The organism is Escherichia sp. E4702 (assembly GCF_963883545.1).
GTDB lineage: Bacteria > Pseudomonadota > Gammaproteobacteria > Enterobacterales > Enterobacteriaceae > Escherichia.
In genome coordinates this window covers 1-57,671 of record NZ_CAWORF010000027.1, presented here as the reverse complement: position 1 = coordinate 57,671, position 57,671 = coordinate 1, and the positions used below count along the sequence as shown (strand labels likewise).

Annotated in this window: 53 protein-coding genes, 1 rRNA gene and 1 pseudogene (1 of these 55 running past the window's edge); 37 read left to right on the top strand and 18 right to left on the bottom strand. The window is 52.2% G+C overall.

The annotated features are described in order from the left end of the window. The 5 genes from mrcB to fhuB form a co-directional block, all read left to right on the top strand. Window positions 1–2,309: the 3' portion of a bifunctional glycosyl transferase/transpeptidase gene (gene mrcB / locus AACU94_RS17200; protein ID WP_130217344.1), read on the top strand. The gene continues 214 nt to the left of window position 1, outside the view; the window shows 2,309 of its 2,523 coding nt (coding positions 215–2,523); its start codon lies off the left edge, out of view; the stop codon is at window positions 2,307–2,309. A gap of 219 nt (window positions 2,310–2,528) precedes the next feature. Continuing rightward, window positions 2,529–4,772, top strand: a complete 2,244-nt coding sequence (fhuA, locus tag AACU94_RS17195; RefSeq protein WP_135489874.1) for a ferrichrome porin FhuA — start codon at window positions 2,529–2,531, stop codon at window positions 4,770–4,772. A gap of 50 nt (window positions 4,773–4,822) precedes the next feature. Continuing rightward, on the top strand, window positions 4,823–5,620 hold the full coding sequence (gene fhuC, locus AACU94_RS17190; RefSeq protein WP_001158929.1) for a Fe3+-hydroxamate ABC transporter ATP-binding protein FhuC: 798 nt from the start codon (window positions 4,823–4,825) through the stop codon (window positions 5,618–5,620). Next, on the top strand, window positions 5,620–6,510 hold the full coding sequence (gene fhuD / locus AACU94_RS17185; RefSeq protein ID WP_135489872.1) for a Fe(3+)-hydroxamate ABC transporter substrate-binding protein FhuD: 891 nt from the start codon (window positions 5,620–5,622) through the stop codon (window positions 6,508–6,510). Before fhuC ends, fhuD begins: the two co-directional genes overlap by 1 nt. Further along, entirely contained in the window at window positions 6,507–8,489 is a 1,983-nt protein-coding gene (gene fhuB / locus AACU94_RS17180; RefSeq protein WP_130221603.1) for a Fe(3+)-hydroxamate ABC transporter permease FhuB, read from the top strand. The genes fhuD and fhuB overlap by 4 nt, the downstream gene beginning before the upstream one ends. A 257-nt stretch (window positions 8,490–8,746) precedes the next feature. Here fhuB and hemL read toward each other — a convergent pair whose 3' ends face one another. Beyond that, the gene (hemL, locus tag AACU94_RS17175) at window positions 8,747–10,027 is read right to left on the bottom strand and encodes a glutamate-1-semialdehyde 2,1-aminomutase (protein WP_000045305.1); all 1,281 of its coding nucleotides are present in this window, start codon (window positions 10,025–10,027) and stop codon (window positions 8,747–8,749) included. A gap of 161 nt (window positions 10,028–10,188) precedes the next feature. Between hemL and AACU94_RS17170 the strand changes: the two genes are divergently transcribed. Genes AACU94_RS17170 through erpA form a run of 4 tightly spaced genes read left to right on the top strand, consistent with a single transcriptional unit; the run spans window position 10,189 to window position 12,095 of the window. Beyond that, on the top strand, window positions 10,189–10,251 hold the full coding sequence (locus AACU94_RS17170; protein ID WP_214430084.1) for a hypothetical protein: 63 nt from the start codon (window positions 10,189–10,191) through the stop codon (window positions 10,249–10,251). Next, window positions 10,248–11,669, top strand: a complete 1,422-nt coding sequence (gene clcA / locus AACU94_RS17165; protein ID WP_130217336.1) for a H(+)/Cl(-) exchange transporter ClcA — start codon at window positions 10,248–10,250, stop codon at window positions 11,667–11,669. The genes AACU94_RS17170 and clcA overlap by 4 nt, the downstream gene beginning before the upstream one ends. 23 nt (window positions 11,670–11,692) lie before the next feature. Then, complete coding sequence (gene yadW, locus AACU94_RS17160) at window positions 11,693–11,758, top strand: small protein YadW (protein WP_120795373.1); 66 nt, start codon at window positions 11,693–11,695, stop codon at window positions 11,756–11,758. Next, entirely contained in the window at window positions 11,751–12,095 is a 345-nt protein-coding gene (gene erpA / locus AACU94_RS17155; RefSeq protein WP_001295564.1) for an iron-sulfur cluster insertion protein ErpA, read from the top strand. Before yadW ends, erpA begins: the two co-directional genes overlap by 8 nt. 46 nt (window positions 12,096–12,141) lie before the next feature. Here erpA and AACU94_RS17150 read toward each other — a convergent pair whose 3' ends face one another. Genes AACU94_RS17150 through mtnN form a run of 3 tightly spaced genes read right to left on the bottom strand, consistent with a single transcriptional unit; the run spans window position 12,142 to window position 14,294 of the window. Next, on the bottom strand, window positions 12,142–12,765 hold the full coding sequence (locus AACU94_RS17150) for a TRIC cation channel family protein (RefSeq protein WP_064525034.1): 624 nt from the start codon (window positions 12,763–12,765) through the stop codon (window positions 12,142–12,144). Window positions 12,766–12,802: 37 nt separating this feature from the next. Beyond that, entirely contained in the window at window positions 12,803–13,603 is an 801-nt protein-coding gene (gene btuF, locus AACU94_RS17145; protein ID WP_130205008.1) for a vitamin B12 ABC transporter substrate-binding protein BtuF, read from the bottom strand. After that, window positions 13,596–14,294 (bottom strand): 5'-methylthioadenosine/S-adenosylhomocysteine nucleosidase, encoded by a 699-nt coding sequence (mtnN, locus tag AACU94_RS17140; RefSeq protein ID WP_064525028.1) that lies wholly within the window; start codon window positions 14,292–14,294, stop codon window positions 13,596–13,598. Before mtnN ends, btuF begins: the two co-directional genes overlap by 8 nt. An 83-nt stretch (window positions 14,295–14,377) precedes the next feature. On the opposite strand from mtnN, the gene dgt reads away from it, so the two are divergent. From dgt to cdaR, 3 genes are all read left to right on the top strand, one after another. Next, window positions 14,378–15,895 carry a dGTPase gene (gene dgt, locus AACU94_RS17135; RefSeq protein WP_130257826.1) on the top strand — a complete coding sequence of 506 codons (1,518 nt, stop codon included), beginning with the start codon at window positions 14,378–14,380 and terminating at the stop codon, window positions 15,893–15,895. Between the two features lie 129 nt (window positions 15,896–16,024). Beyond that, window positions 16,025–17,452, top strand: coding sequence for a serine endoprotease DegP (gene degP / locus AACU94_RS17130; RefSeq protein WP_130205012.1), 1,428 nt, complete (start codon window positions 16,025–16,027; stop codon window positions 17,450–17,452). Window positions 17,453–17,606: 154 nt separating this feature from the next. After that, on the top strand, window positions 17,607–18,764 hold the full coding sequence (cdaR, locus tag AACU94_RS17125; protein WP_130217332.1) for a DNA-binding transcriptional regulator CdaR: 1,158 nt from the start codon (window positions 17,607–17,609) through the stop codon (window positions 18,762–18,764). Window positions 18,765–18,850: 86 nt separating this feature from the next. Here the strand turns inward: cdaR and AACU94_RS17120 are convergent, their stop codons facing one another. From AACU94_RS17120 to map, 5 genes are all read right to left on the bottom strand, one after another. Continuing rightward, window positions 18,851–19,237, bottom strand: a complete 387-nt coding sequence (locus tag AACU94_RS17120; protein ID WP_000272188.1) for a DUF3461 family protein — start codon at window positions 19,235–19,237, stop codon at window positions 18,851–18,853. 161 nt (window positions 19,238–19,398) lie between these two features. After that, window positions 19,399–20,211: a phosphodiesterase YaeI gene (yaeI, locus tag AACU94_RS17115; RefSeq protein WP_135489868.1), complete on the bottom strand. Its 813-nt coding sequence runs from the start codon at window positions 20,209–20,211 to the stop codon at window positions 19,399–19,401. Window positions 20,212–20,263: 52 nt separating this feature from the next. Continuing rightward, window positions 20,264–21,088, bottom strand: a complete 825-nt coding sequence (gene dapD / locus AACU94_RS17110) for a 2,3,4,5-tetrahydropyridine-2,6-dicarboxylate N-succinyltransferase (RefSeq protein WP_001186656.1) — start codon at window positions 21,086–21,088, stop codon at window positions 20,264–20,266. Between the two features lie 30 nt (window positions 21,089–21,118). Next, entirely contained in the window at window positions 21,119–23,791 is a 2,673-nt protein-coding gene (gene glnD, locus AACU94_RS17105) for a bifunctional uridylyltransferase/uridylyl-removing protein GlnD (protein WP_135489867.1), read from the bottom strand. A 179-nt stretch (window positions 23,792–23,970) separates the two neighbouring features. Beyond that, a complete protein-coding gene (gene map / locus AACU94_RS17100) occupies window positions 23,971–24,765 on the bottom strand; it encodes a type I methionyl aminopeptidase (protein ID WP_001018190.1) in 795 nt (264 codons plus the stop codon). Window positions 24,766–25,132: 367 nt separating this feature from the next. On the opposite strand from map, the gene rpsB reads away from it, so the two are divergent. The 20 genes and pseudogenes from rpsB to tilS all read left to right on the top strand — a co-directional run bounded on the left by rpsB (window position 25,133) and on the right by tilS (window position 47,233). Then, complete coding sequence (rpsB, locus tag AACU94_RS17095; protein ID WP_000246884.1) at window positions 25,133–25,858, top strand: 30S ribosomal protein S2; 726 nt, start codon at window positions 25,133–25,135, stop codon at window positions 25,856–25,858. A gap of 258 nt (window positions 25,859–26,116) precedes the next feature. Then, on the top strand, window positions 26,117–26,968 hold the full coding sequence (gene tsf / locus AACU94_RS17090) for a translation elongation factor Ts (protein WP_000818112.1): 852 nt from the start codon (window positions 26,117–26,119) through the stop codon (window positions 26,966–26,968). Between the two features lie 146 nt (window positions 26,969–27,114). Continuing rightward, entirely contained in the window at window positions 27,115–27,840 is a 726-nt protein-coding gene (gene pyrH, locus AACU94_RS17085; protein ID WP_000224573.1) for a UMP kinase, read from the top strand. Window positions 27,841–28,131: 291 nt separating this feature from the next. Continuing rightward, window positions 28,132–28,689, top strand: coding sequence for a ribosome recycling factor (frr, locus tag AACU94_RS17080; protein WP_000622419.1), 558 nt, complete (start codon window positions 28,132–28,134; stop codon window positions 28,687–28,689). A gap of 92 nt (window positions 28,690–28,781) precedes the next feature. Continuing rightward, window positions 28,782–29,978, top strand: coding sequence for a 1-deoxy-D-xylulose-5-phosphate reductoisomerase (gene ispC, locus AACU94_RS17075; protein ID WP_135489865.1), 1,197 nt, complete (start codon window positions 28,782–28,784; stop codon window positions 29,976–29,978). Window positions 29,979–30,166: 188 nt separating this feature from the next. Then, window positions 30,167–30,925 carry a (2E,6E)-farnesyl-diphosphate-specific ditrans,polycis-undecaprenyl-diphosphate synthase gene (gene ispU, locus AACU94_RS17070; RefSeq protein ID WP_112014149.1) on the top strand — a complete coding sequence of 253 codons (759 nt, stop codon included), beginning with the start codon at window positions 30,167–30,169 and terminating at the stop codon, window positions 30,923–30,925. A gap of 12 nt (window positions 30,926–30,937) precedes the next feature. After that, window positions 30,938–31,795 (top strand): phosphatidate cytidylyltransferase, encoded by an 858-nt coding sequence (gene cdsA / locus AACU94_RS17065; protein WP_130205024.1) that lies wholly within the window; start codon window positions 30,938–30,940, stop codon window positions 31,793–31,795. A gap of 11 nt (window positions 31,796–31,806) precedes the next feature. Further along, window positions 31,807–33,159 (top strand): sigma E protease regulator RseP, encoded by a 1,353-nt coding sequence (gene rseP, locus AACU94_RS17060; protein ID WP_135489863.1) that lies wholly within the window; start codon window positions 31,807–31,809, stop codon window positions 33,157–33,159. A 29-nt stretch (window positions 33,160–33,188) separates the two neighbouring features. Next, complete coding sequence (bamA, locus tag AACU94_RS17055; RefSeq protein ID WP_130205028.1) at window positions 33,189–35,621, top strand: outer membrane protein assembly factor BamA; 2,433 nt, start codon at window positions 33,189–33,191, stop codon at window positions 35,619–35,621. A gap of 121 nt (window positions 35,622–35,742) precedes the next feature. Then, window positions 35,743–36,228: a molecular chaperone Skp gene (skp, locus tag AACU94_RS17050; RefSeq protein WP_000758958.1), complete on the top strand. Its 486-nt coding sequence runs from the start codon at window positions 35,743–35,745 to the stop codon at window positions 36,226–36,228. A gap of 3 nt (window positions 36,229–36,231) precedes the next feature. Next, entirely contained in the window at window positions 36,232–37,257 is a 1,026-nt protein-coding gene (gene lpxD / locus AACU94_RS17045; RefSeq protein ID WP_064524990.1) for a UDP-3-O-(3-hydroxymyristoyl)glucosamine N-acyltransferase, read from the top strand. A gap of 104 nt (window positions 37,258–37,361) precedes the next feature. Beyond that, window positions 37,362–37,817: a 3-hydroxyacyl-ACP dehydratase FabZ gene (gene fabZ, locus AACU94_RS17040; RefSeq protein ID WP_000210739.1), complete on the top strand. Its 456-nt coding sequence runs from the start codon at window positions 37,362–37,364 to the stop codon at window positions 37,815–37,817. Between the two features lie 3 nt (window positions 37,818–37,820). Then, window positions 37,821–38,609, top strand: coding sequence for an acyl-ACP--UDP-N-acetylglucosamine O-acyltransferase (gene lpxA / locus AACU94_RS17035; protein ID WP_000565966.1), 789 nt, complete (start codon window positions 37,821–37,823; stop codon window positions 38,607–38,609). After that, window positions 38,609–39,757 (top strand): lipid-A-disaccharide synthase, encoded by a 1,149-nt coding sequence (gene lpxB, locus AACU94_RS17030; protein ID WP_130221597.1) that lies wholly within the window; start codon window positions 38,609–38,611, stop codon window positions 39,755–39,757. The genes lpxA and lpxB overlap by 1 nt, the downstream gene beginning before the upstream one ends. Further along, window positions 39,754–40,350: a ribonuclease HII gene (gene rnhB, locus AACU94_RS17025; RefSeq protein ID WP_135489861.1), complete on the top strand. Its 597-nt coding sequence runs from the start codon at window positions 39,754–39,756 to the stop codon at window positions 40,348–40,350. The genes lpxB and rnhB overlap by 4 nt, the downstream gene beginning before the upstream one ends. A 36-nt stretch (window positions 40,351–40,386) precedes the next feature. Further along, a pseudogene (gene dnaE, locus AACU94_RS17020) lies at window positions 40,387–43,867 on the top strand (DNA polymerase III subunit alpha). Between the two features lie 12 nt (window positions 43,868–43,879). Beyond that, complete coding sequence (accA, locus tag AACU94_RS17015; RefSeq protein ID WP_000055746.1) at window positions 43,880–44,839, top strand: acetyl-CoA carboxylase carboxyl transferase subunit alpha; 960 nt, start codon at window positions 43,880–43,882, stop codon at window positions 44,837–44,839. A 222-nt stretch (window positions 44,840–45,061) separates the two neighbouring features. Beyond that, window positions 45,062–45,316 carry a DUF4282 domain-containing protein gene (locus tag AACU94_RS17010; RefSeq protein ID WP_130205036.1) on the top strand — a complete coding sequence of 85 codons (255 nt, stop codon included), beginning with the start codon at window positions 45,062–45,064 and terminating at the stop codon, window positions 45,314–45,316. 164 nt (window positions 45,317–45,480) lie between these two features. Continuing rightward, window positions 45,481–45,870: a VOC family protein gene (locus AACU94_RS17005; protein WP_130217316.1), complete on the top strand. Its 390-nt coding sequence runs from the start codon at window positions 45,481–45,483 to the stop codon at window positions 45,868–45,870. Between the two features lie 64 nt (window positions 45,871–45,934). After that, window positions 45,935–47,233, top strand: coding sequence for a tRNA lysidine(34) synthetase TilS (gene tilS, locus AACU94_RS17000; RefSeq protein WP_135489859.1), 1,299 nt, complete (start codon window positions 45,935–45,937; stop codon window positions 47,231–47,233). Between the two features lie 48 nt (window positions 47,234–47,281). On the opposite strand, the gene rof is transcribed toward tilS, so the two are convergent. Both rof and AACU94_RS16990 read right to left on the bottom strand, forming a co-directional pair. Next, entirely contained in the window at window positions 47,282–47,542 is a 261-nt protein-coding gene (gene rof, locus AACU94_RS16995) for a Rho-binding antiterminator (RefSeq protein ID WP_000062312.1), read from the bottom strand. Continuing rightward, window positions 47,529–47,729 (bottom strand): YaeP family protein, encoded by a 201-nt coding sequence (locus AACU94_RS16990; protein WP_000417058.1) that lies wholly within the window; start codon window positions 47,727–47,729, stop codon window positions 47,529–47,531. Before AACU94_RS16990 ends, rof begins: the two co-directional genes overlap by 14 nt. A gap of 165 nt (window positions 47,730–47,894) precedes the next feature. On the opposite strand from AACU94_RS16990, the gene AACU94_RS16985 reads away from it, so the two are divergent. Genes AACU94_RS16985 through nlpE form a run of 3 tightly spaced genes read left to right on the top strand, consistent with a single transcriptional unit; the run spans window position 47,895 to window position 49,583 of the window. After that, window positions 47,895–48,440, top strand: coding sequence for a YaeQ family protein (locus tag AACU94_RS16985; protein WP_001185283.1), 546 nt, complete (start codon window positions 47,895–47,897; stop codon window positions 48,438–48,440). Then, window positions 48,437–48,859, top strand: a complete 423-nt coding sequence (gene arfB / locus AACU94_RS16980; RefSeq protein ID WP_135385032.1) for an alternative ribosome rescue aminoacyl-tRNA hydrolase ArfB — start codon at window positions 48,437–48,439, stop codon at window positions 48,857–48,859. Before AACU94_RS16985 ends, arfB begins: the two co-directional genes overlap by 4 nt. A 13-nt stretch (window positions 48,860–48,872) precedes the next feature. Beyond that, the gene (nlpE, locus tag AACU94_RS16975) at window positions 48,873–49,583 is read left to right on the top strand and encodes an envelope stress response activation lipoprotein NlpE (RefSeq protein WP_130257817.1); all 711 of its coding nucleotides are present in this window, start codon (window positions 48,873–48,875) and stop codon (window positions 49,581–49,583) included. Window positions 49,584–49,737: 154 nt separating this feature from the next. Here the strand turns inward: nlpE and AACU94_RS16970 are convergent, their stop codons facing one another. From AACU94_RS16970 to metN, 7 genes are all read right to left on the bottom strand, one after another. Then, a complete protein-coding gene (locus AACU94_RS16970) occupies window positions 49,738–50,562 on the bottom strand; it encodes a YaeF family permuted papain-like enzyme (protein WP_135489857.1) in 825 nt (274 codons plus the stop codon). 52 nt (window positions 50,563–50,614) lie between these two features. Further along, window positions 50,615–52,333 (bottom strand): proline--tRNA ligase, encoded by a 1,719-nt coding sequence (gene proS / locus AACU94_RS16965; protein WP_135489855.1) that lies wholly within the window; start codon window positions 52,331–52,333, stop codon window positions 50,615–50,617. Window positions 52,334–52,443: 110 nt separating this feature from the next. Beyond that, entirely contained in the window at window positions 52,444–53,151 is a 708-nt protein-coding gene (gene tsaA / locus AACU94_RS16960; protein ID WP_130205048.1) for a tRNA (N6-threonylcarbamoyladenosine(37)-N6)-methyltransferase TrmO, read from the bottom strand. Beyond that, window positions 53,148–53,552 (bottom strand): Rcs stress response system protein RcsF, encoded by a 405-nt coding sequence (gene rcsF / locus AACU94_RS16955; RefSeq protein WP_001202329.1) that lies wholly within the window; start codon window positions 53,550–53,552, stop codon window positions 53,148–53,150. Before rcsF ends, tsaA begins: the two co-directional genes overlap by 4 nt. A 117-nt stretch (window positions 53,553–53,669) precedes the next feature. Then, entirely contained in the window at window positions 53,670–54,485 is an 816-nt protein-coding gene (metQ, locus tag AACU94_RS16950) for a methionine ABC transporter substrate-binding lipoprotein MetQ (protein WP_000874226.1), read from the bottom strand. 39 nt (window positions 54,486–54,524) lie between these two features. Next, the gene (locus AACU94_RS16945) at window positions 54,525–55,178 is read right to left on the bottom strand and encodes a methionine ABC transporter permease MetI (protein WP_001294600.1); all 654 of its coding nucleotides are present in this window, start codon (window positions 55,176–55,178) and stop codon (window positions 54,525–54,527) included. Further along, a complete protein-coding gene (metN, locus tag AACU94_RS16940) occupies window positions 55,171–56,202 on the bottom strand; it encodes a methionine ABC transporter ATP-binding protein MetN (protein ID WP_000593990.1) in 1,032 nt (343 codons plus the stop codon). The genes AACU94_RS16945 and metN overlap by 8 nt, the downstream gene beginning before the upstream one ends. A gap of 187 nt (window positions 56,203–56,389) precedes the next feature. On the opposite strand from metN, the gene gmhB reads away from it, so the two are divergent. Together gmhB and AACU94_RS16930 are read left to right on the top strand one after the other, a co-directional pair. After that, a complete protein-coding gene (gmhB, locus tag AACU94_RS16935; RefSeq protein WP_097751265.1) occupies window positions 56,390–56,962 on the top strand; it encodes a D-glycero-beta-D-manno-heptose 1,7-bisphosphate 7-phosphatase in 573 nt (190 codons plus the stop codon). Window positions 56,963–57,327: 365 nt separating this feature from the next. Further along, a 16S ribosomal RNA gene (locus AACU94_RS16930) occupies window positions 57,328–57,671 on the top strand; the annotation flags it as partial.

Below are 57,671 nucleotides of genomic sequence, written 5' to 3'. Positions count from 1 at the left end.
TGGCTATCGTTTTTGCCGTGCTGATCGCCATTTACGGCGTTTATCTCGATCAAAAAATTCGTAGCCGTATTGATGGCAAGGTCTGGCAGTTGCCAGCGGCGGTCTATGGCCGAATGGTTAACCTTGAACCAGATATGACCATCAGCAAGAACGAGATGGTGAAACTGCTGGAGGCGACCCAGTATCGTCAGGTGTCGAAGATGACCCGTCCTGGCGAATTTACCGTGCAGGCCAACAGCATTGAAATGATCCGCCGTCCGTTTGATTTCCCGGACAGTAAAGAAGGGCAGGTGCGTGCGCGTCTGACTTTTGATGGTGATCATCTGGCGACCATCGTCAATATGGAGAACAACCGGCAGTTCGGTTTCTTCCGTCTTGATCCGCGCCTGATCACCATGATCTCCTCGCCAAACGGCGAGCAGCGTCTGTTTGTGCCGCGCAGTGGTTTCCCGGACTTGCTGGTAGATACCTTGCTGGCGACAGAAGACCGTCATTTCTACGAGCATGATGGCATCAGCCTCTACTCCATTGGACGTGCGGTGCTGGCGAACCTGACAGCCGGACGCACGGTGCAGGGGGCGAGTACACTGACGCAACAGTTAGTGAAAAACCTGTTCCTCTCCAGCGAACGTTCTTACTGGCGTAAAGCGAACGAAGCCTATATGGCGTTGATCATGGATGCGCGTTACAGCAAAGATCGCATTCTTGAGCTGTATATGAACGAGGTGTATCTCGGTCAGAGCGGCGACAACGAAATTCGTGGCTTCCCGCTGGCGAGCCTGTACTACTTTGGTCGCCCGGTAGAAGAGTTGAGCCTTGACCAGCAGGCGCTGTTAGTTGGCATGGTGAAAGGCGCGTCGATCTACAACCCGTGGCGTAATCCGAAACTGGCGCTGGAGCGACGTAACCTGGTGCTGCGTTTGCTGCAACAACAGCAGATTATCGACGGCGAACTGTATGAAATGCTGAGTGCGCGTCCGCTGGGCGTACAGCCACGCGGCGGAGTAATCTCTCCTCAGCCAGCCTTTATGCAGCTGGTGCGTCAGGAGTTGCAGGCGAAACTGGGCGATAAGGTGAAAGATCTCTCTGGTGTGAAGATCTTCACTACTTTTGACTCAGTGGCCCAGGATGCGGCAGAAAAAGCTGCCGTAGAAGGCATTCCTGCACTGAAGAAACAGCGTAAGTTGAGCGATCTGGAAACGGCGATTGTCGTCGTTGATCGCTTTAGTGGCGAAGTCCGTGCGATGGTCGGGGGGGCTGAACCGCAGTTTGCGGGCTACAACCGTGCGATGCAGGCACGTCGTTCGATTGGTTCACTGGCAAAACCAGCGACTTATCTTACGGCGTTAAGCCAGCCGAAAATCTATCGTCTGAATACGTGGATTGCCGATGCGCCAATCGCGCTGCGTCAGCCGAACGGTCAGGTCTGGTCACCGCAGAACGATGATCGTCGCTATAGCGAAAGCGGCAGAGTGATGCTGGTGGATGCGTTGACCCGTTCGATGAACGTGCCGACGGTGAATCTGGGGATGGCGCTGGGGCTGCCTGCGGTTACGGATACCTGGATCAAACTGGGCGTGCCGAAAGACCAGTTGAATCCAGTTCCGGCAATGTTGCTGGGAGCGCTGAACTTAACGCCAATCGAAGTGGCGCAGGCGTTCCAGACTATCGCCAGCGGTGGTAACCGCGCGCCGCTTTCTGCACTGCGTTCGGTAATCGCGGAAGATGGTAAGGTGCTGTATCAGAGCTTCCCGCAGGCGGAACGCGCAGTTCCGGCGCAGGCGGCGTATCTGACGCTGTGGACCATGCAGCAAGTGGTGCAACGTGGTACAGGGCGTCAGCTTGGGGCGAAATATCCGAACCTGCATCTGGCAGGGAAAACGGGTACTACCAACAACAACGTTGATACCTGGTTTGCGGGCATTGACGGCAGCACGGTGACCATCACCTGGGTAGGCCGCGATAACAACCAGCCGACTAAGCTGTACGGTGCCAGCGGGGCGATGTCGATTTACCAGCGTTATCTGGCTAATCAGACACCAACGCCGCTGAATCTTGTACCGCCGGAAGATATCGTGGATATGGGCGTGGATTACGACGGTAACTTTGTTTGCAGCGGTGGTATGCGTACTTTGCCGGTCTGGACCAGCGATCCGCAATCGCTGTGCCAGCAGAGTGAGATACAGCAGCAGCCGTCAGGCAATCCGTTTGATCAGTCTTCTCAGCCGCAACAGCAACCTGCTCAACAGCAGCAGAAAGACAGCGACGGCGTGGCAGGCTGGATCAAGGATATGTTTGGTAGTAATTAACGTCTAAACGTGAAATACCGGATGGCGAGTTGCCATCCGGTAAAATAACATCCCACCCAAAGTATTAACCCTTTCTTTTCATCTGGTTGTTTATTAACCCTTCAGGAACGCTCAGATTGCGTACCGCTTGCGAACCCGCTAGCGTTTCGAATATTATCTTATCTTTATAATAATCATTCTCGTTTACGTTATCATTCACTTTACATCAGAGATATACCAATGGCGCGTTCCAAAACTGCTCAGCCAAAACACTCACTGCGTAAAATCGCAGTCGTAGTAGCCACAGCGGTTAGCGGCATGTCTGTTTATGCACAGGCAGCGGTTGAACCGAAAGAAGACACTATCACCGTTACCGCTGCACCTGCGCCACAAGAAAGCGCATGGGGTCCGGCTGCCACTATCGCGGCGCGACAGTCCGCCACCGGCACCAAAACAGATACGCCGATTCAAAAAGTGCCACAGTCTATTTCTGTTGTGACTGCCGAAGAGATGGCGCTGCATCAGCCGAAGTCAGTAAAAGAAGCGCTCAGTTACACGCCGGGTGTCTCAGTGGGTACGCGTGGCGCATCCAACACTTATGACCACCTGATCATTCGTGGTTTTGCTGCGGAAGGCCAAAGTCAGAACAACTATCTGAATGGCCTGAAGATGCAGGGTAACTTCTATAACGATGCGGTTATCGACCCGTATATGCTGGAGCGCGCTGAAATCATGCGTGGCCCGGTATCCGTGCTTTACGGTAAAAGCAGTCCTGGCGGCCTGTTGAACATGGTCAGCAAGCGCCCGACCACCGAACCACTGAAAGAAGTCCAGTTTAAAGCCGGGACTGACAGCCTGTTCCAGACCGGTTTTGACTTTAGCGATGCGCTGGATGATGACGGCGTTTACTCTTATCGTCTGACCGGTCTTGCGCGCTCTGCCAATGCCCAGCAAAAGGGGGCGGAAGAGCAGCGTTATGCCATCGCTCCAGCGTTTACCTGGCGTCCGGACGATAAAACCAATTTCACCTTCCTCTCTTACTTCCAGAATGAGCCGGAAACCGGTTATTACGGCTGGTTGCCGAAAGAAGGGACCGTTGATACGCTGCCAAACGGTAAGCGTCTGCCGACTGACTTTAATGAAGGGGCGAAGAACAACACCTATTCTCGTAATGAGAAGATGGTGGGCTACAGCTTCGACCACGAATTTAATGACACCTTTACTGTGCGTCAGAACCTGCGCTTTGCTGAAAACAAAACCTCGCAAAACAGCGTTTATGGTTACGGCGTCTGCTCCGATCCGGCGAATGCTTACAGCCAGCAGTGTGCAGCATTAGCGCCAGCGGATAAAGGCCATTATCTGGCGCGTAAATACGTCGTTGATGATGAGAAGCTGCAAAACTTCTCTGTTGATACCCAGTTGCAAAGCAAATTCGCCACTGGCGATATCGACCATACCCTGCTGACCGGTGTCGACTTTATGCGTATGCGTAATGACATCAACGCCTGGTTTGGTTACGACGACTCTGTGCCACTGCTCGATCTGTACAATCCGGTGAATACCAATTTCGATTTCAATGCCAAAGACCCGGCAAACTCAGGCCCGTACCGCATTCTGAATAAGCAGAAGCAAACGGGTATTTACGTTCAGGATCAGGCGCAGTGGGATAAAGTGCTGGTCACCCTGGGCGGTCGTTACGACTGGGCAGATCAAGAATCTCTTAACCGCGTAGCGGGAACGACAGATAAACGTGATGACAAACAGTTCACCTGGCGTGGTGGCGTTAACTACCTGTTTGATAACGGCGTAACACCGTACTTCAGCTATAGCGAATCGTTTGAACCTTCTTCACAGGTCGGGAAGGATGGTAATATTTTCGCACCGTCTAAAGGTAAGCAGTACGAAGTCGGCGTGAAATACGTACCGGAAGATCGCCCAATTGTGGTGACTGGCGCGCTGTATAATCTCACCAAAACCAACAACCTGATGGCGGATCCTGAGGGTTCCTTCTTCTCGGTTGAAGGTGGCGAGATCCGTGCGCGTGGCGTTGAGATCGAAGCAAAAGCGGCGCTGTCGGCGAGTGTTAACGTAGTCGGTTCTTATACTTACACCGATGCGGAATACACCACCGATACTACCTATAAAGGCAATACACCTGCGCAGGTGCCAAAACACATGGCTTCTCTGTGGGCTGATTACACCTTCTTTGACGGTCCACTTTCAGGTCTGACGCTGGGTACTGGCGGTCGTTATACTGGCTCCAGCTACGGCGATCCGGCGAACTCCTTTAAAGTGGGAAGTTATACGGTCGTGGATGCGTTAGTGCGTTATGATCTGGCGCGAGTCGGCATGGCTGGCTCCAACGTGGCGCTGCATGTTAACAACCTGTTCGATCGTGAATACGTCGCCAGCTGCTTTAACACCTATGGCTGCTTCTGGGGCGCAGAACGTCAGGTCGTTGCAACCGCAACCTTCCGTTTCTAATTTTCTCTTTGGGGCACGGATTTCCGTGCCCGCTTCACAAGTTGGCTGTTATGCAGGAATACACGAATCATTCCGATACCACTTTTGCACTGCGTAATATCTCCTTTCGTGTGCCCGGGCGCACGCTTTTGCATCCGCTGTCGTTAACCTTTCCTGCCGGGAAAGTGACTGGTTTGATTGGTCACAACGGTTCTGGTAAATCCACTCTGCTCAAAATGCTTGGCCGTCATCAGCCACCGTCGGAAGGCGAAATTCTTCTTGATGCCCAGCCGCTGGAAAGCTGGAGTAGCAAAGCGTTCGCCCGCAAAGTGGCTTATTTACCGCAGCAGCTTCCTCCGGCAGAAGGGATGACCGTGCGTGAACTGGTGGCGATTGGTCGTTACCCGTGGCATGGCGCGCTGGGGCGCTTTGGCGCGGCAGATCGCGAAAAGGTCGAAGAGGCGATTTCGCTGGTAGGTTTAAAACCGCTGGCGCATCGGCTGGTCGATAGTCTCTCTGGCGGCGAGCGTCAGCGGGCGTGGATCGCCATGCTGGTGGCGCAGGATAGCCGTTGTCTGTTGCTCGACGAACCGACCTCGGCGCTGGATATCGCCCACCAGGTTGACGTGCTGGCGCTGGTGCATCGTTTAAGTCAGGAACGTGGTCTGACGGTCATTGCCGTGCTGCACGATATCAATATGGCGGCGCGCTACTGTGATTATCTGGTCGCCCTGCGCGGTGGTGAAATGATTGCTCAGGGAACGCCTGCGGAAATTATGCGCGGCGAAACCCTCGAAATGATTTATGGCATCCCGATGGGGATTTTGCCGCATCCGGCGGGTGCTGCACCTGTGAGTTTTGTTTATTGATGAGCGGTTTACCTCTTATTTCGCGCCGCCGACTGTTAACGGCGATGGCGCTTTCTCCGTTGCTATGGCAGATGAATACCGCCCGTGCGGCGGCTATTGATCCACATCGCGTTGTGGCGCTGGAGTGGTTGCCGGTGGAATTACTGCTGGCGCTCGGCATCGTACCTTACGGCGTGGCGGACACCATCAACTATCGCCTGTGGGTCAGCGAACCACCATTACCTGAATCGGTGATTGACGTTGGTTTGCGCACAGAACCTAACCTTGAACTGCTGACCGAAATGAAACCATCGTTTATGGTCTGGTCGGCGGGATATGGCCCTTCGCCAGAAATGCTGGCACGCATTGCGCCGGGACGCGGATTTAACTTCAGCGACGGAAAACAGCCGCTGGCGATGGCGCGTAAATCGCTGACGGAAATGGCGGATTTACTTAATCTGCAAAGCGCAGCAGAAACGCATTTAGCGCAATATGAAGACTTTATCCGCAGCATGAAACCCCGCTTTGTGAAGCGTGGAGCGCGCCCGTTATTGCTGACGTCGCTTCTCGATCCGCGCCATATGCTGGTCTTCGGTCCAAACAGCCTGTTCCAGGAAATTCTCGATGAGTACGGCATCCCAAATGCTTGGCAAGGGGAAACCAACTTCTGGGGCAGTACCGCCGTCAGTATCGATCGTCTGGCGGCGTATAAAGATGTTGATGTGCTCTGTTTTGATCATGACAACAGCAAGGAGATGGACGCGCTAATGGCAACCCCGCTGTGGCAGGCCATGCCGTTTGTCCGCGCCGGACGTTTTCAGCGCGTTCCGGCAGTCTGGTTCTATGGCGCGACGCTTTCGGCAATGCACTTTGTGCGTATTCTGGATAACGCCATCGGAGGTAAAGCGTGAGTAAACGTATTGCGCTTTTCCCGGCGTTATTGCTGGCGCTGCTGGTGATTGTCGCAGCGGCGCTCACCTGGATGAACTTTTCGCAGGCGCTGCCGCGTAGCCAGTGGGCGCAGGCTGCCTGGTCGCCGGATATCGATGTCATCGAGCAGATGATTTTTCACTACAGCTTGTTGCCGCGTCTGGCGATTTCGCTGCTGGTGGGCGCGGGCCTGGGGCTGGTGGGTGTGCTGTTTCAGCAAGTGCTGCGTAACCCGCTGGCGGAACCGACGACGTTGGGCGTTGCTACAGGCGCGCAACTGGGGATTACCGTCACCACGCTCTGGGCGATCCCCGGCGCGATGGCGAGCCAGTTTGCTGCGCTGGCGGGCGCTTGTGTCGTTGGCTTAATCGTTTTTGGCGTCGCGTGGGGGAAACGGCTTTCGCCGGTAACGCTGATCCTCGCGGGGCTGGTGGTGAGCCTTTATTGCGGGGCGATCAATCAGTTACTGGTCATCTTCCATCACGACCAGTTGCAAAGCATGTTCCTGTGGAGCACCGGAACGCTGACGCAAACCGACTGGGGCGGCGTTGAGCGTTTATGGCCGCAGCTGCTGGGCGGCGTGATGCTGACGTTACTGCTACTTCGCCCGTTAACCCTGATGGGGCTTGATGATGGCGTGGCGCGCAATCTCGGGCTGGCCTTGTCGCTGGCGCGTCTGGCTGCGCTGTCGCTGGCGATAGTCATCAGTGCGCTGCTGGTGAACGCGGTGGGGATTATCGGCTTTATCGGCTTGTTCGCGCCGCTGCTGGCAAAAATGCTGGGCGCGCGGCGTCTGCTGCCGCGACTGATGCTGGCGTCGCTGATTGGGGCGTTAATTCTGTGGCTTTCTGATCAAATCATCCTCTGGCTGACTCGCGTGTGGATGGAAGTTTCCACCGGTTCAGTCACTGCGTTGATTGGTGCGCCGCTGCTGTTGTGGCTACTGCCGCGTTTACGTAGCATCAGTGCGCCAGATATGAAGGTTAACGATCGTGTCGCGACTGAACGCCAACATGTGCTGGCGTTTGCCCTCGCGGGCGGCGTGCTGCTGTTGATGGCTGTGGTGGTGGCGCTGTCGTTTGGTCGTGATGCGCACGGCTGGACGTGGGCGAGCGGGGCGTTGCTCGAGGATTTGATGCCCTGGCGCTGGCCGCGAATTATGGCAGCGCTGTTTGCGGGCGTCATGCTGGCGGTGGCGGGCTGTATTATTCAGCGGCTGACCGGAAACCCGATGGCAAGCCCAGAAGTGCTGGGGATTAGCTCTGGCGCGGCGTTTGGCGTGGTGTTGATGTTGTTTCTGGTACCGGGTAATGCCTTTGGCTGGCTGTTACCCGCGGGAAGTCTCGGGGCTGCGGTGACGCTGTTGATCATTATGATCGCCGCCGGACGCGGTGGATTTTCCCCACACCGCATGTTACTGGCGGGGATGGCGTTAAGCACCGCGTTCACCATGCTTTTGATGATGTTGCAGGCGAGCGGTGACCCGCGAATGGCGCAAGTGCTGACCTGGATTTCTGGTTCGACCTACAACGCGACCGATGCGCAGGTCTGGCGCACGGGGATTGTGATGGTGATTTTGCTGGCGATTACCCCGCTGTGTCGCCGCTGGCTGACCATTTTACCGCTGGGCGGTGATACCGCGCGAGCCGTGGGGATGGCGCTGGCGCCGACGCGAATTGCGCTGTTGCTGTTAGCGGCTTGCCTTACGGCGACCGCGACAATGACCATTGGACCGTTGAGTTTTGTTGGTCTGATGGCACCGCATATTGCGCGGATGATGGGCTTTCGACGGACGATGCCGCATATTGTGATTTCGGCGTTGGTGGGTGGTTTACTGCTGGTGTTCGCTGACTGGTGTGGGCGGATGGTGCTGTTTCCATTCCAGATCCCGGCGGGTCTGCTGTCGACGTTTATCGGCGCACCGTATTTTATTTATTTGCTGAGAAAGCAGAGCCGTTAATTTTTCCATATAACGGCGCTGAACTCCAGGTCGGATAAGGCGTTCACGCCGCATCCGACAAACAATGCCCGATGCGACGCTGGCGCGTCTTATCGGGCCTACAAACGGTCCTGCACTCCAGGTCGGATAAGGCGTCCATGCCGCATTCGGCAAACAATGCCCGATGCGACGCTGACGCGTCTTATCGGGCCTACAAACGGCCCCGAACCGTCAGGTCGGATAAGGCGTTCACGCCGCATCCGACAAACAATGTTGGATCACAACTTCGCAAACACCCGACGTGCAGCATCGATGGTGTTATTGATATCTTCCATGCTGTGCGCCACAGACATAAAGCCCGCTTCAAACGCTGACGGTGCCAGGTAAACACCTTCGTCCAGCATCATATGGAAGAAACGCTTAAAGCGTTCCACGTCACAGGCCATCACATCCTGGTAGCATGTTACGGACTCGGCGTCGGTAAAGAAAATACCGAACATGCCGCCAACGTGGTTAACGACCAGCGGAATTCCCGCTTCTTCCGCCGCTTCCAGCAAACCTTCTGCCAGACGTGTTGTCAGCTCATCCAGTGTCTCGTGAACGCCCGGCTGCGCGACTTCATTCAGACAGGCGAAACCGGCGGCCATCGCAATCGGGTTACCGGAAAGCGTACCCGCCTGATACACCGGACCCGTCGGAGCCAGCGCATCCATCACATCACGACGACCGCCGAAGGCACCTACCGGCATTCCACCACCGATGATTTTGCCCAGACAGGTGAGATCTGGCACCACGCCGTAATAATCCTGTGCGCCAGCTAGCGCTACGCGGAAACCGGTCATCACTTCATCAATGATCAGCAACGCGCCAAATTCGTCGCACAGCGCGCGCAGACCTGGCAGGAACTCTGGCAGCGGTGGAACACAGTTCATATTGCCTGCCACCGGCTCGACGATAATACAGGCAATCTCTTGCGGGTACTGTTCGAACGCGGCGCGTACAGAGGCCAGATCGTTATAAGTACAGGTTAAGGTATGTTTGGCGAAATCTGCCGGAACGCCCGGTGAGTTTGGCTGCCCTAAAGTGAGTGCGCCAGAACCGGCTTTCACCAGCAGGCAGTCAGCATGACCGTGGTAGCAACCTTCGAATTTGATGATCTTGTCACGGCCAGTAAAACCACGGGCCAGGCGGATGGCGCTCATTGTCGCTTCGGTGCCGGAGTTCACCATGCGCACCATATCCATCGTCGGCACCAGTTCGGTCACCAGTTGCGCCATTTTCACTTCCATTTCGGTCGGCGCACCAAAGCTCAGACCGCGCTCGGCGGCTTCAATCACTGCGTTACGGATCGCCGGATGGTTATGGCCCAGCACCATCGGCCCCCAGGAACCGACATAATCGATATACGCTTTGCCATCAACATCATACAGATAAGCGCCGTCCGCTTTTTCGATAAACAGTGGAGTGCCGCCCACGCCAGTAAAGGCGCGAACAGGAGAGTTCACACCGCCAGGGATCAGCTCGCGCGCTGCGCTGTAAAGATTTTCAGACTTACTCATGGAGGGTTCCTGATTCGTAGAAAAAGTGAATGGCTGCTATTCTAGGTTATTCATAACAAGTTAAATACTCGTCAACAAGTTGCTTTTACTGCTGCAACTTTGACTTCGTAGAGTATAAAAGTTTTGTGCATTTGAAACATTACGCTTTGCAAAGGATTTTCATTGAATGTACGAGTAAAATGCCGTCATCTTATTTGTATGACCAATATGTGATCATTGGATGAAAACTGATACTCCCTCTTATGAAATACCGCAGGCTGCGCGTCTGCGACGCAGACAACTCATTCGCCAGCTTCTTGAGCGTGATAAAACGCCATTAGCTATTTTGTTTATGGCGGCGGTCGTCGGTACCCTTGTCGGGCTGGCAGCGGTTGCTTTTGACAAAGGTGTCGCCTGGTTGCAGAACCAACGAATGGGCGCGCTGGTACATACTGCCGATAATTATCCACTTCTGTTAACCGTTGCTTTTCTCTGTTCGGCAGTGCTGGCGATGTTCGGTTATTTCTTAGTGCGCAAATACGCGCCGGAAGCGGGTGGTTCGGGTATCCCGGAAATTGAAGGGGCGCTGGAAGATCAACGTCCCGTTCGCTGGTGGCGTGTATTGCCAGTGAAATTCTTTGGTGGCCTGGGGACGCTGGGCGGCGGTATGGTACTGGGGCGCGAAGGGCCAACCGTGCAGATTGGCGGTAATATTGGCCGGATGGTACTTGATATTTTCCGCATGAAAGGTGACGAAGCTCGCCATACGTTACTGGCAACCGGTGCGGCGGCGGGTCTGGCGGCAGCTTTTAACGCGCCGCTGGCGGGTATTCTTTTTATTATTGAAGAGATGCGTCCGCAGTTTCGCTATACGCTAATTTCGATTAAAGCGGTATTTATTGGCGTCATTATGTCGACCATTATGTACCGGGTATTTAACCACGAAGTTGCACTTATTGACGTCGGTAAACTTTCTGACGCGCCGCTCAATACGCTGTGGCTTTATCTGATCCTCGGTATTATTTTTGGCATCTTCGGCCCTATTTTTAATAAATGGGTGCTGGGGATGCAGGATTTACTACACCGCGTACACGGCGGCAATATAACCAAATGGGTACTGATGGGCGGTGCGATTGGTGGTTTGTGTGGGCTGCTGGGTTTTGTCGCTCCTGAAACCTCAGGCGGTGGTTTTAACCTGATTCCTATCGCCACGGCGGGGAACTTCAGCATGGGAATGCTGGTATTTATCTTTGTCGCGCGGGTCATCACCACCTTACTCTGTTTCTCTTCCGGCGCGCCGGGCGGTATTTTTGCCCCGATGCTGGCGCTGGGTACCGTGCTGGGAACCGCGTTCGGGATGGTTGCCGTTGAACTGTTTCCGCAATATCACCTTGAAGCAGGCACCTTTGCTATTGCCGGAATGGGCGCGTTACTGGCGGCGTCCATTCGCGCGCCGTTAACGGGGATCATTCTGGTATTAGAGATGACAGATAACTATCAGCTCATTTTGCCAATGATTATTACCGGTCTTGGCGCAACACTATTAGCACAATTTACCGGCGGAAAACCGCTATACTCGGCGATTCTTGCGCGCACGCTGGCAAAACAGGAAGCGGAGCAACTGGCGCGAAGCAAGGCCGCTGTCGCCAGCGAGAATACTTGAACGAAATACCAGGGTATTAGATAATGGCGATTATTATTGGGTTAGAATTTGCCCAATTGCCGATGTCGTTTGGAGCAAAATATGAGTGATGACGTAGCACTGCCGCTGGAGTTTACCGACGCAGCAGCCAACAAAGTTAAAAGCCTGATCGCTGACGAAGATAACCCGAATCTGAAATTACGCGTGTATATCACCGGTGGCGGTTGCAGCGGCTTCCAGTATGGTTTCACCTTTGATGATCAGGTGAACGAAGGCGATATGACCATTGAAAAACAGGGCGTTGGCCTGGTGGTTGACCCGATGAGCCTGCAATATCTGGTTGGTGGTTCCGTTGATTATACTGAAGGACTGGAAGGTTCTCGTTTCATCGTGACCAACCCGAACGCGAAAAGCACCTGCGGTTGCGGTTCTTCCTTCAGCATCTAATCTGCTGTTAATGTGCCGGATAAACTATCCGGCACATCTACTCTCTTTAACGCCCATTCTCATCCAGCGCAAACGTCGGCAGTTTAAGATGCCAACGGATAGCTGCCAGTCGAATCAATAGCGTTACCACCATCCCCATCATACTGGCCGTTTCTAACGGGACGGAAAACGTATAATAAGCCGTAGCGTGGACAATACCGCCGATAATACAGGCTGTTGCGTAGATTTCTGTACGTAAAATCATGGGGATTTCGCGCGCCAGTACATCGCGAATGATCCCGCCGCCAACGCCCGTAATAACGCCCATACATACCGCAATCAATGGACCCGCATCCGCATTAAAGGCTTTGTTGACGCCAATGCCAACAAATACTGCCAACCCAACAGCATCCAGCACCGGCAGCATCCATTTCGGCAAGCGTCTTGGCTGGCGTACCAGGACGATCGTCAGCATGCTGGTTACCATTGCAACGACCAGATCGGTAGGGTCTTTCACCCAAAATACCGGACCGTGATCCAGCGCCATGTCACGAATGGTTCCACCGCCTACTGCGGTAACCACGCCTAATACCAGGACGCCAAAAGGGTCCATACGCAATTTTCCGGCAAGTAAAACGCCGGAGATGGCAAATACCGCTGTGCCGACTATATCCAGCCAATAGACGAGCATTGTTCAATCCCCACTGAGCACCTGAAAAGGTCAGGCGCTAATCCACTTGTGAAAGCGCATTACAGAGTTGTTGTGCAGCGAGGATAATACGTGGGCTTGCACGTTCAAACCAGTCACTTGTGAGAGGAATAATGGGAATTTTGAGCTGTTCACCCCAGTATTGCTCGATTTTAGGAGTTTGGTCCGATCCGCCAGTGATGACAATAGCCTGTGGCGCGCGTGCTAATACCTGTTCGCGGCTCACCTGCGGCCAGGGAACATGGCTGTTTTTAAAGATGTTTTCTCCACCGCAAACTTCCAGTACCTGGTTCTGAATCGACTCTTTTCCGCTGGTGAAGGGCGGATTAATGCCGAATTGTAAGAAAACACGTTTTTTAGGTTTGTCGGCGAATTTAGCTTTGAGTTGTGCATACTGTTCCAGCAAGGTTTGCGCGGCTTTCTCGGCCTTGTCAGGTTGCGGACTCCACGGGGCCAGTTGACGTAACGCATCGGCAATTTGTTCAATGCTTGTCGCATCGACCCACATCACTTTTATTCCCAGCGAAGCAAGCTGGTCAACTTGCCGCTCGGCGTTACCCCCGCGCCAGGCTACGACCAGATCGGGTTTTAGCGCCACAATACGTTCCAGATTCATCCCTTGCCAGGTGGAAACCTGCTCTATTTTCTGTGCTTCTGGCGGATAGTCGGAATAACTGCTGACCGCTACCGGCGTGATCCCGGCGGCAAATGCGAGTTCGGTGTTAGCGGGGGAAAGTGTGATGACACGCGGCGCGGCGTTGAGCCACAGTGGCGCAAGAAAAGACAGGGCGACCAGCGCCCTGAATAGTGACTTAGCCATGAGCCAGTTTCTGCACCAGTGACTCAACCATCAGGCTGGACTGTTTGGCAGCAACGGCCAGGAACTCGTCGAAGCTAAGGTGAGACTGTTGATCGGCGACGTCAGAGATGGCGCGCACCACCACAAACGGGACGTTAAAATTGTGGCAAACGTGAGCGATAGCCGTCGCTTCCATTTCGACTGCAATGGCCTGCGGGAAATTGTGGCGGATTTTCGCCAGACCAACAGAGCCGTTGATGAAAGCGTCGCCGCTAACAATCAGGCCACGTACAGCGTTAAGATTCAGTTCGGCAATGCAGGATTCGGCGGCAGCGATCAGTTTATCGTCAGCTTTGAAGCCCGCAGGGCAGCCAGGCAGTTGACCGTATTCATAGCCAAACGCCGTGACATCCGCGTCGTGATAACGTGCTTCGTCCGAGACAACGATATCGCCCACTTTCAGCGTTGGCGCCAGGCCACCCGCGGAACCGGTGTTAATAATCACATCAGGCTTGCAGTGTTCCAGCAGCAGAGTTGCACCCAGCGCCGCTGCGACTTTACCAATGCCTGATTTCAGAAGCGCAACCTCGGTTCCGTTCAGTTGGCCGGTATAGATTTCGCAACCGCCCAGGCTGATAGTTTGACGGTTTTCGATTTTGTCACGCAGCAGCGTAACTTCTTCTTCCATTGCACCAATGATGCCGATTTTCATAGATTTACTCGCGATAAGCTCGATTTGAAGGCATAGTTTATCATGCGCTTGAGGGGAAGCGTATTTCTCACGCGGGAGAGGACATGGCACAGATTGATTTCCGAAATAAAATAAACTGGCATCGTCGTTATCGTTCACCGCAGGGCGTTAAAACTGAACATGAGATCCTGCGGATCTTCGAGAGTGATCGCGGGCGTATTATCAACTCCCCGGCGATTCGCCGTCTGCAACAAAAGACCCAGGTCTTCCCACTTGAGCGCAATGCTGCCGTGCGCACGCGTCTTACCCATTCTATGGAAGTTCAGCAGGTGGGGCGTTATATCGCTAAAGAGATTTTAAGCCGCCTGAAAGAGCTTAAATTGCTGGAGGCTTACGGTCTGGACGAGTTGACCGGGCCGTTTGAAAGCATTGTCGAAATGTCGTGCCTGATGCATGACATAGGAAATCCGCCGTTTGGTCATTTCGGCGAGGCAGCCATTAATGACTGGTTCCGTCAGCGCTTGTACCCGGCGGATGCCGAAAGTCAGCCATTAACCGACGATCGCTGTAGCGTGGCAGCGTTGCGATTGAGGGAAGGGGAGGAGCCGCTCAACGAGCTGCGGCGAAAAATTCGTCAGGACTTATGTCATTTTGAAGGTAACGCACAGGGTATTCGTCTGGTGCATACATTGATGCGGATGAATCTTACCTGGGCCCAGGTAGGCGGTATTTTAAAATATACCCGTCCGGCGTGGTGGCGTGGCGAAACGCCCGCGACTCACGATTATTTAATGAAAAAGCCGGGCTATTACCTTTCTGAAGAATTCTATATTGCGCGTTTACGTAAAGAACTTAATTTAGCGCTTTACAGTCGCTTCCCATTAACGTGGATTATGGAAGCGGCCGACGATATATCTTATTGTGTGGCTGATCTTGAAGATGCGGTAGAAAAAAGAATATTTACCGTTGAACAGCTTTATCATCATCTGCATGAAGCGTGGGGCCAGCATGAGAACGGCTCGCTGTTTGCGCAGGTGGTAGAAAATGCCTGGGAAAAATCGCGCTCAAATAGCTTAAGTCGTAGCACGGAAGATCAGTTTTTTATGTATTTACGCGTAAATACCTTAAATAAACTGGTGCCGTATGCGGCACAACGATTTATTGATAACTTACCTGAAATTTTTGCCGGAACCTTTAATCATGCACTGTTAGAAGATGCCAGCGAATGTAGCCAGTTGCTGAAGTTATATAAAAATGTCGCTGTAAAACATGTGTTTAGCCATCCAGATGTCGAGCAGCTTGAATTGCAGGGCTACCGGGTGATTAGCGGTTTATTAGAGATATATCGACCGTTGTTAAACATGTCGTTATCAGACTTTACCGAACTTGTTGAAAAAGAGCGTGTGAAACGTTTCCCCATTGAAACGCGTTTATTCCATAAGCTCTCAACGCGCCATCGGTTGGCCTATGTTGAGGCTGTCAGTAAATTATCGTCAGATTCACCTGAGCTCCCGCTATGGGAATATTATTACCGCTGCCGGCTGTTACAGGATTATATCAGCGGTATGACAGACCTTTATGCGTGGGATGAATACCGACGTCTGATGGCCGTAGAACAATAACCAGGCTTTTGTAAAGACGGACAATAAATTTTTACTTTTTGCAGAAACTTTAGTTCGGAACTTCGCGCTATAAAACGAATCTGAAGAACACAGCAATTTTGCGTTATCTGTTAATCGAGACTGAAATACATGAAAAAAACCACATTAGCACTGAGTGCACTGGCTCTGAGTTTAGGTTTGGCGTTATCTCCGCTCTCTGCAACGGCGGCTGAGACTTCTTCAGCAACGACAGCCCAGCAGATGCCAAGCCTTGCACCGATGCTCGAAAAGGTGATGCCTTCAGTGGTCAGCATTAACGTAGAAGGTAGCACAACCGTTAATACGCCGCGTATGCCGCGTAATTTCCAGCAGTTCTTCGGTGATGATTCCCCGTTCTGCCAGGAAGGTTCTCCGTTCCAGAGCTCCCCGTTCTGTCAGGGCGGTGGACAAGGTGGTAACGGCGGTGGCCAGCAACAAAAATTCATGGCGCTGGGTTCTGGCGTCATCATTGATGCCGATAAAGGCTATGTCGTGACTAACAACCACGTTGTCGATAACGCGACGGTCATTAAAGTTCAACTGAGCGATGGCCGTAAGTTCGACGCGAAGATGGTCGGCAAAGATCCGCGCTCTGATATCGCGCTGATCCAGATCCAGAACCCGAAAAACCTGACCGCGATTAAGATGGCGGATTCCGATGCGCTGCGCGTGGGTGATTATACCGTCGCTATCGGTAATCCGTTTGGTCTGGGCGAGACGGTAACTTCCGGTATCGTCTCTGCACTGGGGCGTAGCGGTCTGAACGCCGAAAACTACGAAAACTTCATCCAGACGGACGCAGCAATCAACCGGGGTAACTCCGGTGGTGCGCTGGTTAACCTGAACGGTGAACTGATCGGTATTAACACCGCGATCCTTGCACCAGACGGCGGTAACATCGGTATCGGTTTTGCTATCCCGAGCAACATGGTGAAAAACCTGACCTCACAGATGGTGGAATACGGCCAGGTGAAACGCGGTGAGTTGGGCATTATGGGGACTGAGCTGAACTCTGAACTGGCGAAAGCGATGAAAGTTGACGCCCAGCGTGGCGCTTTCGTAAGCCAGGTTCTGCCGAATTCCTCCGCTGCAAAAGCGGGTATTAAAGCGGGTGATGTGATCACTTCACTGAACGGTAAGCCGATCAGCAGCTTTGCCGCACTGCGTGCTCAGGTGGGTACTATGCCGGTGGGCAGCAAACTGACCCTGGGCTTGCTGCGCGATGGTAAGCAGGTCAACGTGAATCTGGAACTGCAGCAGAGCAGCCAGAATCAAGTTGATTCCAGCTCTATCTTCAATGGTATTGAAGGCGCTGAAATGAGCAACAAAGGCAAAGATCAGGGCGTGGTCGTGAACAACGTGAAAACCGGTACTCCGGCTGCGCAGATTGGCCTGAAAAAAGGTGATGTGATTATTGGCGCGAACCAGCAGACAGTGAAAAACATCGCTGAACTGCGTAAAGTTCTCGACAGCAAGCCGTCAGTGCTGGCGCTGAACATTCAGCGTGGCGATAGCACCATCTACTTGTTAATGCAGTAATCTCCCTCAACCCCTTCCTGTAAACGGGAAGGGGTTCTCTTTTCAATTTGTGACCCCCTCCACAACTCCATATTTCTCCGTCGTCCTTTGTGCATTTGCACAATGCCGTGCGTTGCGTACTTCCTTATGCTAAACCGTGCACAACGGAGGGCTTATGGCTGGCTGGCATCTTGATACCAAAATGGCGCAGGATATCGTGGCGCGTACCATGCGCATCATCGATACCAATATCAACGTAATGGATGCTCGCGGGCGAATTATCGGCAGCGGCGATCGTGAGCGTATTGGTGAATTGCACGAAGGTGCATTACTGGTACTGTCGCAAGGGCGGGTGGTCGATATCGATGATGCGGTAGCGCGCCATCTGCACGGTGTACGTCAGGGGATTAACCTGCCGTTACGGCTGGAAGGCGAGATTGTCGGCGTTATCGGCCTGACCGGTGAACCGGAGCATTTGCGCAAATATGGTGAACTGGTCTGTATGACGGCGGAGATGATGCTGGAACAGTCGCGGTTGATGCACCTGCTGGCGCAGGATAGCCGACTGCGTGAAGAGTTAGTCATGCATCTGATTCAGGCTGAAGAAAATACGCCAGCGTTAACCGAATGGGCGCAACGACTGGGTATCGATCTCAATCAACCCCGCGTGGTGGCCATTGTCGAGGTCGATAGCGGCCAGCTTGGCGTGGACAGCGCGATGGCGGAACTACAGCAACTGCAAAATGCACTCACCACGCCGGAACGCAACAATCTGGTGGCGATAGTCTCGCTAACCGAAATGGTGGTGCTGAAACCGGCGTTGAATACGTTTGGGCGCTGGGATGCGGAAGACCATCGTAAGCGAGTAGAGCAACTTATTACTCGTATGAAGGAGTACGGCCAGCTGCGTTTTCGCGTGTCACTGGGCAATTATTTTACCGGCGCTGGCAGTATTGCGCGTTCTTATCGCACGGCGAAAACAACGATGGTCGTGGGTAAACAGCGGATGCCAGAAAGTCGCTGCTATTTTTATCAGGATCTGATGCTGCCAGTATTACTCGACAGTTTACGTGGCGACTGGCAAGCCAACGAACTGGCGCGTCCTCTGGCACGGCTAAAAGCGATGGATAATAATGGCTTGCTGCGGCGGACGCTGGCAGCGTGGTTTCGCCATAATGTGCAGCCGCTGGCAACGTCAAAGGCGCTGTTTATCCATCGCAATACTCTGGAGTATAGGCTTAATCGTATATCGGAACTGACCGGGCTGGATTTGGGCAATTTTGATGACAGGTTGCTGCTGTATGTTGCGTTGCAACTGGATGAAGAGCGGTAGGTTATGCGTTAAGGTCGAGGCGGCGCTGGCTTGTTCCCCTCACCCCGAAGAAGAGGGGATTGCCCGAGCTAACCGTCAGTTCGGGATTATTTACGCGTCAGTTTTTCCAGATCGGCTTCAATCTCGCTGATCTTATTGGTTACTACTGACTCCAGATGACGTAAGTCGTCGAGGATCTTACGCTTAAGATCAACTTCGCTACGATCACGCTGGCAGATTTGATCAAGTTCATCAATGATATAACGCAGATTCGGGCTGATCTCCTGCACTTCTTTATAACCCTGACCCACACCATCGGCGACCACTGTTTTGCGCTGACGCGGATATTTAAACTTCACGCTTTTAGCGAAAAACTCGCCTTTGTCTTTCTGAAAATAGATTTTCAGAATATCGTTGTTGGCTTCCTGCCGGAGGCTGTAACGATCAATTTCTTCAGGATTGGTAATACCCAGACTTTTCAGATTGTCGTACATAGCGTTACCTCAAAATGAGTCAGTAAATTGTGCTTATCTTAGCATTTGGCCTGGCCCGCCCGGCTCGACTGTGATCGCAGAAAGCCTTTTTCTTCCAGACTTCTATCATGGCGTAAAATTAAAAAAATTACCTGCTTTATTCTGGCGATATCATTCATGTTCTACACCAGTTCCAGCATTGTCACTTCCGGACGGCGGTTCAGACGCAAGCCATACAAACTTCCCACACCTCGAGTCGTGTAGATGTGTCGTTCGCCAAAAGCGTTTAACCCTGCGACATAGCGTTTATCTTTAACTGGCGCAAAAGGTTCGCCAACTAATGGCACGTGTAACTGACCGCCGTGAGTGTGACCACAAAGCATCAGATCCCACTTTTCATTACGCATGACTTCTTTGCTGTCGGGATTATGCGCCAACACCAGTCGTGGCAGATTGGCTTCGCTGGCGGGAGGCGGTTTGCATTGTCCGGCCCATAAATCACCAGTGCCTATCAGTTCGAATTGCCTGTTCGGCGTGGCAATCACGGTTGCCTGGTTAACCAACACCGTGATGCCCGCCGATTGCAACGCCTCGCCAATTAAGCGATTTTTCTCTGTACCAACAGGGCGATCGTGGTTGCCGAAGCAGGCAAACGTCGGCGCACATTCGGCAAGGGGGGAGAGTACGTCAGCAAACGCCGGAAAATTCAGCGGCATATCAAATAATACGTAATCGCCGCCCAGCAATATCAAATCGGGCTTTTGTGCTACGCCAAGAGCAATCGCGTCAGAAATCAGGCTTAGAGGAACAAAACGAGAGTAATGGAGATCTGCCAGAAAAAGGATTTTGAAAGGTGCAACGTTGTCTTTAAAAAAGGCGAGGCGGTGACGGATTAATTCAAGCCAGCCAGGTTCCCAGTAATGCATATAACCGAAACCTGAGCCCGCGGCTAACGTCGCGGCGGCAGCCTGCAAAAATCGTCGGCGTGAAATCATTGCTCATCCCTGCAAAAAATCGGGCAGCGTCGTGCTGCCCGTGTGCATACTTTTAGTCGATGGTACGCAGCAGTTCGTTAATACCAACTTTACCGCGAGTTTTCGCGTCAACTTTCTTAACGATAACCGCACAGTAGAGGCTGTATTTGCCATCTTTCGACGGCAGGTTGCCGGATACCACCACAGAACCTGCCGGTACGCGACCGTAATGGATTTCGCCGGTTTCACGGTCGTAAATACGGGTGCTTTGACCGATGTATACGCCCATAGAGATGACGGAACCTTCTTCGACAATCACCCCTTCAACCACTTCAGAGCGTGCGCCGATGAAGCAGTTATCTTCAATAATGGTCGGGTTAGCCTGCAGCGGCTCCAGCACGCCACCAATGCCTACGCCGCCAGACAGATGCACGTTTTTACCAATCTGCGCACAGGAACCGACGGTGGCCCAGGTATCAACCATCGTGCCTTCATCAACATATGCGCCGATGTTGACATAAGATGGCATCAGCACGGTATTACGGGCGATAAATGCGCCCTGACGCACTGCCGCTGGTGGCACTACGCGGAAGCCTTCTTTCTGGAAACGTGCTTCATCGTAGTTAGCGAATTTCATCGGCACTTTATCGAAGTAGCGGCTTTCTGCCCCTTCGATCACCTGATTATCATTAATACGGAAAGAGAGCAGCACCGCTTTTTTCAACCACTGATGCGTCACCCACTGACCGTCAATTTTTTCCGCTACACGCAGTGCGCCGGAATCCAGCAGGGCGATCACCTGATTTACCGCTTCGCGGGTAACGGTGTCTGCATTGGCTGGCGTGATCTCGGCACGGCGTTCAAAAGCGGTTTCAATAATGTTCTGTAACTGCTGCATTGTTAAACTCTTTTCATATCAGTAAACACATCACCCTTTATCGTTTGGATTGAGGGCCTCTGTCAACCGCTGATGCACTTCCTGCTGCAACTCGTTATTAAGTGCGCGCCGATCAGCGGTAGCGATTATGAATAAATCTTCTACTCGCTCGCCAATGGTTGTAATTCGGGCGCCATGAAGCGAAATTCCCAGATCGGCAAAAATTTTCCCAACTCGGGCCAGCAGACCAGGTTGGTCGAGAGCGATAAGCTCAAGGAATGATTTTCGGTCGGTATGGGTAGGCAAAAACGTCACTTCGGTTTCAACAGTAAAGTGACGTAGTTTGGCCGGTTGACGACGCGGCTGTGGTGGCTGCCAGCTACTTTGCGTCAGCACCTGCTCAAGTCCAAAACGAATGACTTCATGGCGATCTGCGGACAGCGGGCTGCCATCTGGTTCCAGCACGATGAAGGTATCCATTGCCATTCCGTCGCGGGTAGTGAAAATTTGTGCGTCGTGAACACTTAAATTGCGGCGGTCTAATTCGGCACAGACGGCGGCAAACAGATAGGGGCGGTCCGGGCTCCAGATAAAAATCTCGGTGCCTCCACGCGTAGCCTGCGGGCTAAGCAATACCAGCGGTTTGCTTAAATCATGCTGTAATAAATGGCGCGCATGCCAGGCCAGTTGATTTGGGCTATGGCGGACAAAATAGTTAGCGCGACAGCGCGACCAAATCTGGTGCAGCGCCTCTTCGTCGATATTGTCCATGCGCAGCAGCGCCAGCGCCTGAAGCTGGTGATGGCGAACCCGTTCGCGCATATCCGGCGTGTTTTGCATCCCGCGTCGTAGCTGTTTTTCGGTGGCGAAATAGAGTTCGCGCAGCAGGCTTTGCTTCCAGCTATTCCATAGTGTTTCGTTGGTGGCGCAAATATCGGCCACTGTCAGGCATACCAGATAGCGCAGCCGGGTTTCCGTTTGCACTTCTTCGGCAAACTGTTTGATGACTTCCGGATCCTGAATATCGCGGCGTTGGGCGGTGACCGACATCAGCAAGTGCTGGCGAACCAGCCAGGCTACCAGTTGCGTTTCGCGCGAGTTCAGCCCGTGGAGTTCGGCAAAATGCAATACGTCTTGTGCGCCGAGTATAGAGTGGTCGCCGCCACGCCCTTTGGCGATATCGTGAAACAGTGCGGCGATAAAGATAAGCTCAGGTGACGGCAATCGCGGCCAGACATCCACACACAACGGATGGCGCTGGCGCGTTTCTTCACTGGCAAAACTCTCCAGTTTCAACATCACGCGAATAGTATGTTCATCCACCGTGTAGGCGTGGAACAGGTCAAACTGCATCTGCCCGACGATATGCGACCATTGCGGCATATAGGCACCGAGCACGCTATGGCGATGCATCGGTAACAGTCCACGACGCACCGAACCAGGGTGACGCAGAATGCTCAAAAATAGCTTTCGCGCTTCAGGAATATTGCACAGCGGTTGTTGCAGATGGCGACGGGCATGACGTAACTGGCGCAGTGTGGTGGAGTAAATGCCGGTGATCGCACTGTTGCGCACCATGGTATAGAACATGCGTAATATCGCTTCTGGTTGGCGCATAAACAGCGTTTCATCGCGCAGATCGATAAGCGTGCCGCGTAGCTGAAATTCATCGTCTATTGGACGTGGTTTTTCGTCGGCGGGAAGGGCGAGGATAGCCTCGTCGAACAGTTGCAATAGCATATGGTTAAGTTCGCTAACGCGGCGCGTAACGCGAAAATAATCCTTCATCATCTGTTCGACTGGCTCGTTACCTTCACCACCGTAATTCAGACGCTGGGCAACGCTAAGCTGGCGATCAAATAACAGGCGATTATCGTAACGGTTGACCACCAAATGCAGGGCGAAGCGAATTCGCCAGAGAATATGCAAACACTCATTTAGCTCTGCACGTTCCGCAGACGTTAAGAAGCCAAATCCGACCATTTCATCGAGTGATGTTGCGCCAAAATGGCGGCGGGCCACCCATTGCAGAGTGTGGATATCGCGCAAGCCGCCGGGGCTGCTTTTGATGTCTGGTTCAAGATTGTAGCTGGTGCCGTGATAACGCTGGTGGCGCTGGTTTTGTTCTTCAACTTTCGCCGCGCAAAACTTATCGGACGGCCAGAATCCTTCGCTGAAAATATGCTTTTGCAGTTCGAGAAATAGCGCTACATCGCCAATTAACAAGCGGGATTCGATCAGGTTGGTGGCGACGGTTAAATCTGATAATCCTTCCAGTATGCACTCTTCAAGCGTGCGCACGCTATGACCGACTTCCAGCTTCACATCCCAGAGCAGCGTTAACAGCTCGCCCACTTTTTGCGCCTGATCGTCCGGAAGTTTTTTACGGCTTAAGATCAGTAAATCGACGTCTGAAAGCGGATGCAGCTCGCCACGACCATAACCACCGACGGCAACCAGCGCCAGATCGGCGATCTGGCTGAATCCTGCTTCAATCCATAACCGTTGCATGAGCTGGTCGATAAACTCGGTGCGAGCTTCAATCAATTGTTCAGCGGAAATCCCACTATCAAAGGCATCACCTAGCCAACGCTGGAAGGTATCAATATGGGCTTTTATCCCACAGACAGTTAATTCATCACGGGGCCAGGCGCATGGATTTTGCGGTTGACCGGGCAGGGTGGGGAGAGCGGTATTTGCGTACTGTTCTGGAAGGGTATTCATCGTGCGCCACCCATAAGATTACATTATCACATTAAAAAAGCCGGCATTCGCCGGCTTCAGATTGTTGACAAAGTGCGCTTTGTTCATGCCGGATGCGGCGTGAACGCCTTATCCAGCCTACAACTCCTTGCAAATGGAGAAGGTAGGATGCATCAGGCATTTTTGCGTTTGTCTTCCTCTTATTCGTCGTGCGAGATTATCGCCGGGATGGTGTCATCCTTGCGTAACGTCAGAATTTCGCAGCCGTTATCAGTCACCACAATAGTATGCTCGTATTGTGCAGACAAGCTGCGATCTTTGGTTTTTACCGTCCAGCCATCTTTCATGGTGCGGATCTCTTTTTTACCCGCGTTGACCATTGGCTCGATAGTAAATGTCATCCCTGGTTTCAGCACGACGTTGGTTTCAGGGGAGTCATAGTGCAGCACCTGCGGTTCTTCATGGAAGCCGCGACCAATACCGTGCCCGCAATATTCACGAACGACAGAGAAGCCTTCTGCTTCGACAAATTTCTGAATCGCAGCACCGATTTCGCGCAGATTGATGCCTGGTTTCACCATACGCAGCGCCAGATACAGGCTCTCTTGTGTGATGCGGCACAGGCGTTCGCCCATGATGGTCGGCTTACCGACGATAAACATTTTCGAGGTATCGCCGTGGAAACCATCCTTAATAACGGTGACATCGATGTTAACGATGTCGCCATCTTTCAGCAGCTTGGCATCGTCCGGAATACCGTGGCACACCACTTCATTAATAGAGATGCAAACAGATTTCGGATAACCATGATAGCCGAGGCAGGCAGAAACCGCGTGTTGTTCATTAACAATGTAATCATTACAGATGCGATCCAGCTCACCGGTGCTGACGCCCGGTTTAACATAGGGTTCGATCATCTCCAGCACTTCGGCAGCCAGGCGGCCAGCGACGCGCATTTTTTCGATATCTTCAGGGGTCTTGATTGAGATAGCCATTAATTCTGTCCATCAGCGTCGGTGATACCGACAATATATATGTAAGTGCTGTCAATGGTATCACACCCGGGCAAATTGAGAATCATTCTGAATTTCGCCAAACGTGCCACTGAACGTTTTCTATAATAGAAAATTCATCGTCTGGTGCTGTACACAGCGCCAACAATTATTGGTGTCCGCGACGTATTTGTGGTATAAAGCGCGCCGGACTTCCGATCCATTTCGTATACACAGACTGGACGGAAGCGACAATCTCACTTTGTGTAACAACACACACGTATCGGCACATATTCCGGGGTGCCCTTTGGGGTCGGTAATATGGGATACGTGGAGGCATAACCCCAACTTTTATATAGAGGTTTTAATCATGGCAACTGTTTCCATGCGCGACATGCTCAAGGCTGGTGTTCACTTCGGTCACCAGACCCGTTACTGGAACCCGAAAATGAAGCCGTTCATCTTCGGTGCGCGTAACAAAGTTCACATCATCAACCTTGAGAAAACTGTACCGATGTTCAACGAAGCTCTGGCTGAACTGAACAAGATTGCTTCTCGCAAAGGTAAAATCCTTTTCGTTGGTACTAAACGCGCTGCAAGCGAAGCGGTGAAAGACGCTGCTCTGAGCTGCGACCAGTTCTTCGTGAACCATCGCTGGCTGGGCGGTATGCTGACTAACTGGAAAACCGTTCGTCAGTCCATCAAACGTCTGAAAGACCTGGAAACTCAGTCTCAGGACGGTACTTTCGAAAAGCTGACCAAGAAAGAAGCGCTGATGCGCACTCGTGAGCTGGAGAAACTGGAAAACAGCCTGGGCGGTATCAAAGACATGGGCGGTCTGCCGGACGCTCTGTTTGTAATCGATGCTGACCACGAACACATTGCTATCAAAGAAGCAAACAACCTGGGTATTCCGGTATTTGCTATCGTTGATACCAACTCTGATCCGGACGGTGTTGACTTCGTTATCCCGGGTAACGACGACGCAATCCGTGCTGTGACCCTGTACCTGGGCGCTGTTGCTGCAACCGTACGTGAAGGCCGTTCTCAGGATCTGGCTTCCCAGGCGGAAGAAAGCTTCGTAGAAGCTGAGTAATAAGGCTTGATAACTCCCCCAAAATAGTTCGAGTTGCAGAAAGGCGGCAAGCTCGAGAATTCCCGGGAGCTTACATCAGTAAGTGACCGGGATGATCGAGCGAAGACAACGCATCTGCGGCGCGAAATATGAAGGGGGGAGAGCCCTTATAGACCAGGTAGTACACGTTTGGTTAGGGGGCCTGCATATGGCCCCCTTTTTCACTTTTATATCTGTGCGGTTTAACGCCGGGCAGATCACATCTCCGAGGATTTTAGAATGGCTGAAATTACCGCATCCCTGGTAAAAGAGCTGCGTGAGCGTACTGGCGCAGGCATGATGGATTGCAAAAAAGCACTGACTGAAGCTAACGGCGACATCGAGCTGGCAATCGAAAACATGCGTAAGTCCGGTGCTATTAAAGCAGCGAAAAAAGCAGGCAACGTTGCTGCTGACGGCGTGATCAAAACCAAAATCGACGGCAACTACGGCATCATTCTGGAAGTTAACTGCCAGACTGACTTCGTAGCGAAAGACGCTGGTTTCCAGGCGTTCGCAGACAAAGTTCTGGACGCAGCTGTAGCTGGCAAAATCACTGACGTTGAAGTTCTGAAAGCACAGTTCGAAGAAGAACGTGTTGCGCTGGTAGCGAAAATTGGTGAAAACATCAACATTCGCCGCGTTGCTGCGCTGGAAGGCGATGTTCTGGGTTCTTATCAGCACGGTGCGCGTATTGGCGTTCTGGTTGCTGCTAAAGGCGCTGACGAAGAGCTGGTTAAACACATCGCTATGCACGTTGCTGCAAGCAAACCAGAATTCATCAAACCAGAAGATGTATCCGCTGAAGTGGTAGAGAAAGAATACCAGGTACAGCTGGACATCGCGATGCAGTCTGGTAAGCCGAAAGAAATCGCAGAGAAAATGGTTGAAGGCCGCATGAAGAAATTCACCGGCGAAGTTTCTCTGACCGGTCAGCCGTTCGTTATGGAACCGGCAAAAACTGTTGGTCAGCTGCTGAAAGAGCATAACGCTGAAGTGACTGGCTTCATCCGCTTCGAAGTAGGTGAAGGCATCGAGAAAGTTGAGACTGACTTTGCAGCAGAAGTTGCTGCGATGTCCAAGCAGTCTTAATTATCGAAAAGGAGCCGCCTGAGGGCGGCTTCTTTTTGCGCCCATCTTGTAAATTCAGCTAACCCTTATGGGGCTGCGCTGAAAAGCGACGTACAATGTCGCTAGTATTAATTCATTTCAATCGTTGACAGTCTCAGGAAAGAAACATGGCTACCAATGCAAAACCCGTCTATAAACGCATTCTGCTTAAGTTGAGTGGCGAAGCTCTGCAGGGCACGGAAGGCTTCGGTATTGATGCAAGCATACTGGATCGCATGGCTCAGGAAATCAAAGAGCTGGTTGAACTGGGTATTCAGGTTGGTGTGGTGATTGGTGGGGGTAACCTGTTCCGTGGCGCTGGTCTGGCGAAAGCGGGTATGAACCGCGTTGTGGGCGACCACATGGGGATGCTGGCTACCGTAATGAACGGTCTGGCAATGCGTGATGCACTGCACCGCGCCTATGTGAACGCTCGTCTGATGTCCGCTATTCCGTTGAATGGCGTGTGCGACAGTTACAGCTGGGCAGAAGCAATCAGCCTGTTGCGTAACAACCGTGTGGTGATCCTCTCCGCCGGTACGGGTAATCCATTCTTCACCACTGACTCCGCAGCTTGCCTGCGTGGTATCGAAATTGAAGCCGATGTGGTGCTGAAAGCGACCAAAGTTGATGGTGTGTTTACCGCTGATCCAGCGAAAGATCCAACTGCAACTATGTATGAGCAGCTGACTTACAGCGAAGTGCTGGAAAAAGAGCTGAAAGTCATGGACCTGGCGGCCTTTACGCTGGCTCGTGACCACAAATTACCGATTCGTGTTTTCAACATGAACAAACCGGGTGCACTGCGCCGTGTGGTAATGGGTGAAAAAGAAGGAACATTAATCACGGAATAATTCCCGTGATGGATAAATAAGGGTAAGATTCCGCATAAGTATCGCGGGGGCGTAAGTCTGATTATAAGGCGTTATTGTTGCAGGCAGTCTGGTCACGGCCAGCTCGCAGCAACCGGAGCGTACATAAGTACGTGAGGATGGCGAGCACTGCCCGGGGCCAAAATGGCAAATAAAATAGCCTAATAATCCAGACAATTACCCGTAATATGTTTAATCAGGGCTATACTTAGCACACTTCCACTGTGTGTGACTGTCTGGTCTGACTGAGACAAGTTTTCAAGGATTCGTAACGTGATTAGCGATATCAGAAAAGATGCTGAAGTACGCATGGACAAATGCGTTGAAGCGTTCAAAACCCAAATCAGCAAAATACGCACGGGTCGTGCTTCTCCCAGCCTGCTGGATGGCATTGTCGTGGAATATTACGGCACGCCAACGCCGCTGCGTCAGCTGGCAAGCGTAACGGTAGAAGATTCCCGTACTCTGAAAATCAACGTGTTTGACCGTTCAATGTCTCCGGCCGTTGAAAAAGCGATTATGGCGTCCGATCTCGGCCTGAACCCGAACTCTGCGGGTAGCGACATTCGTGTTCCGCTGCCGCCGCTGACGGAAGAGCGTCGTAAAGATCTGACCAAAATCGTTCGTGGCGAAGCTGAACAGGCGCGAGTTGCAGTACGTAACGTGCGTCGTGATGCGAACGACAAAGTGAAAGCACTGTTGAAAGAAAAAGAGATCAGCGAAGACGACGATCGCCGTTCTCAGGACGATGTACAGAAACTGACTGATGCTGCAATCAAGAAAATTGAAGCGGCGCTGGCAGACAAAGAAGCAGAACTGATGCAGTTCTGATTTCTTGAACGACAAAAAACGCCGCTCAGTAGATCCTTGCGGATCGGCTGGCGGCGTTTTGCTTTTTATTCTGTCTCAACTCTGGATGTTTCATGAAGCAACTCACCATTCTGGGCTCGACCGGCTCGATTGGTTGCAGCACGCTGGACGTGGTGCGCCATAATCCCGAACACTTCCGCGTAGTTGCGCTGGTGGCAGGCAAAAATGTCACTCGCATGGTAGAACAGTGCCTGGAGTTCTCTCCCCGCTATGCCGTTATGGACGATGAAGCGAGTGCGAAACTTCTTAAAACGATGCTACAGCAACAGGGTAGCCGCACCGAAGTCTTAAGCGGGCAACAAGCTGCCTGCGATATGGCGGCGCTTGAAGATGTTGATCAGGTGATGGCGGCGATTGTGGGCGCTGCTGGCCTGTTACCTACCCTTGCAGCGATCCGCGCCGGTAAAACCATCTTGCTGGCAAACAAAGAATCACTGGTCACCTGCGGACGTCTGTTTATGGACGCAGTAAAGCAGAGTAAAGCACAGTTATTACCGGTCGATAGCGAACACAACGCCATTTTTCAGAGTTTACCGCAACCTATCCAGCATAATCTGGGATACGCTGACCTTGAGCAAAATGGCGTGGTGTCCATTTTACTTACCGGGTCTGGTGGTCCGTTCCGTGAGACGCCCTTGCGTGATTTGGCAGCAATGACGCCCGATCAAGCATGCCGTCATCCGAACTGGTCGATGGGACGTAAAATTTCTGTCGATTCGGCTACCATGATGAACAAAGGTCTGGAATACATTGAAGCGCGTTGGCTGTTTAACGCCAGCGCCAGCCAGATGGAAGTGCTGATTCACCCGCAGTCAGTGATTCACTCAATGGTGCGCTATCAGGACGGCAGCGTTCTGGCGCAGCTGGGGGAGCCGGATATGCGTACGCCAATTGCCCACACCATGGCATGGCCGAATCGCGTGAACTCTGGCGTGAAGCCGCTCGATTTTTGCAAACTAAGTGCGTTGACATTTGCCGCACCGGATTATGATCGTTATCCATGCCTGAAACTGGCGATGGAGGCGTTCGAACAAGGTCAGGCAGCGACGACCGCATTGAATGCCGCAAACGAAATCACCGTTGCTGCTTTTCTTGCGCAACAAATCCGCTTTACGGATATCGCTGCGTTGAATTTATCCGTACTGGAAAAAATGGATATGCGCGAACCACAATGTGTGGACGATGTGTTATCTGTTGATGCGAACGCGCGTGAAGTCGCCAGAAAAGAGGTGATGCGTCTCGCAAGCTGAGGATAATCCGGCTACAGAGAGTCGCGCTATTTGTTAGCGTAGGGCTTCAGTGATATAGTCTGCGCCATCTGATCGTAAGTAGTTGGCTTTATAAGGTCAGGTATGCCGTGGTTTTACACGGCTTTTTTTTGTATAGGCTTCAGTATTCCTGAGTACCGTAAACCCTGTCAGGGAATAAAAAACGCGTGATGTTGTCTGCTACTCAACCACTTAGCGAAAAATTGCCAGCGCATGGCTGTCGTCATGTTGCGATCATTATGGACGGCAATGGTCGCTGGGCAAAAAAGCAAGGGAAGATTCGTGCCTTTGGGCATAAAGCCGGGGCAAAATCCGTCCGCCGGGCTGTCTCTTTTGCGGCCAACAACGGTATTGAGGCGTTAACGCTGTATGCCTTTAGTAGTGAAAACTGGAACCGACCAGCGCAGGAAGTCAGTGCGTTAATGGAACTGTTTGTGTGGGCGCTCGATAGCGAAGTAAAAAGTCTGCACCGACATAACGTGCGTCTGCGTATTATTGGCGATACCAGTCGTTTTAACTCGCGTTTGCAAGAACGTATTCGTAAATCTGAAGCGTTAACAGCCGGAAATACCGGTCTGACGCTGAATATTGCGGCGAACTACGGTGGACGTTGGGATATTGCCCAGGGAGTCAGGCAACTGGCTGAAAAGGTGCAGCAAGGAAACCTGCAACCGGATCAGATAGATGAAGAGATGCTTAACCAGCATGTCTGTATGCATGAACTGGCCCCTGTAGATTTAGTAATTAGGACTGGGGGGGAGCATCGCATTAGTAACTTTTTGCTTTGGCAAATTGCCTATGCCGAACTTTACTTTACAGATGTTCTTTGGCCCGATTTCGATGAACAAGACTTTGAAGGGGCGTTAAATGCCTTTGCTAATCGTGAGCGTCGTTTCGGCGGCACCGAGCCCGGTGATGAAACAGCCTGATGGGGGTCGCTTTTGCTGAAGTATCGCCTGATATCTGCTTTTGTTTTAATACCCGTAGTCATCGCGGCGCTGTTTTTGTTGCCGCCGGTGGGGTTCGCCATTGTTACGCTGGTAGTTTGTATGCTGGCGGCGTGGGAATGGGGACAGCTTAGCGGTTTTACCACTCGCTCGCAGCGGGTATGGCTGGCGGTGCTGTGCGGTTTATTGCTGGCGCTGATGCTTTTTCTATTGCCGGAATATCATCGGAATATTCATCAACCACTGGTTGAAGTCTCACTTTGGGCTTCGCTTGGTTGGTGGGGTGTTGCGTTATTATTGGTGCTATTTTACCCCGGTTCGGCGGCAATCTGGCGAAACTCTAAAACGTTACGCATTATTTTCGGTGTATTAACCATTGTGCCTTTCTTTTGGGGCATGCTGACGTTACGTGCGTGGCACTATGACGAGAATCATTACAGTGGCGCGATATGGCTGCTCTATGTCATGATCCTGGTCTGGGGAGCTGACTCAGGGGCATATATGTTTGGCAAATTATTTGGCAAACATAAGCTGGCGCCGAAGGTTTCTCCGGGTAAAACCTGGCAAGGTTTTATTGGCGGACTCGCGACCGCAGCAGTAATCTCATGGGGTTACGGTATGTGGGCGAATCTCGACGTCGCCCCCGTCACCTTACTCATTTGCTCTATTGTCGCAGCTCTAGCCTCTGTGCTCGGCGACTTAACTGAGAGCATGTTTAAGCGCGAAGCAGGAATTAAGGACAGCGGTCATTTAATTCCAGGACACGGTGGTATTTTAGATCGTATTGATAGCCTGACGGCTGCGGTGCCGGTCTTTGCTTGCCTGTTGTTGCTGGTATTCAGGACGCTTTAACGGAAGGTATTATGCTGAGTTTTCTCTGGGATTTGGCTTCGTTCATCGTTGCACTGGGTGTGCTTATCACCGTGCATGAATTTGGTCATTTCTGGGTTGCCCGGCGCTGTGGTGTTCGCGTTGAGCGTTTCTCGATAGGTTTTGGTAAGGCGCTCTGGCGCCGCACTGACAAACTCGGCACCGAATATGTCATCGCCCTGATCCCCCTGGGCGGTTATGTCAAAATGCTGGATGAGCGCGCAGAACCGGTTGTTCCGGAACTTCGCCACCATGCCTTCAACAATAAAACTGTTGGCCAGCGAGCAGCGATAATCGCCGCAGGTCCGGTTGCAAACTTCATTTTTGCTATCTTTGCTTACTGGCTGGTTTTTATCATTGGTGTTCCCGGCGTTCGCCCGGTTATTGGTGAAATATCAGCCAACTCGATTGCCGCACAAGCACAAATTGTACCTGGCACGGAACTAAAAGCTGTAGATGGTATCGAAACGCCTGATTGGGATTCCGTGCGCCTACAACTGGTTGACAAAATCGGCGACGAAAGCACCACCCTTACGGTGGCACCTTTTGGCAGCGATCAACGACGAGATGTAAAGCTTGATTTGCGAAACTGGGCGTTTGAGCCTGATAAGGAAGATCCGGTATCTTCTTTGGGGATTCGCCCTCGTGGTCCGCAAATTGAACCTGTACTGGAAAATGTGTCACCAAACTCAGCGGCAAGTAAGGCGGGTTTGCAAGCAGGCGACAGGATCGTTAAAGTCGATGGTCAGCCATTAACGCAATGGCTGACGTTTGTGATGCTTGTCCGGGATAACCCGGATAAACCGTTAGCGTTAGATATCGAAAGGCAGGGGAGTCCCTTGTCTTTGACATTAATCCCGGAGAGCAAACCGGGTAAGGGTAAAGCGATTGGTTTTGCCGGCATTGAGCCGAAAGTCATTCCTTTGCCAGATGAGTATAAAGTTGTACGCCAGTATGGACCGTTCAACGCCATCGTTGAAGCCACGGACAAAACGTGGCAATTGATGAAGCTGACGGTCAGTATGCTGGGAAAATTGATCACCGGTGATGTGAAACTGAACAACCTCAGTGGGCCGATCTCTATCGCCAAGGGGGCTGGGATGACAGCGGAACTCGGGGTTGTTTATTACCTGCCGTTCCTTGCGCTTATTAGCGTGAACTTAGGGATAATTAACCTGTTTCCGTTGCCCGTACTTGACGGGGGGCATCTGCTGTTCCTTGCGATCGAAAAGATCAAGGGCGGACCGGTATCCGAGCGGGTTCAAGACTTTTGTTATCGCATTGGCTCGATTTTGCTGGTGCTGTTAATGGGGCTTGCACTTTTCAATGATTTCTCTCGGTTATGAGAGTTAGTTAGGAAGAACGCATAATAACGATGGCGATGAAAAAGTTGCTCATAGCGTCGCTGCTGTTTAGCAGCGCCACCGTATACGGTGCTGAAGGGTTCGTAGTGAAAGACATTCATTTCGAAGGCCTTCAGCGTGTCGCCGTTGGTGCGGCCCTCCTCAGTATGCCGGTGCGCACAGGCGACACGGTTAATGATGAAGATATCAGTAATACCATTCGCGCTCTGTTTGCTACCGGCAACTTTGAGGATGTTCGCGTCCTTCGTGATGGTGATACCCTTCTGGTTCAGGTAAAAGAACGTCCGACGATTGCCAGCATCACTTTCTCCGGTAACAAATCGGTGAAAGATGACATGCTGAAGCAAAACCTCGAGGCTTCTGGCGTGCGAGTGGGGGAATCCCTCGATCGCACCACCATTGCCGATATCGAGAAAGGTCTGGAAGACTTCTACTACAGCGTCGGTAAATACAGCGCCAGCGTAAAAGCTGTCGTGACCCCACTGCCGCGTAACCGTGTTGACCTAAAACTGGTGTTCCAGGAAGGTGTGTCAGCTGAAATCCAGCAAATCAACATTGTTGGTAACCATGCTTTCACCACCGACGAACTGATCTCTCATTTCCAACTGCGTGACGAAGTGCCGTGGTGGAACGTGGTAGGCGATCGTAAATACCAGAAACAGAAACTGGCGGGCGACCTTGAAACCCTGCGCAGCTACTATCTGGATCGCGGTTATGCCCGTTTCAACATCGACTCTACCCAGGTCAGTCTGACTCCAGATAAAAAAGGTATCTACGTCACGGTAAACATCACCGAAGGCGATCAGTACAAACTCTCTGGCGTTGAAGTGAGCGGTAACCTTGCCGGGCACTCTGCGGAAATCGAACAGTTGACTAAGATCGAGCCGGGTGAGCTGTATAACGGCACCAAAGTGACCAAAATGGAAGATGACATTAAAAAACTTCTCGGTCGCTACGGTTATGCCTATCCGCGCGTGCAGTCGATGCCTGAAATCAACGACGCCGACAAAACCGTTAAATTACGTGTGAACGTTGATGCGGGTAACCGTTTCTACGTACGTAAGATCCGTTTTGAAGGTAACGACACCTCGAAAGATGCCGTCCTGCGCCGCGAAATGCGCCAGATGGAAGGTGCCTGGTTAGGCAGCGATCTGGTCGATCAGGGTAAAGAACGTCTGAATCGTCTGGGCTTCTTTGAAACGGTTGATACCGATACCCAACGTGTTCCGGGTAGCCCGGACCAGGTTGACGTGGTCTACAAGGTAAAAGAGCGCAACACCGGTAGCTTCAACTTTGGTATCGGTTACGGTACTGAAAGTGGTGTGAGCTTCCAGGCTGGCGTGCAGCAGGATAACTGGTTAGGTACCGGTTATGCTGTTGGTATCAACGGGACCAAAAACGATTACCAGACCTATGCTGAATTGTCGGTAACCAACCCGTACTTCACTGTAGATGGTGTAAGCCTTGGCGGTCGTGTCTTCTATAATGACTTCCAGGCAGATGACGCTGACCTGTCCGACTATACCAACAAGAGTTATGGTACAGACGTGACGTTGGGCTTCCCGATCAACGAATATAACTCGCTACGTGCGGGTTTGGGTTATGTCCATAACTCCCTGTCCAACATGCAGCCGCAGGTTGCGATGTGGCGTTATCTCTACTCTATGGGTGAGCATCCAAACACCTCTGATCAGGATAACAGCTTCAAAACGGACGATTTCACGTTTAACTATGGTTGGACCTATAACAAGCTCGACCGTGGTTACTTCCCGACGGATGGTTCCCGTGTCAACCTGACCGGTAAAGTGACCATTCCGGGATCGGATAACGAATACTATAAAGTGACGTTAGACACGGCGACCTATGTGCCGATCGACGACGATCACAAATGGGTTGTTCTGGGTCGTACTCGTTGGGGCTACGGTGATGGTTTAGGCGGCAAAGAAATGCCGTTCTATGAAAACTTCTATGCAGGTGGTTCCAGCACCGTGCGTGGCTTCCAGTCCAATACCATCGGTCCGAAAGCGGTTTACTTCCCGCATCAGGCCAGTGATTATAATCCGGACTACGATTATGAATGTGCAACTCAGGACGGTGCAACCGACCTGTGTAAATCGGATGATGCAATCGGGGGGAACGCTATGGCGGTTGCCAGCCTGGAACTCATCACTCCGACGCCGTTCATTAGCGACAAGTATGCCAACTCGGTCCGTACCTCCTTCTTCTGGGATATGGGTACCGTTTGGGATACTAACTGGGATTCAAGTCAGTACTCTGGATATCCGGACTATAGTGATCCAAGCAATATCCGTATGTCTGCGGGTATCGCATTACAATGGATGTCCCCATTGGGGCCGTTGGTGTTCTCCTACGCCCAGCCGTTCAAAAAGTACGATGGAGACAAGGCTGAACAGTTCCAGTTTAACATTGGTAAAACCTGGTAAGTGTTCTCCACAAAGGAATGTAGTGGTAGTGTAGCGATGACTTTAGGCGATCTCGATAAGATCGCCGGGCCACGCAAAGAACTGCACCTTCCGGTGCAAATGGGATGGTAAGGAGTTTATTGTGAAAAAGTGGTTATTAGCGGCAGGTCTCGGTTTAGCACTGGCAACTTCTGCTCAGGCGGCTGACAAAATTGCAATCGTCAATATGGGCAGCCTGTTTCAGCAGGTAGCACAGAAAACCGGTGTTTCTAACACGCTGGAAAATGAGTTCAAAGGCCGTGCCAGCGAACTGCAGCGTATGGAAACTGATCTGCAAGCTAAAATGAAAAAGCTGCAGTCCATGAAAGCCGGCAGCGATCGCACTAAGCTGGAAAAAGACGTGATGGCTCAGCGCCAGACTTTTGCTCAGAAAGCGCAGGCTTTTGAGCAGGATCGTGCACGTCGTTCCAACGAAGAACGCGGTAAACTGGTTACTCGTATCCAGACTGCTGTGAAATCCGTTGCCAGCAGCCAGAGCATCGATCTGGTTGTTGACGCAAACGCCGTTGCTTACAACAGCAGCGATGTAAAAGACATCACTGCTGACGTACTGAAACAGGTTAAATAAGTAATGCCTTCAATTCGACTGGCTGATTTAGCGCAGCAGTTGGATGCAGAACTACACGGTGATGGCGATATCGTCATCACCGGCGTTGCGTCCATGCAATCTGCACAAACAGGTCACATCACGTTCATGGTTAACCCTAAATACCGTGAACATTTAGGCTTGTGCCAGGCGTCCGCGGTTGTCATGACTCAGGACGATCTCCCTTTCGCGAAAAGTGCCGCGCTGGTAGTGAAGAATCCCTACCTGACTTACGCGCGCATGGCGCAAATTTTAGATACCACGCCACAGCCCGCGCAAAACATTGCACCGAGTGCAGTGATCGACGCGACGGCGAAGCTGGGTAACAACGTATCAATTGGCGCTAACGCGGTGATTGAGTCCGGCGTTGAACTGGGCGATAACGTGGTTATCGGCGCCGGTTGCTTCGTTGGTAAAAACAGCAAAATCGGTGCAGGTTCGCGTCTTTGGGCGAACGTGACGATTTACCATGAGATCCAGATTGGTCAGAATTGCCTGATCCAATCCGGAACTGTGGTAGGCGCAGACGGCTTTGGCTATGCCAACGATCGTGGTAACTGGGTGAAGATCCCGCAGATTGGTCGCGTAATTATTGGCGATCGCGTGGAGATCGGCGCATGTACCACCATCGATCGCGGTGCGCTGGACGACACCGTTATTGGCAATGGCGTGATCATTGATAACCAGTGCCAGATTGCACATAACGTCGTGATTGGCGACAATACGGCGGTTGCCGGTGGCGTCATTATGGCGGGCAGCCTGAAAATTGGTCGTTACTGCATGATCGGCGGTGCCAGCGTAATCAACGGGCATATGGAAATATGCGATAAAGTGACGGTTACGGGCATGGGTATGGTGATGCGTCCCATCACTGAACCAGGCGTCTATTCCTCAGGCATTCCGCTGCAACCCAACAAAGTCTGGCGCAAAACCGCTGCACTGGTGATGAACATTGATGACATGAGCAAGCGTCTGAAGTCGCTTGAGCGCAAGGTTAATCAACAAGACTAACGTTCCATCTTTTGTTCGCCAAACTTTACGGCCTGTCTCATTCTTACGATTGCGGCAGGCCGTGTTATTATTGTCGTTTCTTATATTTTGACAGGAAGAGTATCTTGACTACTAACACTCATACTCTGCAGATTGAAGAGATTTTAGAACTTCTGCCGCACCGTTTCCCGTTCTTACTGGTGGATCGCGTGCTGGATTTTGAAGAAGGTCGTTTTCTGCGCGCAGTAAAAAATGTCTCTGTCAATGAGCCATTCTTCCAGGGCCATTTCCCTGGAAAACCGATTTTCCCGGGTGTGCTGATTCTGGAAGCAATGGCACAGGCAACAGGTATTCTGGCGTTTAAAAGCGTAGGAAAACTGGAACCGGGTGAGCTGTACTACTTCGCTGGTATTGACGAAGCGCGCTTCAAGCGCCCGGTCGTGCCAGGCGATCAAATGATCATGGAAGTCACTTTCGAAAAAACGCGCCGCGGCCTGACCCGTTTTAAAGGGGTTGCTCTGGTCGACGGTAAAGTAGTTTGCGAAGCAACGATGATGTGTGCTCGTAGCCGGGAGGCCTGATACGTGATTGATAAATCCGCCTTTGTGCATCCAACCGCCATTGTGGAAGAGGGCGCGTCGATTGGCGCCAACGCCCACATTGGTCCTTTTTGTATCGTTGGACCCCATGTCGAAATTGGTGAGGGTACCGTACTGAAATCTCACGTTGTCGTGAATGGTCATACTAAAATTGGCCGCGACAATGAGATTTATCAGTTCGCCTCCATCGGTGAAGTTAACCAGGATCTGAAATATGCTGGCGAACCGACCCGCGTGGAAATCGGCGATCGTAACCGCATTCGCGAAAGCGTCACCATTCATCGTGGCACAGTCCAGGGCGGTGGATTGACGAAGGTGGGCAGCGACAACTTACTGATGATCAACGCGCACATTGCGCACGATTGTACGGTAGGTAACCGCTGCATTCTCGCCAACAACGCAACGCTGGCGGGGCACGTATCGGTAGACGACTTCGCGATCATCGGCGGCATGACCGCAGTCCATCAGTTCTGCATCATTGGTGCGCATGTGATGGTTGGCGGTTGCTCCGGTGTGGCGCAGGACGTCCCTCCTTATGTCATTGCGCAGGGTAACCACGCAACGCCGTTCGGTGTCAATATCGAAGGGCTGAAGCGCCGCGGATTTAGCCGCGAGGCGATTACCGCTATCCGCAATGCGTATAAGCTGATTTATCGCAGCGGTAAAACGCTCGATGAAGTGAAACCGGAAATTGCCGAACTTGCGGAAACGTATCCGGAAGTAAAAGCCTTTACCGATTTCTTTGCACGCTCAACGCGCGGTCTGATTCGTTAATGACTGAACAGCGTCCATTAACGATTGCCCTGGTCGCCGGAGAAACCTCCGGCGATATCCTGGGGGCCGGTTTAATCCGTGCTCTGAAAGAACGTGTGCCCAATGCCCGCTTTGTTGGTGTTGCCGGACCACGAATGCAAGCCGAAGGCTGCGAAGCCTGGTACGAAATGGAAGAGCTGGCGGTGATGGGCATTGTTGAAGTGCTCGGGCGTCTGCGTCGCTTACTGCATATTCGTGCCGATCTGACAAAGCGTTTTGGCGAACTGAAGCCAGATGTTTTTGTCGGTATTGATGCGCCTGACTTCAATATTACCCTTGAAGGTAACCTTAAAAAGCAGGGTATCAAAACCATTCATTATGTCAGTCCGTCCGTCTGGGCGTGGCGACAGAAACGCGTTTTCAAAATAGGCAGAGCCACCGATCTGGTGCTCGCATTTCTGCCTTTCGAAAAAGCGTTTTATGACAAATATAACGTGCCGTGCCGTTTTATCGGTCACACCATGGCTGATGCCATGCCGTTAGATCCAGATAAAAACGCCGCGCGTGATGTGCTGGGGATCCCTCACGATGCCCACTGTCTGGCATTGTTGCCGGGAAGCCGTGGCGCGGAAGTGGAGATGCTTAGCGCCGATTTCCTGAAAACTGCCCAGCTTTTGCGCCAGACTTACCCTGATCTGGAGATCGTGGTGCCGCTGGTAAATGCCAAACGCCGTGAGCAGTTTGAACGCATCAAAGCTGAAGTCGCGCCAGACCTTTCGGTTCATATGCTGGATGGAATGGGCCGTGAGGCGATGGTCGCCAGCGATGCGGCGCTATTGGCGTCGGGTACGGCTGCACTGGAGTGCATGCTGGCGAAATGCCCGATGGTGGTGGGGTATCGCATGAAGCCTTTCACCTTCTGGCTGGCGAAGCGGCTGGTGAAAACCGATTATGTCTCGCTGCCAAACCTGCTGGCGGGCAGAGAGTTAGTTAAAGAATTATTGCAGGAAGAGTGTGAGCCGCAAAAACTGGCTGAGTCGCTGTTACCGCTGTTGGCGAACGGGAAAACCAGCCACGCGATGCACGACACCTTCCGCGAGCTGCATCAGCAGATCCGCTGCAATGCCGATGAGCAGGCGGCACAAGCCGTTCTGGAGTTAGCACAATGATCGAATTTGTCTATCCGCACACGAATCTGGTTGCTGGTGTGGATGAAGTTGGGCGCGGGCCGTTGGTTGGCTCGGTCGTTACCGCTGCCGTGATCCTCGATCCGGCGCGCCCGATTGTCGGGTTGAATGATTCCAAAAAGCTAAGTGAAAAACGTCGTCTTGCGCTCTGTGAAGAGATCAAAGAGAAAGCGTTAAGCTGGAGCCTGGGCCGCGCGGAACCTCATGAAATCGACGAACTGAATATTTTACACGCGACCATGCTGGCGATGCAGCGTGCCGTCGCTGGGCTGCATATTGCGCCGGAATATGTGTTGGTTGATGGTAACCGCTGCCCGAAATTACCGATGCCGTCGATGGCAGTGGTGAAAGGCGATAGCCGCGTACCGGAAATCAGTGCTGCGTCTATCCTGGCGAAAGTGACGCGCGACGCCGAAATGGCGGCGCTGGATATTGTTTTCCCGCAATATGGTTTTGCCCAACACAAAGGGTATCCAACCGCTTTTCATCTGGAAAAACTGGCTGAATATGGCGCGACTGAACATCATCGTCGCAGCTTTGGGCCTGTCAAACGCGCACTGGGACTTGCGTCCTGATTCTTGTGTCGAGATTAAGTAAACCGGAATCTGAAGATGTCTGAACCACGTTTCGTACACCTGCGGGTGCACAGCGACTACTCGATGATCGATGGCCTGGCAAAAACCGCGCCGCTGGTAAAAAAGGCGGCGGCGTTGGGTATGCCAGCACTGGCGATCACCGATTTCACCAACCTTTGCGGTCTGGTGAAGTTCTACGGAGCGGGACATGGCGCAGGGATTAAGCCCATCGTCGGGGCAGATTTTAATGTCCAGTGCAACCTGCTGGGTGATGAGTTAACCCACCTGACGGTGCTGGCGGCGAACAATACTGGCTATCAGAATCTGACGTTGCTGATCTCAAAAGCGTATCAGCGCGGTTACGGTGCCGCCGGACCGATCATCGATCGCGACTGGCTTATCGAATTAAACGAAGGGCTGATTTTGCTCTCTGGCGGGCGCATGGGCGACGTCGGGCGCAGTCTTTTGCGTGGTAACAGCGCGCTGGTAGATGAGTGTGTCGCGTTTTATGAAGAACACTTCCCGGATCGCTATTTTCTCGAGCTGATCCGCACCGGAAGGCCGGACGAAGAAAGCTATTTGCACGCGGCGGTGGAACTGGCGGAAGCGCGCGGTTTGCCCGTCGTGGCGACCAACGACGTGCGCTTTATCGACAGCAGCGACTTTGACGCACACGAAATCCGCGTCGCGATCCACGACGGCTTTACCCTCGACGATCCTAAACGCCCGCGTAACTATTCGCCGCAGCAATATATGCGTAGCGAAGAGGAGATGTGCGAGCTGTTTGCCGACATCCCCGAAGCTCTTGCCAACACCGTTGAGATCGCCAAACGCTGTAACGTAACTGTGCGTCTTGGTGAATACTTCCTGCCGCAGTTCCCGACCGGAGACATGAGCACCGAAGATTATCTGGTCAAGCGTGCAAAAGAGGGCCTGGAAGAGCGTCTGGCATTTTTATTCCCTGACGAAGAAGAACGTGTTAAGCGCCGCCCGGAATATGACGAGCGTCTGGAAACTGAACTTCAGGTTATCAACCAGATGGGCTTCCCGGGCTACTTCCTCATCGTTATGGAATTTATCCAGTGGTCGAAAGATAACGGCGTACCGGTAGGGCCAGGCCGTGGCTCCGGTGCAGGGTCACTGGTGGCCTACGCGCTGAAAATCACCGACCTCGATCCGCTGGAATTTGACCTGCTGTTCGAACGTTTCCTTAACCCGGAACGTGTCTCCATGCCTGACTTCGACGTTGACTTCTGTATGGAGAAACGCGATCAGGTTATCGAGCACGTGGCAGACATGTACGGTCGTGATGCGGTATCGCAGATTATCACCTTCGGTACGATGGCGGCGAAAGCGGTGATCCGCGACGTAGGCCGCGTGCTGGGGCATCCGTACGGCTTTGTCGACCGTATCTCGAAACTGATCCCGCCCGATCCGGGGATGACGCTGGCGAAAGCGTTTGAAGCCGAGCCGCAGCTGCCGGAAATCTACGAAGCAGATGAAGAAGTTAAGGCGCTGATCGACATGGCGCGCAAACTGGAAGGGGTCACCCGTAACGCCGGTAAGCACGCCGGTGGGGTGGTTATCGCGCCGACCAAAATTACTGATTTTGCGCCGCTTTACTGCGATGAAGAGGGCAAACATCCGGTCACCCAGTTTGATAAAAGCGACGTTGAATACGCCGGACTGGTGAAGTTCGACTTCCTCGGCTTGCGTACGCTCACCATCATCAACTGGGCGCTGGAGATGATCAACAAGCGGCGGGCGAAGAATGGCGAGCCGCCGCTGGATATCGCCGCGATCCCGCTTGATGATAAGAAAGCTTCGACATGCTGCAACGCTCGGAAACCACGGCGGTATTCCAGCTTGAATCGCGCGGCATGAAAGACCTGATCAAGCGTCTGCAACCTGACTGCTTCGAAGATATGATCGCACTGGTGGCACTGTTCCGCCCCGGCCCGTTGCAATCAGGATGGTGGATAACTTTATCGACCGTAAACATGGTCGCGAGGAGATTTCCTACCCGGACGTGCAGTGGCAGCATGAAAGCCTGAAACCGGTACTGGAGCCAACCTACGGCATTATCCTGTATCAGGAACAGGTCATGCAGATTGCCCAGGTGCTCTCTGGTTATACCCTCGGTGGCGCGGATATGCTGCGTCGTGCGATGGGTAAGAAAAAGCCGGAAGAGATGGCTAAGCAGCGTTCTGTATTTGCTGAAGGTGCAGAAAAGAACGGGATCAACGCCGAACTGGCGATGAAAATCTTCGACCTGGTGGAGAAATTCGCCGGTTACGGATTTAACAAATCGCACTCTGCGGCCTATGCTTTGGTGTCATATCAAACGTTATGGCTGAAAGCGCACTATCCGGCAGAGTTTATGGCGGCGGTAATGACTGCCGATATGGATAATACCGAGAAGGTGGTGGGCCTGGTGGATGAGTGCTGGCGGATGGGGCTGAAAATCCTGCCACCAGATATAAACTCCGGTCTTTACCATTTCCACGTCAACGACGACGGCGAAATCGTGTATGGTATTGGCGCGATCAAAGGGGTAGGTGAAGGTCCGATTGAGGCCATCATCGAAGCCCGTAATAAAGGCGGCTACTTCCGCGAACTGTTTGATCTCTGCGCCCGAACCGACACCAAAAAGTTAAACCGGCGAGTGCTGGAAAAACTGATCATGTCCGGGGCGTTTGACCGCTTGGGTCCACACCGCGCGGCGCTGATGAACTCGCTGGGCGATGCGTTAAAAGCGGCAGATCAACACGCGAAAGCGGAAGCCATCGGTCAGGCCGATATGTTCGGCGTGCTGGCCGAAGAGCCGGAACAAATTGAACAATCCTACGCCAGCTGCCAGCCGTGGCCGGAGCAGGTGGTGTTAGATGGGGAACGTGAAACGTTAGGTCTGTACCTGACGGGACACCCTATCAACCAGTATTTAAAAGAGATTGAGCGTTATGTCGGAGGCGTAAGGCTGAAAGACATGCACCCGACAGAACGTGGTAAAGTCACCACGGCTGCGGGGCTCGTTGTTGCCGCGCGGGTTATGGTCACCAAGCGCGGCAATCGTATCGGTATCTGCACGCTGGATGACCGTTCCGGGCGCCTGGAAGTGATGTTGTTTACAGACGCCCTGGATAAATACCAGCAATTGCTGGAAAAAGACCGCATACTTATCGTCAGCGGACAGGTCAGCTTTGATGACTTCAGCGGTGGGCTTAAAATGACCGCTCGCGAAGTGATGGATATTGACGAAGCCCGGGAAAAATATGCTCGCGGGCTTGCTATCTCGCTGACGGACAGGCAAATTGATGACCAGCTTTTAAACCGACTCCGTCAGTCTCTGGAACCCCACCGCTCTGGGACAATTCCAGTACATCTCTACTATCAGAGGGCGGATGCACGCGCGCGGTTGCGTTTTGGCGCGACGTGGCGTGTCTCTCCGAGCGATCGTTTATTAAACGATCTCCGTGGCCTCATTGGTTCGGAGCAGGTGGAACTGGAGTTTGACTAATACAGGAATACTATGAGTCTGAATTTCCTTGATTTTGAACAGCCGATTGCAGAGCTGGAAGCGAAAATCGATTCTCTGACTGCGGTTAGCCGCCAGGATGAGAAACTGGATATTAACATCGATGAAGAAGTGCATCGTCTGCGTGAAAAAAGCGTAGAACTGACACGTAAAATCTTCGCCGATCTCGGTGCATGGCAGATTGCGCAACTGGCACGCCATCCACAGCGTCCTTATACCCTGGATTACGTTCGCCTGGCATTTGATGAATTTGACGAACTGGCTGGCGACCGCGCGTATGCAGACGATAAAGCTATCGTCGGTGGTATCGCCCGTCTCGATGGTCGTCCGGTGATGATCATTGGTCATCAAAAAGGTCGTGAAACCAAAGAAAAAATTCGCCGTAACTTTGGTATGCCAGCGCCAGAAGGTTACCGCAAAGCACTGCGTCTGATGCAAATGGCTGAACGCTTTAAGATGCCTATCATCACCTTTATCGACACCCCGGGGGCATATCCGGGCGTGGGCGCAGAAGAGCGTGGTCAGTCTGAAGCCATCGCGCGCAACCTGCGTGAAATGTCTCGCCTTAGCGTACCGACTATTTGTACCGTTATCGGTGAAGGTGGTTCTGGCGGCGCGCTGGCGATTGGTGTGGGCGATAAAGTGAATATGCTGCAATACAGCACCTATTCCGTTATCTCGCCGGAAGGTTGCGCGTCCATTCTGTGGAAGAGTGCCGACAAAGCGCCGCTGGCGGCTGAAGCGATGGGTATCATCGCTCCGCGTTTGAAAGAACTGAAACTGATCGACTCCATCATCCCGGAACCGCTGGGCGGCGCTCACCGTAACCCGGAAGCGATGGCGGCATCGTTGAAAGCGCAGCTGCTGGCGGATCTAGCCGATCTCGACGTGTTAAGCACTGAAGATTTAAAAAATCGTCGTTATCAGCGTCTGATGAGCTACGGCTACGCGTAATCAGCAAATATTCTGAAAAGGGTCACTTCGGTGGCCTTTTTTTCTATGTGGTTTATTTAGTCATATTATAAATACATTTAGATAATCTTACTTTCGTTTTCTCCTGCCATAAAATTCTTGAACTCATGTTGATAACTCCGATTTCGGAGGCATATACCAATATACACAGTGGTCAAAAATAATATAAATTTATCAATCTCATAGAATTTTTAAGGATAAAATATGAAAGCAATTTTAGGATTTGATCATCTTCTTATGCCGCGTGTTCTGGTGTTTTTTTACTGGCTGGCTATGGTGCTAACACTGATAGGCGGTGTCTTCTCCATATTTAGTGGAAACATTATCTTAGGGTTAGCTTATACCGTCATTGGTCTTATAAGCTGTCGTATGACGTTCGAATTAATTATGATAGCGTTTAAGAATAACGAATATTTGCGCCGCATTGCCGAGAGTGTTAGCAAGAATAGCGCAGAGTAATCTCCCGCAAAGCGCTTCACCAAACCGCATCTCAACCGCTATTACAGGCGTTTGAGATGTTGTTTTAAAGTCAGTGTAAATGTCTGATTCATCTTTCCTGTAATTTGTGCGTATTATCAATATATAGCGATGCACGTGCGTATCATATCAATGCAGGAGATTCTATGTTGGGTTTAAAACAGGTTCACCATATTGCGATTATTGCGACGGATTATGCGGTGAGCAAAGCTTTTTACTGCGACATTCTCGGCTTCACGCTGCAAAGCGAAGTCTATCGTGAAGCGCGAGATTCGTGGAAAGGGGATTTGGCACTTAATGGGCAGTACGTGATTGAGCTTTTCTCATTTCCGTTTCCGCCGCAACGACCCAGTCGACCGGAAGCCTGCGGCCTGCGCCATCTGGCTTTTAGCGTTGATGATATCGATACGGCAGTGGCGCACCTGGAAAGCAATAACGTGAAATGTGAAGCGATACGTATCGATCCATACACGCAAAAACGCTTCACGTTCTTTAACGACCCTGACGGACTGCCGCTGGAACTGTATGAGCAGTAAGGCTTGTCATTACTGAATTTGCCCGGTAACGTGCCGGGCATCGCTACTGTAAAATCGCGCTATCATGACACTCACACTGAATACACAACTTCTCACCTCACGCCAGATTCTGGCGGCCTTTAGCGGCGGGCTTGACTCCACCGTTCTGCTGCATCAGCTGGTGCAGTGGCGGGCGGAAAATCCGGGCGTCACTTTGCGCGCTATCCATGTGCATCACGGTTTAAGTGCCAATGCTGATGCCTGGGTGCAACATTGTGAAAATATCTGCCAGCAGTGGCAGGTGCCGCTGGTGGTCGAGCGCGTACAACTTGCGCAAGAGGGGTTAGGCATTGAGGCCCAGGCGCGGCAGGCGCGTTATCAGGCATTTGCCCGCACCCTGTTGCCTGGTGAAGTACTGGTCACAGCACAACATCTTGACGATCAATGTGAAACCTTTCTGCTGGCGCTTAAACGCGGTAGCGGCCCTGCCGGGCTTTCGGCTATGGGGGAAGTCTCGGAGTTTGCCGGAACGCGGCTTATCCGCCCGTTCCTCGCTCGCACGCGGGGGGAACTGGCGCAGTGGGCGTTGGCGCATGGTTTACGCTGGATTGAAGACGAAAGTAATCAGGATGATAGCTACGATCGTAACTTCCTGCGCTTGCGCGTGGTGCCGTTATTGCAGCAGCGTTGGCCACATTTTGCCGAAGCGACGGCCCGTAGTGCCGCACTTTGCGCCGAACAAGAGAGCCTGCTGGATGAACTGCTGGCGGATGATTTAGCGCACTGCCAAACGCCGCAAAGGACGCTGCAGATTGCGCCAATGCTGGCGATGAGTGATGCCCGTCGCGCGGCGATTATCCGCCGCTGGCTGTCAGGGCTGAATGCACCAATGCCTTCCCGCGACGCGCTGGAAAGGATCTGGCAGGAAGTGGCGCTGGCGCGGGAAGATGCTTCCCCCTGTTTACGTTTGGGCGCGTTTGAAATCCGCCGCTATCAGTCGCAACTGTGGTGGATTAAATCCGTCGCCGGGCAAAGCGAAACCATTGTGCCGTGGCAGGCGTGGCAACAGCCGCTGGAATTACCGGCGGGGCTGGGAAGTGTACAGCTTACTGCGGGAGACGATATTCGCCCTCCGCGTGCAGACGAAGCAGTCAGCGTGCGTTTCAAAGCGCCAGGATTGCTGCATATTGTCGGGCGCAACGGCGGACGTAAGCTGAAGAAAATCTGGCAAGAGCTGGGCGTGCCGCCGTGGCTACGTGACACCACGCCACTGCTGTTTTATGGCGAAACGCTGATTGCGGCGGCAGGGGTATTTGTGACGCAAGAAGGTGTGGCTGAAGGTGAGAAGGGCGTAAGTTTTGTCTGGCAAAAAACGCTTAGTTAAGTGAAAGCCGGATAAGACGCTTCAAACGTCGCATCCGGCGAAAGTCAATCAGGACTCGCTCACTACCACCGTACCGATTTCCGGGTGGCTAAAGCTGGTAATTTTATCCAGACGTAGCTCGCGGGTTTCGCCAGCGGCCTCGACGACCAGATACTCCACATTTTTGCGGGAGACCAAATCGCTGGCCTTCGCCTGCAATTTTTCGCCATCTTTCAGCTCAAGTGTCAGCATTAAATGATGCTGGCAGGCGAGCTCAAGATTATCGTAATCATCACAATTGATTGGTTGATACGTATCATTCATTGACATAATCGCTCACCAGTAAGTTTGCCGCAGCGTATGCTGCTTTTTCCCTGACAGCCTCAGAAAGGGCGTCGTCGGCAGCCATTTCATTCAGCACTTTCAAAACGCAGCCCAGCGCGTCCGGAACGTATCCTAAGTCTCCGCTGGCGATTTCCGCGTACCGCTTGCGTATTAACTCACAATATTTTTCCACATGCCCTCCTGTCAGCACTCTGACTTAACCGTGGATGCAAGTCTAAGCCTACGAAGATAAACTCTGTTTCGCAAGGTGACTATACCACACTCATTTCTGCAATATCAGCGCCGCAACTGCACGTATTCCGTTACAATGGCCTCCTGATTCGAAAGGAGTTTTCTTATGGCGCTTAAAGCGACAATTTATAAAGCGACGGTTAATGTGGCCGATCTCGACCGCAACCAGTTTCTCGATGCCTCTCTGACGCTGGCGCGCCATCCTTCAGAAACCCAGGAGCGCATGATGCTGCGCCTGCTGGCGTGGCTGAAATATGCTGATGAACGTCTGCAATTTACCCGAGGTTTGTGTGCCGATGATGAGCCGGAAGCGTGGCTGCGTAACGATCACCTGGGCATTGATTTGTGGATTGAACTGGGGCTGCCGGATGAGCGGCGGATTAAGAAAGCCTGCACCCAGGCCGCAGAAGTGGCGCTGTTTGCCTATAATAGTCGGGCGGCGCAAATCTGGTGGCAGCAAAATCAGAGCAAATGTGCGCAGTTTGCCAATCTTTCCGTCTGGTATCTGGATGATGAACAACTGGCGAAAGTAAGCGCCTTTGCCGATCGTACCATGACGCTGCAGGCAACGATTCAGGATGGCGTGATCTGGTTATCGGATGATAAGAATAATCTGGAAGTGAACTTAACCGTCTGGCAACAACCTTCATGATTGTGATTTCCCGACATGTTGCTATCCCCGATAGTGAGCTTGAGATCACCGCCATTCGTGCGCAGGGCGCGGGCGGGCAGCATGTTAATAAGACCTCAACGGCTATTCATCTACGTTTTGACATTCGGGCGTCCAGCCTGCCAGAGTATTACAAAGAACGCCTGCTCGCCGCCAGCCATCATTTAATCAGCAGCGATGGCGTGATTGTCATTAAGGCGCAGGAATACCGTAGTCAGGAGCTCAACCGCGAAGCGGCGCTGGCCCGGTTGGTGGCAGTGATTAAAGAATTAACAACAGAACAAAAAACCCGACGACCCACGCGGCCAACCCGCGCATCAAAAGAGCGCAGGCTGGCATCGAAGGCACAAAAATCAAGCGTGAAGGCGATGCGCGGCAAAGTGCGCAGCGGTCGGGAGTAAAAAGAAGGAATGGATGGTGAGAAAAGCGATAGTGACAGCGATGGCTGTAATCAGCCTCTTTACTCTGATGGGATGTAACAATCGGGCCGAAGTCGATACGCTTTCTCCGGCGCAGGCTGCCGAACTGAAACCGATGCCGCAAAGTTGGCGTGGCGTGCTGCCGTGTGCCGATTGCGAAGGGATCGAAACCTCTCTGTTCCTCGAAAAAGATGGAACCTGGGTGATGAACGAACGCTATCTTGGCGCTCGTGAAGAGCCTTCATCCTTTGCCTCCTATGGTACATGGGCGCGAACTGCCGACAAGCTGGTATTAACCGACAGCAAAGGTGAAAAGTCATATTATCGAGCGAAAGGGGATGCACTGGAGATGCTCGATCGTGAAGGTAATCCCATTGAATCGCAGTTCAACTACACGCTGGAACCGACAAAATCGAGCATGCCAATGACGCCGATGACCCTGCGTGGCATGTATTTCTATATGGCTGATGCGGCGACCTTTACTGATTGCGCGACCGGAAAACGTTTTATGGTGGCGAATAACGCAGAGCTGGAGCGTGGCTACCTGGCTGCGCGGGGTAACAGTGAAAAACCGGTGTTACTGTCAGTTGAAGGTCACTTTACGCTGGAGGCTAATCCGGATACCGGTGCGCCGACCAAAGTATTAGCGCCCGATACGGCGGGTAAATTTTACCCGAACAAGGATTGCAGTAGTTTGGGGCTGTAACCCGTCTTGAGATAGAAACAAACGAAAAATTGCCTCATGCGCTGCGCTTATTAGGCCTAAAGCATACAATGCAATATTTTGAATTAGCACGATTTGTTTGCCGGATAAGGCGTTCACGCCGCATCCGGCATTTTGCGCACGAGGCTGGCTTTTATCACTGAGTCAGCCCAACAAAGCGACTTGCTTTAATATAAATCCCTGGCTTCAGGTGCCCAACATACTGTAACTGCGTTTCTGGTTTAAATGCAGAGACATCACCACTACGCATATGCATCAGATCGGCAGGGCTAATCCAGCCCGATTGCGCCAGCGTAAGCGGATGCCCGGATTTGGCAAATGCATCAGTGACAAATTCCGAACAAAACCACGACTTTTTGTCTCCTTCGCCCACACTGCTTAACTGCGCTTTCGCCAGGCCGCTGACGCACTGTTGGCGAAAATCTGCGGAAAAAGGATTCAGTGAGCACATCTGGCGGGTCACCATAAATGGAATGAACTCGACAATGCCGCGATAGTTATACCCGCTATCTTTGATTTTGTTGGCGAACGCGGTGATTTCTGTGGCTTGTTGCGGGGTAAGGTCCGGGACTCGTAGGACGAAAAGCTTATCACTGTGCTTCATGGCTTTTTTCAGGGAAACAATCTGGACGCCAGCGCCTGTCGCTTCTGCAACGTTATTATCACCCAGATAGATTGCAACGTGACTCACAGAGGAAGTGCTGAAGACGCGGATACCAAATGAGGTAACCCCAAGGCTTGAGGAGAACAGCAAATCGCCGGATTTGAGATCAGGTTCCGTTATTTCTTTTATTGCTTGTTCGGTGAAAGAGCTTTGATGTTGGAATTTGATTGCCCATGTTTTTGCCTCGGCATCTACCGCTGTGGCTGATGAGTCTGGCTGGCTGATATCAACGGTACAGGCCGAAAGTAAAAGAAAGTAGGGGACAAGCAGGCGGCAGTACGCCTTTGGTTTATCCATTTTATACAATCCATGTAAAAAAGGGTCCTGAAATTCAGGACCCTTTCTGGCATCAGCCTTTAATCTGTTTCACCAGATAATCGACGATGTCACCAGTTTTAATTAACTGCTTCTCGCCGTTACGACGATATTTATATTCGATATCGTCGTTGTCGAGGTTACGGTCGCCCAGCACAATAGTGTGCGGAATACCGATCAGTTCCATATCAGCAAACATTACGCCTGGACGCTCTTTGCGGTCATCCAGCAGCACTTCGATACCTTGCGCGCGCAGCTCGCTGTACAGTTTCTCGGCCAGTTCCTGTACGCGGAAGGATTTGTGCATGTTCATCGGCAGAATCGCCACCTGGAACGGCGCGATAGCGTCAGGCCATACGATGCCGCGTTCGTCGTAGTTCTGCTCAATTGCCGCAGCTACCACACGCGTTACCCCGATACCGTAGCAACCCATCGTCAGGATTTGGTTACGGCCATCTTCACCCTGTACGGAGGCTTTCAGTGCTTCGGAGTACTTGGTACCCAGCTGGAAGATGTGACCGACTTCGATACCACGTTTGATCAGCAGCGTACCCTGACCATCCGGGCTTGGATCGCCAGCCACCACGTTACGGATATCCGCAATTTCTGGGGTAGCGACATCGCGATCCCAGTTGATACCGAAGTAGTGTTTACCATCGATGTTAGCACCAGCAGCGAAATCACTCATCGCCGCAACGGTACGGTCAATCACCACCGGAATCGGCATGTTTACCGGACCCAGTGAACCCGGACCAGCTTTAACCACGGCACGAATTTCTTCTTCGGTCGCGAAAGTCAGCGGGCTTGCAACCTGCGGCAGTTTTTCTGCTTTAACTTCGTTCAGCTCGTGGTCACCGCGCACCAGCAGCGCAACCAGCGGGAAGCTACTGCCTTCAACCGCTTTAACCAGCAGAGTCTTAACCGTTTTCTCAATCGGCAGATTGAACTGTTCAACCAGTTCCGCGATGGTTTTCGCGTTCGGCGTATCAACCAGCGTCATTTCCTGGGTAGCAGCAGCGCGCGGTTCTTTCGGCGCGATAGCTTCTGCCAGCTCAATGTTCGCTGCATAGTCAGAGGTGTCGGAGAAGACCACATCGTCTTCACCGCTCTGCGCCAGCACCTGGAATTCGTGAGAGGCGCTGCCGCCGATAGAACCGGTGTCGGCCTGTACGGCGCGGAAATCCAGCCCCATGCGGCTGAAGATTTTGCTGTAGGCCGCATACATTGCATCGTAGGTTTTCTGCAGGGATTCCTGAGAAGTATGGAAAGAGTAAGCATCTTTCATCAGGAATTCGCGGGAACGCATGACGCCGAAACGCGGACGCACTTCGTCGCGGAACTTGGTCTGGATCTGATAGAAGTTCAGCGGCAGCTGTTTGTAAGAGCTAAGCTCGTTACGAATCAGGTCAGTGATAACTTCTTCATGAGTTGGGCCGAGTACGAACGGACGCTCGCCACGGTCAACAAAACGCAGCAGTTCCGGACCGTACTGTTCCCAACGACCACTCTCTTGCCACAAATCGGCTGGCTGAACCACCGGCATCGACACCTCGATCGCACCGGCGTTGTTCATCTCTTCACGCACGATGTTTTCGACTTTTTTCAGAACGCGCACGCCGGTCGGCAGCCAGGTATATAACCCGGAGGCCAGCTTGCGGATCATCCCGGCGCGCAGCATCAGCTGATGGCTGATCACCTCGGCGTCGGCAGGTGTCTCCTTGAGAGTGGAGAGCAGGTATTGGCTAGTACGCATGTTGTTACGGTTCCAGTTGGAAGGTAGAACAGGCTCAAGGCGAGCCTGGGACAAAAAAAGTGATTTAGTTTACCAGTGCAAAAGAAATGTCAAAAGAGAAGGGCGTGAATTTAACGCGGTTCCAGCGCAAAGACTTCAAAACCTGCGTCGGTGACGCGCCAGCGAACGTTAAAATCATGCAGCCAGACGGCATAGGTTTTGCCCGTTTCCTCACCTTTACGATAGGCCGGGCGCGGGTCCTGCGCCAGTACTTCGCGGATAAACAGCGTTAACTGCGGATAACGCTTCTCCAGCGTCAAAAGCTGCTTTTCGACCTCTGCGGTAAAGCTCACCGCCATTTCTGCCGCTGGCGCATTTTGCGCATAGCTGGCGCTGGCATCGGGAAGCGATTCGGCAAAGGGGAGATACGGTTTGATATCCACCACCGGCGTACCATCGACGAGATCCAGACTGCCGAGCTTCAGAATCACGCTGTCTTTATGGCAAACAACCTCTTTCAGCTCTACCAGCGACATACCAATCGGGTTAGGGCGGAAAGTGGAGCGCGTAGCGAAAACACCCATTCTGGCATTACCGCCAAGACGAGGCGGACGCACAGTCGGACGCCAGCCGCCTTCCATCGTTTGATGAAAGACGAAAAGGATCCATAAATGGCTGAACGCTTCCAGGCCGCGAACGGCGTCGGCCTGGTTGTAGGGAGCAATGAGATGCAGTTCACCGTTGGCGCTTTTTACCAGACCAGGCTGGCGCGGAACGGCGAATTTTTCTTTATAGGGCGAGCGAATAACGCCTATTTGCTCGAACTGGAAACTGCTCATTTCGCCGTAATGTTAAGCGCAGAACCGATACATACAGCCTGACGATAGCAGCCTGGCGTACCGCTGGTGACTTCGCAGCTATGCAGTAATACCGCATTGGCTTTCATTTTAGAGGCATTGATTTGCATCCGCTTACGCGCGGTTGGAATGCTCGGCGGAGAGTCCTGATTAGAGGCCTGGCATGAGTCGCCACTGACTTCACCGAGATCGCGGAACGGTTTGCCGACTAATTCTTCTGCATTGGTATAAATTCGGACCGGCGTAGCGCGCGGCGCTTTCGGTTTTGCAGGCTCCGCTTTCGGCTGGGGTGCAGTGCTTTGAACGGGTTCGACAGGGGATCTGCTTAACATGGAACAGCCGCTTAGCATGAGTGCTACTAAACAGATCGGTAAAGCACGCATAGTATTTCCTCAATGTATGATCAAAACGTCAATATTGAATCAGGCGCTTGTAAAAATGACAAGACGGGCAAGCGCCCGTCCTGAATGATATTACAAATTGTGGAAACAGCCTAAAAATTACCAGCCTTTAACAGCGCCGCCGTTAAACACTTTGTTTGCTGCTTCGTAAACTTCGTCAGACTGATAAGCCTGGACGAATTTCTTCACGTTCTCGGCGTCTTTGTTATCTTCACGCGTCACGATCAGGTTTACGTACGGGGACTCTTTATCTTCGACAAAGATACCGTCTTTCGCTGGAGTCAGGCCAATCTGGCTGGCATAGGTGGTATTGATAACTGCCAGAGCGATTTGCGCGTCGTCCAGAGAGCGAGGCAGTTGCGGTGCTTCCAGCTCAACAATTTTCAGATTTTTTGGGTTCTCTACAACATCAAGAACGGTCGGCAGCAGGCCAACGCCATCTTTCAGTTTGATCAAGCCCACTTTTTGCAGCAGCAGCAGTGAACGACCAAGGTTAGTTGGGTCGTTTGGCACGGCAACCTGCGAACCATCCTGCAGTTCATCCAGTGATTTGATTTTCTTGGAGTAACCAGCAATCGGATAAACAAAAGTGTTGCCTACTGCGACCAGTTTGTAGCCACGATCTTTCAGTTGCTGATCAAGGTACGGTTTATGCTGGAAGGCGTTGGCGTCGATATCGCCTTTGCTCAATGCTTCGTTTGGCAGAACATAGTCGTTGAAGGTTACCAGCTCAACGTCCAGGCCATATTTGTCTTTCGCAACTTTCTGCGCGACTTCTGCAACCTGCTGTTCGGCACCAACAATCACGCCGACTTTAATGTGGTTTGGATCTTTTTCATCCTGACCGCAGCCTACCAGTGCCAGTGATCCGATCAGGGCTCCCACTGCCGCAAAGGTTTTGAATTTGAACGCCATACCTTATTCCTTCTTCAATTATTTATGTTGTGTTGAACGTTACTTGCGAGTGACAGCCCGGACGATGCGGTCGCCTGCGAACTGAATTAAATAAACCAGAATGACCAGCAATACCAGTACCGTATTCATCACCGTCGCGTTATAGCCGATGTAGCCATACTGATAGCCAATCTGACCTAAACCACCGGCACCGACTGCACCACCCATCGCGGAATAACCGACCAGGGTAATCAGGGTGATAGTTGCCGCATTCACCAGACCCGGCAGCGCTTCCGGTAACAGCACTTTACGGACGATCTGCATTGGCGTGGCACCCATTGCGCGGGAAGCTTCAATTAACCCGGTTGGGATCTCCAGCAGAGCGTTCTCGACCATACGGGCAATAAACGGCGCTGCGCCAACGGTTAACGGAACAATCGCTGCCTGCAAACCAATCGATGTACCGACAATAACGCGGGTAAACGGAATCATCCATACCAGCAATATAATGAACGGGATGGAACGGAAAATGTTCACAATCGCAGAAACGGTACGATACAGCTTCGCGTTAGCAATAATTTGCCCCGGACGCGTGACATAAAGCAGAACACCAACCGGCAGACCAATCACAAACCCAAAAAAACCGGATACGAAGGTCATTGCCAGCGTTTCCCATACGCCACGAACCAGCAGCCACATCATCGGCTCAGACATAACCCAGTACCTCTACTTTTACATGGTGTTCCTGCAGCCAGGCAATGGCGGCTTGCGTATCTTGTTGTGTGCCGTGCATTTCAGTCAGCATGATGCCGAACTTAACGCCACCGGCGTAATCCATCTGCGCGCTAATAATGTTGTTGTTGACGTTGAAACGACGCGCGGTTTCAGAAAGCAGTGGGGCATCGACCGACTGACCGGTAAACTCCAGACGCAGCATCGGCACGCAGTCAGTGAACGGCTCCGCTTGCAGACGTTCCTGATAATCTTCCGGGATATCCAGATGCAGGGTCGACTGAATAAATTTCTGCGCCAGCGGCGTTTTCGGATGCGAGAACACTTCACTTACCTTGTCCTGCTCGATCAGTTCGCCATTGCTGATGACCGCCACGCAATCACAAATGCGCTTCACAACGTCCATTTCGTGAGTGATCAACAGAATCGTCAAACCCAGACGGCGGTTGATGTCTTTCAGCAGTTCGAGAATAGAACGTGTCGTTGCCGGGTCCAGCGCGCTGGTGGCTTCATCACACAGCAATACTTTGGGATTGCTGGCTAACGCACGGGCAATTGCCACGCGCTGTTTCTGCCCACCGGAAAGGTTCGACGGATAGCTATCATGCTTATCGCCAAGACCAACCAATGACAGCAATTCCGTCACGCGACGTTTGATCTCGTCTTTCGGTGTGTTGTCCAGCTCCAGCGGCAGAGCCACGTTGCCAAAAACAGTACGCGAAGAGAGCAGGTTAAAATGCTGGAAAATCATACCAATCTGGCGGCGAGCTTTGGTCAACTCGGATTCTGACAGCGTGGTCAGTTCCTGGCCATCGACCAGCACGCTACCCTCGGTTGGGCGCTCCAGCAGGTTTACACAACGTATAAGCGTACTCTTACCCGCGCCTGAGGCACCGATAACGCCATAAATTTGTCCAGCTGGCACATGCAGGCTGACGTTGTTCAACGCCTGGATGGTACGGGTGCCCTGGTGGAACACTTTGGTGATATTCGAAAGTTTTATCATTGATTATTTATTATCGTCATTAAGTTAGTCGTGGCATTTCGAATGCCTGAAACGGGCAACGCCGTCAATGAAATGGATGTTAAGGCATCCAGACGTCTAAATCAATCAGGTTTATGCGAAGAGCACTTTCTTGCAGGTCGAAACATGCGATACTAGCGTCACATGCCTTATTAAGGAGCTATAAAAGGTGGCGAAGAGCGTACCCGCAATTTTTCTTGACCGTGACGGCACCATTAATGTCGATCACGGCTATGTCCATGAGATCGACAACTTTGAATTTATCGACGGTGTTATTGACGCCATGCGCGAGCTAAAAAAAATGGGCTTTGCGCTGGTGGTAGTAACCAACCAGTCTGGCATTGCTCGCGGTAAATTTACCGAAGCACAGTTTGAAACGCTGACCGAGTGGATGGACTGGTCGCTGGCGGACCGCGATGTCGATCTGGATGGCATCTATTATTGCCCGCATCATCCGCAGGGTAGTGTTGAAGAGTTTCGCCAGGTCTGCGACTGCCGCAAACCACATCCGGGGATGCTTTTGTCAGCACGCGATTATTTGCATATTGATATGGCCGCTTCTTATATGGTGGGCGATAAATTAGAAGATATGCAGGCAGCGGCTGCGGCGAACGTGGGAACAAAAGTGCTGGTGCGTACGGGTAAACCTATTACGCCTGAAGCAGAAAACGCGGCGGATTGGGTGTTAAATAGCCTGGCAGACCTGCCGCAAGCGATAAAAAAGCAGCAAAAATCGGCGTAATGACTAAAAGATGAGCGGTTGAAATAAAAATGCATTTTTCCGCTTGTCTTCCTGAGCCGACTCCCTATAATGCGCCTCCATCGACACGGCGGATGTGAATCACTTCACACAAACAGCTGGTTCGGTTGAAGAGGAAAATTCTGAAATTCAGGGTTGACTCTGAAAGAGGAAGGTGTAATATACGCCACCTCGCGACAGTGAGCTGAAAGCCGCGTCGCAACTGCTCTTTAACAATTTATCAGACAATCTGTGTGGGCACTCGAAGATACGGATTCTTAACGTCGCAAGACGATAAATGAATACCAAGTCTCAAGAGTGAACACGTAATTTATTACGAAGTTTAATTCTTTGAGCATCAAACTTTTAAATTGAAGAGTTTGATCATGGCTCAGATTGAACGCTGGCGGCAGGCCTAACACATGCAAGTCGAACGGTAACAGGAAGAAGCTTGCTTCTTTGCTGACGAGTGGCGGACGGGTGAGTAATGTCTGGGAAACTGCCTGATGGAGGGGGATAACTACTGGAAACGGTAGCTAATACCGCATAACGTCGCAAGACCAAAGAGGGGGACCTTCGGGCCTCTTGCCATCGGATGTGCCCAGATGGGATTAGCTAGTAGGTGGGGTAACGGCTCACCTAGGCGACGATCCCTAGCTGGTCTGAGAGGATGACCAGCCACACTGGAACTGAGACACGGTCCAGACTCCTA

What these genes read in the sequence shown, in the direction of transcription:
- fhuA (WP_135489874.1), top strand. Translation starts at nt 2,529, where the DNA reads ATGGCGCGTTCCAAAACTGCTCAGCCAAAACACTCACTGCGTAAAATC.
- fhuC (WP_001158929.1), top strand. Translation starts at nt 4,823, where the DNA reads ATGCAGGAATACACGAATCATTCCGATACCACTTTTGCACTGCGTAAT.
- fhuD (WP_135489872.1), top strand. Translation starts at nt 5,620, where the DNA reads ATGAGCGGTTTACCTCTTATTTCGCGCCGCCGACTGTTAACGGCGATG.
- hemL (WP_000045305.1), bottom strand. Translation starts at nt 10,027, where the DNA reads ATGAGTAAGTCTGAAAATCTTTACAGCGCAGCGCGCGAGCTGATCCCT.
- clcA (WP_130217336.1), top strand. Translation starts at nt 10,248, where the DNA reads ATGAAAACTGATACTCCCTCTTATGAAATACCGCAGGCTGCGCGTCTG.
- erpA (WP_001295564.1), top strand. Translation starts at nt 11,751, where the DNA reads ATGAGTGATGACGTAGCACTGCCGCTGGAGTTTACCGACGCAGCAGCC.
- AACU94_RS17150 (WP_064525034.1), bottom strand. Translation starts at nt 12,765, where the DNA reads ATGCTCGTCTATTGGCTGGATATAGTCGGCACAGCGGTATTTGCCATC.
- btuF (WP_130205008.1), bottom strand. Translation starts at nt 13,603, where the DNA reads ATGGCTAAGTCACTATTCAGGGCGCTGGTCGCCCTGTCTTTTCTTGCG.
- mtnN (WP_064525028.1), bottom strand. Translation starts at nt 14,294, where the DNA reads ATGAAAATCGGCATCATTGGTGCAATGGAAGAAGAAGTTACGCTGCTG.
- dgt (WP_130257826.1), top strand. Translation starts at nt 14,378, where the DNA reads ATGGCACAGATTGATTTCCGAAATAAAATAAACTGGCATCGTCGTTAT.
- degP (WP_130205012.1), top strand. Translation starts at nt 16,025, where the DNA reads ATGAAAAAAACCACATTAGCACTGAGTGCACTGGCTCTGAGTTTAGGT.
- cdaR (WP_130217332.1), top strand. Translation starts at nt 17,607, where the DNA reads ATGGCTGGCTGGCATCTTGATACCAAAATGGCGCAGGATATCGTGGCG.
- AACU94_RS17120 (WP_000272188.1), bottom strand. Translation starts at nt 19,237, where the DNA reads ATGTACGACAATCTGAAAAGTCTGGGTATTACCAATCCTGAAGAAATT.
- yaeI (WP_135489868.1), bottom strand. Translation starts at nt 20,211, where the DNA reads ATGATTTCACGCCGACGATTTTTGCAGGCTGCCGCCGCGACGTTAGCC.
- dapD (WP_001186656.1), bottom strand. Translation starts at nt 21,088, where the DNA reads ATGCAGCAGTTACAGAACATTATTGAAACCGCTTTTGAACGCCGTGCC.
- glnD (WP_135489867.1), bottom strand. Translation starts at nt 23,791, where the DNA reads ATGAATACCCTTCCAGAACAGTACGCAAATACCGCTCTCCCCACCCTG.
- map (WP_001018190.1), bottom strand. Translation starts at nt 24,765, where the DNA reads ATGGCTATCTCAATCAAGACCCCTGAAGATATCGAAAAAATGCGCGTC.
- rpsB (WP_000246884.1), top strand. Translation starts at nt 25,133, where the DNA reads ATGGCAACTGTTTCCATGCGCGACATGCTCAAGGCTGGTGTTCACTTC.
- tsf (WP_000818112.1), top strand. Translation starts at nt 26,117, where the DNA reads ATGGCTGAAATTACCGCATCCCTGGTAAAAGAGCTGCGTGAGCGTACT.
- pyrH (WP_000224573.1), top strand. Translation starts at nt 27,115, where the DNA reads ATGGCTACCAATGCAAAACCCGTCTATAAACGCATTCTGCTTAAGTTG.
- ispC (WP_135489865.1), top strand. Translation starts at nt 28,782, where the DNA reads ATGAAGCAACTCACCATTCTGGGCTCGACCGGCTCGATTGGTTGCAGC.
- ispU (WP_112014149.1), top strand. Translation starts at nt 30,167, where the DNA reads ATGTTGTCTGCTACTCAACCACTTAGCGAAAAATTGCCAGCGCATGGC.
- rseP (WP_135489863.1), top strand. Translation starts at nt 31,807, where the DNA reads ATGCTGAGTTTTCTCTGGGATTTGGCTTCGTTCATCGTTGCACTGGGT.
- bamA (WP_130205028.1), top strand. Translation starts at nt 33,189, where the DNA reads ATGGCGATGAAAAAGTTGCTCATAGCGTCGCTGCTGTTTAGCAGCGCC.
- lpxD (WP_064524990.1), top strand. Translation starts at nt 36,232, where the DNA reads ATGCCTTCAATTCGACTGGCTGATTTAGCGCAGCAGTTGGATGCAGAA.
- lpxB (WP_130221597.1), top strand. Translation starts at nt 38,609, where the DNA reads ATGACTGAACAGCGTCCATTAACGATTGCCCTGGTCGCCGGAGAAACC.
- rnhB (WP_135489861.1), top strand. Translation starts at nt 39,754, where the DNA reads ATGATCGAATTTGTCTATCCGCACACGAATCTGGTTGCTGGTGTGGAT.
- accA (WP_000055746.1), top strand. Translation starts at nt 43,880, where the DNA reads ATGAGTCTGAATTTCCTTGATTTTGAACAGCCGATTGCAGAGCTGGAA.
- AACU94_RS17010 (WP_130205036.1), top strand. Translation starts at nt 45,062, where the DNA reads ATGAAAGCAATTTTAGGATTTGATCATCTTCTTATGCCGCGTGTTCTG.
- AACU94_RS17005 (WP_130217316.1), top strand. Translation starts at nt 45,481, where the DNA reads ATGTTGGGTTTAAAACAGGTTCACCATATTGCGATTATTGCGACGGAT.
- tilS (WP_135489859.1), top strand. Translation starts at nt 45,935, where the DNA reads ATGACACTCACACTGAATACACAACTTCTCACCTCACGCCAGATTCTG.
- rof (WP_000062312.1), bottom strand. Translation starts at nt 47,542, where the DNA reads ATGTCAATGAATGATACGTATCAACCAATCAATTGTGATGATTACGAT.
- AACU94_RS16985 (WP_001185283.1), top strand. Translation starts at nt 47,895, where the DNA reads ATGGCGCTTAAAGCGACAATTTATAAAGCGACGGTTAATGTGGCCGAT.
- arfB (WP_135385032.1), top strand. Translation starts at nt 48,437, where the DNA reads ATGATTGTGATTTCCCGACATGTTGCTATCCCCGATAGTGAGCTTGAG.
- nlpE (WP_130257817.1), top strand. Translation starts at nt 48,873, where the DNA reads ATGGTGAGAAAAGCGATAGTGACAGCGATGGCTGTAATCAGCCTCTTT.
- AACU94_RS16970 (WP_135489857.1), bottom strand. Translation starts at nt 50,562, where the DNA reads ATGGATAAACCAAAGGCGTACTGCCGCCTGCTTGTCCCCTACTTTCTT.
- proS (WP_135489855.1), bottom strand. Translation starts at nt 52,333, where the DNA reads ATGCGTACTAGCCAATACCTGCTCTCCACTCTCAAGGAGACACCTGCC.
- tsaA (WP_130205048.1), bottom strand. Translation starts at nt 53,151, where the DNA reads ATGAGCAGTTTCCAGTTCGAGCAAATAGGCGTTATTCGCTCGCCCTAT.
- rcsF (WP_001202329.1), bottom strand. Translation starts at nt 53,552, where the DNA reads ATGCGTGCTTTACCGATCTGTTTAGTAGCACTCATGCTAAGCGGCTGT.
- metQ (WP_000874226.1), bottom strand. Translation starts at nt 54,485, where the DNA reads ATGGCGTTCAAATTCAAAACCTTTGCGGCAGTGGGAGCCCTGATCGGA.
- AACU94_RS16945 (WP_001294600.1), bottom strand. Translation starts at nt 55,178, where the DNA reads ATGTCTGAGCCGATGATGTGGCTGCTGGTTCGTGGCGTATGGGAAACG.
- metN (WP_000593990.1), bottom strand. Translation starts at nt 56,202, where the DNA reads ATGATAAAACTTTCGAATATCACCAAAGTGTTCCACCAGGGCACCCGT.